The organism is Devosia sp. P2_G7 (assembly GCF_056403495.1).
This window is the reverse complement of record NZ_JBFUFI010000009.1, coordinates 171813-214432: the sequence shown is the minus strand read 5'-3', so window position 1 is coordinate 214432 and position 42620 is coordinate 171813. Positions and strand designations below refer to the sequence as shown.

At 65.5% G+C, this 42620-nt stretch carries 47 protein-coding genes and 1 riboswitch (1 of these 48 only partly in view); of the genes, 28 read left to right on the top strand and 19 right to left on the bottom strand.

Annotation, left to right across the window (positions count from 1 at the left end; genetic code table 11):
* The 5 genes from AC1DWU_RS16080 to AC1DWU_RS16060 all read right to left on the bottom strand — a co-directional run.
* The coding region (locus AC1DWU_RS16080; RefSeq protein WP_477151013.1) for a cobaltochelatase subunit CobN at positions 1-2387 on the bottom strand (2387 nt) is incomplete at its 3' end.
* Positions 2387-3448 carry a cobalamin biosynthesis protein CobW gene (gene cobW, locus AC1DWU_RS16075; protein ID WP_477151012.1) on the bottom strand — a complete coding sequence of 354 codons (1062 nt, stop codon included), beginning with the start codon at positions 3446-3448 and terminating at the stop codon, positions 2387-2389. The genes cobW and AC1DWU_RS16080, both read right to left, overlap by 1 nt.
* Positions 3445-4209: a CbtA family protein gene (locus AC1DWU_RS16070; RefSeq protein ID WP_477151011.1), complete on the bottom strand. Its 765-nt coding sequence runs from the start codon at positions 4207-4209 to the stop codon at positions 3445-3447. The genes cobW and AC1DWU_RS16070 overlap by 4 nt, the downstream gene beginning before the upstream one ends.
* 24 nt (positions 4210-4233) lie before the next feature.
* Positions 4234-4416, bottom strand: a complete 183-nt coding sequence (locus tag AC1DWU_RS16065; RefSeq protein ID WP_477151010.1) for a CbtB domain-containing protein — start codon at positions 4414-4416, stop codon at positions 4234-4236.
* 35 nt (positions 4417-4451) lie between these two features.
* Positions 4452-4672: riboswitch (cobalamin riboswitch) on the bottom strand.
* 19 nt (positions 4673-4691) lie between these two features.
* Positions 4692-5291, bottom strand: a complete 600-nt coding sequence (locus AC1DWU_RS16060) for a hypothetical protein (RefSeq protein WP_477151009.1) — start codon at positions 5289-5291, stop codon at positions 4692-4694.
* A 120-nt stretch (positions 5292-5411) separates the two neighbouring features.
* Here AC1DWU_RS16060 and AC1DWU_RS16055 point away from each other — a divergent pair, with 120 nt between their 5' ends.
* Positions 5412-5768 (top strand): DMT family protein, encoded by a 357-nt coding sequence (locus AC1DWU_RS16055; protein WP_477151008.1) that lies wholly within the window; start codon positions 5412-5414, stop codon positions 5766-5768.
* Here AC1DWU_RS16055 and AC1DWU_RS16050 read toward each other — a convergent pair.
* Positions 5743-6651: an NAD(P)/FAD-dependent oxidoreductase gene (locus tag AC1DWU_RS16050; protein WP_477151007.1), complete on the bottom strand. Its 909-nt coding sequence runs from the start codon at positions 6649-6651 to the stop codon at positions 5743-5745. The two genes, AC1DWU_RS16055 and AC1DWU_RS16050, sit on opposite strands and share 26 nt — an antisense overlap.
* Before the next feature lie 68 nt (positions 6652-6719).
* Complete coding sequence (locus tag AC1DWU_RS16045; protein ID WP_477151006.1) at positions 6720-7652, bottom strand: zinc ABC transporter substrate-binding protein; 933 nt, start codon at positions 7650-7652, stop codon at positions 6720-6722.
* Positions 7653-7771: 119 nt separating this feature from the next.
* Between AC1DWU_RS16045 and AC1DWU_RS16040 the strand changes: the two genes are divergently transcribed.
* The 3 genes from AC1DWU_RS16040 to AC1DWU_RS16030 are packed head-to-tail and all read left to right on the top strand — an operon-like array spanning position 7772 to position 9830.
* A complete protein-coding gene (locus AC1DWU_RS16040) occupies positions 7772-8587 on the top strand; it encodes an ATP-binding cassette domain-containing protein (protein ID WP_477151016.1) in 816 nt (271 codons plus the stop codon).
* The gene (locus AC1DWU_RS16035; protein ID WP_477151005.1) at positions 8547-9389 is read left to right on the top strand and encodes a metal ABC transporter permease; all 843 of its coding nucleotides are present in this window, start codon (positions 8547-8549) and stop codon (positions 9387-9389) included. Before AC1DWU_RS16040 ends, AC1DWU_RS16035 begins: the two co-directional genes overlap by 41 nt.
* A gap of 3 nt (positions 9390-9392) precedes the next feature.
* On the top strand, positions 9393-9830 hold the full coding sequence (locus AC1DWU_RS16030; protein ID WP_477151004.1) for a Fur family transcriptional regulator: 438 nt from the start codon (positions 9393-9395) through the stop codon (positions 9828-9830).
* A 3-nt stretch (positions 9831-9833) separates the two neighbouring features.
* On the opposite strand, the gene AC1DWU_RS16025 is transcribed toward AC1DWU_RS16030, so the two are convergent.
* Positions 9834-12062 carry a putative bifunctional diguanylate cyclase/phosphodiesterase gene (locus AC1DWU_RS16025; RefSeq protein WP_477151003.1) on the bottom strand — a complete coding sequence of 743 codons (2229 nt, stop codon included), beginning with the start codon at positions 12060-12062 and terminating at the stop codon, positions 9834-9836.
* A 187-nt stretch (positions 12063-12249) separates the two neighbouring features.
* Between AC1DWU_RS16025 and AC1DWU_RS16020 the strand changes: the two genes are divergently transcribed.
* Positions 12250-12690, top strand: coding sequence for an ester cyclase (locus AC1DWU_RS16020; RefSeq protein WP_477151002.1), 441 nt, complete (start codon positions 12250-12252; stop codon positions 12688-12690).
* Between the two features lie 117 nt (positions 12691-12807).
* Here AC1DWU_RS16020 and AC1DWU_RS16015 read toward each other — a convergent pair whose 3' ends face one another.
* From AC1DWU_RS16015 to AC1DWU_RS15995, 5 genes are read right to left on the bottom strand one after another with little or no spacing between them, the layout of a single operon-like run.
* Entirely contained in the window at positions 12808-13644 is an 837-nt protein-coding gene (locus AC1DWU_RS16015; protein ID WP_477151001.1) for a dipeptide ABC transporter ATP-binding protein, read from the bottom strand.
* A complete protein-coding gene (locus AC1DWU_RS16010; protein WP_477151000.1) occupies positions 13644-14480 on the bottom strand; it encodes an ABC transporter ATP-binding protein in 837 nt (278 codons plus the stop codon). Before AC1DWU_RS16010 ends, AC1DWU_RS16015 begins: the two co-directional genes overlap by 1 nt.
* A gap of 4 nt (positions 14481-14484) precedes the next feature.
* On the bottom strand, positions 14485-15387 hold the full coding sequence (locus AC1DWU_RS16005; RefSeq protein ID WP_477150999.1) for an ABC transporter permease subunit: 903 nt from the start codon (positions 15385-15387) through the stop codon (positions 14485-14487).
* A complete protein-coding gene (locus AC1DWU_RS16000; protein WP_477150998.1) occupies positions 15387-16394 on the bottom strand; it encodes an ABC transporter permease subunit in 1008 nt (335 codons plus the stop codon). The genes AC1DWU_RS16005 and AC1DWU_RS16000 overlap by 1 nt, the downstream gene beginning before the upstream one ends.
* A gap of 57 nt (positions 16395-16451) precedes the next feature.
* Positions 16452-18059 carry an ABC transporter substrate-binding protein gene (locus AC1DWU_RS15995; protein WP_477150997.1) on the bottom strand — a complete coding sequence of 536 codons (1608 nt, stop codon included), beginning with the start codon at positions 18057-18059 and terminating at the stop codon, positions 16452-16454.
* A 279-nt stretch (positions 18060-18338) separates the two neighbouring features.
* On the opposite strand from AC1DWU_RS15995, the gene AC1DWU_RS15990 reads away from it, so the two are divergent.
* From AC1DWU_RS15990 to AC1DWU_RS15980, 3 genes are all read left to right on the top strand, one after another.
* Positions 18339-18728, top strand: coding sequence for a VOC family protein (locus tag AC1DWU_RS15990; protein ID WP_477150996.1), 390 nt, complete (start codon positions 18339-18341; stop codon positions 18726-18728).
* 93 nt (positions 18729-18821) lie between these two features.
* Positions 18822-19748 carry an aldo/keto reductase gene (locus AC1DWU_RS15985; RefSeq protein WP_477150995.1) on the top strand — a complete coding sequence of 309 codons (927 nt, stop codon included), beginning with the start codon at positions 18822-18824 and terminating at the stop codon, positions 19746-19748.
* Positions 19745-20251, top strand: a complete 507-nt coding sequence (locus tag AC1DWU_RS15980) for a hypothetical protein (protein WP_477150994.1) — start codon at positions 19745-19747, stop codon at positions 20249-20251. The genes AC1DWU_RS15985 and AC1DWU_RS15980 overlap by 4 nt, the downstream gene beginning before the upstream one ends.
* On the opposite strand, the gene AC1DWU_RS15975 is transcribed toward AC1DWU_RS15980, so the two are convergent.
* The 3 genes from AC1DWU_RS15975 to AC1DWU_RS15965 form a co-directional block, all read right to left on the bottom strand.
* Positions 20236-20964, bottom strand: a complete 729-nt coding sequence (locus AC1DWU_RS15975; RefSeq protein ID WP_477150993.1) for an SDR family NAD(P)-dependent oxidoreductase — start codon at positions 20962-20964, stop codon at positions 20236-20238. The two genes, AC1DWU_RS15980 and AC1DWU_RS15975, sit on opposite strands and share 16 nt — an antisense overlap.
* Positions 20961-21458: a 2,4'-dihydroxyacetophenone dioxygenase family protein gene (locus AC1DWU_RS15970; protein WP_477150992.1), complete on the bottom strand. Its 498-nt coding sequence runs from the start codon at positions 21456-21458 to the stop codon at positions 20961-20963. Before AC1DWU_RS15970 ends, AC1DWU_RS15975 begins: the two co-directional genes overlap by 4 nt.
* Positions 21459-21542: 84 nt before the next feature.
* Positions 21543-22481, bottom strand: coding sequence for a Gfo/Idh/MocA family protein (locus AC1DWU_RS15965; RefSeq protein ID WP_477150991.1), 939 nt, complete (start codon positions 22479-22481; stop codon positions 21543-21545).
* 130 nt (positions 22482-22611) lie between these two features.
* Here AC1DWU_RS15965 and AC1DWU_RS15960 point away from each other — a divergent pair, with 130 nt between their 5' ends.
* A complete protein-coding gene (locus AC1DWU_RS15960) occupies positions 22612-22812 on the top strand; it encodes a hypothetical protein (RefSeq protein WP_477150990.1) in 201 nt (66 codons plus the stop codon).
* Between the two features lie 24 nt (positions 22813-22836).
* Here AC1DWU_RS15960 and AC1DWU_RS15955 read toward each other — a convergent pair whose 3' ends face one another.
* On the bottom strand, positions 22837-24093 hold the full coding sequence (locus tag AC1DWU_RS15955; RefSeq protein ID WP_477150989.1) for a glycerate kinase type-2 family protein: 1257 nt from the start codon (positions 24091-24093) through the stop codon (positions 22837-22839).
* A 206-nt stretch (positions 24094-24299) separates the two neighbouring features.
* On the opposite strand from AC1DWU_RS15955, the gene AC1DWU_RS15950 reads away from it, so the two are divergent.
* The 7 genes from AC1DWU_RS15950 (at position 24300) to AC1DWU_RS15920 (ending at position 28511) form a co-directional block, all read left to right on the top strand.
* Positions 24300-24881 (top strand): hypothetical protein, encoded by a 582-nt coding sequence (locus AC1DWU_RS15950; RefSeq protein WP_477150988.1) that lies wholly within the window; start codon positions 24300-24302, stop codon positions 24879-24881.
* Between the two features lie 216 nt (positions 24882-25097).
* Positions 25098-25604 (top strand): hypothetical protein, encoded by a 507-nt coding sequence (locus AC1DWU_RS15945; RefSeq protein WP_477150987.1) that lies wholly within the window; start codon positions 25098-25100, stop codon positions 25602-25604.
* 108 nt (positions 25605-25712) lie between these two features.
* Positions 25713-26435: a DUF1045 domain-containing protein gene (locus AC1DWU_RS15940; protein ID WP_477150986.1), complete on the top strand. Its 723-nt coding sequence runs from the start codon at positions 25713-25715 to the stop codon at positions 26433-26435.
* Entirely contained in the window at positions 26413-27549 is a 1137-nt protein-coding gene (locus AC1DWU_RS15935) for an alpha-D-ribose 1-methylphosphonate 5-triphosphate diphosphatase (protein WP_477150985.1), read from the top strand. Before AC1DWU_RS15940 ends, AC1DWU_RS15935 begins: the two co-directional genes overlap by 23 nt.
* Positions 27549-28103 (top strand): phosphonate metabolism protein/1,5-bisphosphokinase (PRPP-forming) PhnN, encoded by a 555-nt coding sequence (gene phnN, locus AC1DWU_RS15930; RefSeq protein ID WP_477150984.1) that lies wholly within the window; start codon positions 27549-27551, stop codon positions 28101-28103. Before AC1DWU_RS15935 ends, phnN begins: the two co-directional genes overlap by 1 nt.
* Positions 28104-28156: 53 nt before the next feature.
* Positions 28157-28309, top strand: coding sequence for a hypothetical protein (locus AC1DWU_RS15925; protein ID WP_477150983.1), 153 nt, complete (start codon positions 28157-28159; stop codon positions 28307-28309).
* Positions 28293-28511 (top strand): hypothetical protein, encoded by a 219-nt coding sequence (locus AC1DWU_RS15920; RefSeq protein WP_477150982.1) that lies wholly within the window; start codon positions 28293-28295, stop codon positions 28509-28511. The genes AC1DWU_RS15925 and AC1DWU_RS15920 overlap by 17 nt, the downstream gene beginning before the upstream one ends.
* 122 nt (positions 28512-28633) lie before the next feature.
* Here AC1DWU_RS15920 and AC1DWU_RS15915 read toward each other — a convergent pair whose 3' ends face one another.
* Positions 28634-28996, bottom strand: coding sequence for a septal ring lytic transglycosylase RlpA family protein (locus AC1DWU_RS15915; RefSeq protein WP_477150981.1), 363 nt, complete (start codon positions 28994-28996; stop codon positions 28634-28636).
* 460 nt (positions 28997-29456) lie between these two features.
* On the opposite strand from AC1DWU_RS15915, the gene AC1DWU_RS15910 reads away from it, so the two are divergent.
* The 7 genes from AC1DWU_RS15910 (at position 29457) to AC1DWU_RS15880 (ending at position 36257) form a co-directional block, all read left to right on the top strand.
* Complete coding sequence (locus AC1DWU_RS15910) at positions 29457-30806, top strand: NAD(P)-dependent oxidoreductase (RefSeq protein ID WP_477150980.1); 1350 nt, start codon at positions 29457-29459, stop codon at positions 30804-30806.
* A gap of 12 nt (positions 30807-30818) precedes the next feature.
* Positions 30819-32138, top strand: coding sequence for an NAD-dependent dihydropyrimidine dehydrogenase subunit PreA (preA, locus tag AC1DWU_RS15905; RefSeq protein WP_477150979.1), 1320 nt, complete (start codon positions 30819-30821; stop codon positions 32136-32138).
* A 512-nt stretch (positions 32139-32650) separates the two neighbouring features.
* Entirely contained in the window at positions 32651-33676 is a 1026-nt protein-coding gene (locus tag AC1DWU_RS15900; RefSeq protein ID WP_477150978.1) for a diguanylate cyclase domain-containing protein, read from the top strand.
* An 81-nt stretch (positions 33677-33757) separates the two neighbouring features.
* On the top strand, positions 33758-34261 hold the full coding sequence (locus AC1DWU_RS15895; RefSeq protein WP_477150977.1) for an RrF2 family transcriptional regulator: 504 nt from the start codon (positions 33758-33760) through the stop codon (positions 34259-34261).
* Positions 34262-34291: 30 nt separating this feature from the next.
* Entirely contained in the window at positions 34292-34756 is a 465-nt protein-coding gene (locus AC1DWU_RS15890) for a carboxymuconolactone decarboxylase family protein (protein WP_477150976.1), read from the top strand.
* Positions 34757-34949: 193 nt separating this feature from the next.
* Positions 34950-35327, top strand: coding sequence for a hypothetical protein (locus tag AC1DWU_RS15885; protein WP_477150975.1), 378 nt, complete (start codon positions 34950-34952; stop codon positions 35325-35327).
* 6 nt (positions 35328-35333) lie between these two features.
* A complete protein-coding gene (locus tag AC1DWU_RS15880; RefSeq protein ID WP_477150974.1) occupies positions 35334-36257 on the top strand; it encodes a DMT family transporter in 924 nt (307 codons plus the stop codon).
* Between the two features lie 4 nt (positions 36258-36261).
* On the opposite strand, the gene AC1DWU_RS15875 is transcribed toward AC1DWU_RS15880, so the two are convergent.
* Positions 36262-36930 carry a TetR family transcriptional regulator C-terminal domain-containing protein gene (locus AC1DWU_RS15875; protein ID WP_477150973.1) on the bottom strand — a complete coding sequence of 223 codons (669 nt, stop codon included), beginning with the start codon at positions 36928-36930 and terminating at the stop codon, positions 36262-36264.
* A gap of 135 nt (positions 36931-37065) precedes the next feature.
* On the opposite strand from AC1DWU_RS15875, the gene aptA reads away from it, so the two are divergent.
* The 5 genes from aptA to hydA form a co-directional block, all read left to right on the top strand.
* Complete coding sequence (aptA, locus tag AC1DWU_RS15870; protein ID WP_477150972.1) at positions 37066-38397, top strand: omega-aminotransferase AptA; 1332 nt, start codon at positions 37066-37068, stop codon at positions 38395-38397.
* A 69-nt stretch (positions 38398-38466) separates the two neighbouring features.
* Positions 38467-39963 carry a CoA-acylating methylmalonate-semialdehyde dehydrogenase gene (locus AC1DWU_RS15865; RefSeq protein ID WP_477150971.1) on the top strand — a complete coding sequence of 499 codons (1497 nt, stop codon included), beginning with the start codon at positions 38467-38469 and terminating at the stop codon, positions 39961-39963.
* Between the two features lie 8 nt (positions 39964-39971).
* Positions 39972-41222: a Zn-dependent hydrolase gene (locus AC1DWU_RS15860; RefSeq protein ID WP_477150970.1), complete on the top strand. Its 1251-nt coding sequence runs from the start codon at positions 39972-39974 to the stop codon at positions 41220-41222.
* 80 nt (positions 41223-41302) lie between these two features.
* Positions 41303-41725 carry an endonuclease domain-containing protein gene (locus AC1DWU_RS15855; RefSeq protein WP_477150969.1) on the top strand — a complete coding sequence of 141 codons (423 nt, stop codon included), beginning with the start codon at positions 41303-41305 and terminating at the stop codon, positions 41723-41725.
* A gap of 13 nt (positions 41726-41738) precedes the next feature.
* A protein-coding gene (gene hydA, locus AC1DWU_RS15850) for a dihydropyrimidinase (RefSeq protein ID WP_477150968.1) crosses the window boundary here: on the top strand, positions 41739-42620 show its 5' portion. The gene runs 573 nt beyond the window's last position; 882 of the gene's 1455 nt are visible here — the first part of the coding sequence; its start codon is at positions 41739-41741; its stop codon lies off the right edge, out of view.

The following is a 42620-nucleotide window of genomic DNA, read 5'->3' as shown; positions in this document are numbered from 1 at the left end:
CCCTCCACCAGCTTCGCTGGTCCCCCTCCCCCGCCCCGCGGGGGAGGATCAAGGAGAGATCGGGGGCCGGTCCAGGGGGTGCCAAGATCGGCGGTTAGCGGATCGAAGGCGAGTTTCAGGTCGTCGGCCAGGGCGCGGATGAGGGAGGCTTCGCCGGGGGTGTCGCCGCGGGGGACGCGGGCGAGGGCGACGATGAGGTCGCGCTCGAGGCGGCCGGTGGGGGACTGGCCGAAAATGTGGAGGCCGTCGCGGATCTGGGCTTCCTTCAGGTCGCAGAGGAAGGTGTCGATGCGTTTGAGCGTTTCGAACTCGTCGGGGACGAGGCCGATGTCGCGATCGAGGCGCGCGTCGCGGGTGAAATCGAGGATGCGTTTGCGCAGGCCGGCGAGGCGGCGGCGGTCCATGCCGGAGGCGGCGTAGTACTCGTCCAGCAGGGCTTCGAGGTCCTTGAGGGGACCGTAGGTTTCGGCGCGGGTGAGCGGCGGGACCAGGTGATCGATGATCACGGCGCCGGTGCGGCGCTTAGCCTGCGTGCCCTCGCCGGGGTCGTTGACGATGAACGGATAGAGCTGTGGGAGTTCGGCCCAGAGGGTGGTGGGATAGCTCGCCGCATCGAGGGCGGTGGCCTTGCCGGGGAGCCACTCGAGGTTGCCGTGCTTGCCATTGTGGAGAAGCGCGTGGGCGGCGAACTCGTGGCGCAGCCAGAGATAGGCGGCAAGGTAGCCGTGCGGCGGTACGAGATCGGGATCGTGGTAGCTGGCGGTTTCGTCGAGGTGGTAGCCGCGGGCGGGCTGGACGAGGATGGCGACGCTGCCGAAGCGGAGGGCGGGGAGGTGGAAATTGTCACCGCGGACGAAGGGATCGGCTTCGGGAGCGCCCCAGCGGGTGGTGACTTCGGACTGGATTTTGGCCGGGAGCGTGGCGAAGAGCTCGCGATAGCGATTCACGGGAAACGGGATGCCGGTGCCGCGGTCGGGGTGGGCGTTGGTGGGCCCGGATTGGAGGAGGTCGATGAGGGTGTTACCGCCGGCCGGGAGATCGAGCGTGGGGCCCCCCCCCACCCTCTCCCTCCCCCGCGAGGGGGCAGGTGACCCGACTGAGAAGCCGGCGGTTTCCAGCGCCTTCAAAATCTCCACTGTCGATTGGGGGGCGTCGTAGCCGACGCCGTTGGCGAGGCGGCCGTCGCGGATGGGGTAGTTGGCGAGGATGAGGGCGACGCGGCGATGTTCGCGCGGGGTGGTGCGGAGAGTGGTCCAGTTCTTCGCCAGCGTGACGGCGCGGCGAATGCCGTCGGGGTCTGGAGCGTAGGCAGAAAGCGGGCATTGGGTGCGGGCGTGCCAGACGGCGTCGTGCTTGTGGCCGACCAGCAGCATGCCGATGCGGCCGTCGAGTTCGGGCAGGACGACCTGCATGGCGAGGTCTTTCGCCGTGAGGCCCTGAATATCGGCGGCCCATTGGGGTTCCGGACGGCCGCCCTGCAGCAGCTGGATCACGGGGGCGTCGATGCCGGCGAAGGGGTTCTGCTTGTCGTCGAGGCCATCGAGCCCGAGGGCGAAGCCGGTGAGGTTGAGGATGGCGCTGGGTGGGTAGGCCGCGAACGCGGACTGAACGAAGCGGATGCAGGCGGCTTCCTTCAGCGTCGAGACGACGATGGGGACCGGGTTGAGCGATTGGGCTTCGAGTTCTGCGATCAGGGCTTCGAGGGTGGCGGTGCCGGCGCCTTCGAGGGCGGCGCGGTAGAAGAGGAGGGGGATGTTCGGGTTGGCCGAGGCGGGGAGCGCGTCGACCATGCCGTGGGCGGGGTGCCAGAGGCCGAAGCGGTGGAAGGGTTTGGGGGCTGAACTGTTGGGTTCGAGCGTGGGGCTCCCCCCACCCTTGATCCCTCCCCGCGAGGGGGAGGGAGACGACTGCGCTAGCTGTGCGAAAGCCGCGAGGAGTGCGTCGGCGTTTTCGGGGCCGCCGGCGGTGAAGAGGGTGTGGAGTCTGGTCCAGTCATCGGGGTGGATGGTGGAGCGCTGCTGCAGGATCGGGTCGGGGTTGGCGTCGCCGGGGAGGAGGGCCAGCTGGATCTTGCCGCTGAGGGCGAGGGCGGTGAGTTCGTCGACGCCGTATTGCCAGTAGGCCGGGCCGCCGAGGAGGCGGACGACGACCAGTTTGGCGTGCTGCACCGTCTGGTCGAGCCACAGGTCGACGGAGAGGTTGTGGCTGAGGCGCAGGAGGTTGGCGAGGCGCAGGTCTGCGGTGCCGGAGCGATCGGCCGCGGCGGCAAGCATCATCAGCTCGCTGTCGGCGGCCGAGGCGAAGATGAGCGCAGCGGGCGTTTGGGCGAGGTCGATGGCCTCGCCCTCCTGCTGCAGGGCACCTGCCTGGGCCGCTAAGAGGTGCATCAGGCGGCGGCCGCCACCGCCTGCTGGAGGCTTGCGGTGATGGCGGCGTGATCGAGCGGCGACTCGCCGATCACCACCAGGGCGGTCTGGCGGGCTTCGCCCGGCTTCCACGGTCGGTCGAAATAGGCGGAGACGCGCGGGCCGACGGCCTGGATGGCGAGGCGAGCCGGGGCGCCGGGCAGAGCCGCGAAGCCCTTTAGGCGGAGCACGTCGTGGGCGCGGATGGTCTGCTCGATGGTTTCGAGCAAGTGGTCCTTGCTGGTGACGCCGTCGAGGGTGACCGAGAACGAGTCGAAGTCGTCGTGCTCGTGGCCCTCGCCGCCGTGCTCGAGCTCGTGGTGGCTCTCGCGGCCGGCGAGATTGTCCTCGGTCGAAAGACCCATGCCGAGCAGGGCCGCGACATCGACATGGCCGTTGCGGGCGCGGACGATGCCGGTGCCCGGGCGCATTTCGGCGCGGAGGTGGGTCTCGATGGTGTCGAGATTGGCGTCGGTGACCAGATCGGCCTTGTTGAGGATGATCAGGTCGGCGGCGACAAGCTGATCCTCGAACAATTCGCCGAGCGGGGTTTCGTGGTCGAGCATGGCGTCGGCGGAGCGGAGCGCATCGACGGCCGCCTCGTCATTGGCGAAACGGCCTTCGGCGAGCGCCGCGGCGTCGGCGACGGTGACGATGCCGTCGATGGTGACCTCGGACTTGATCTCGGGCCAGTTGAAGGCGCGGATCAGCGGCTGCGGCAAAGCGAGGCCGGAGGTCTCGATGACGATGTGGTCAGGGCGATCCGGCCGTTCGAGCAGCGCCTGCATGGTGGGGATGAACTCGTCGGCGACGGTGCAGCAGATGCAGCCGTTGCTGAGCTCGATCATGTCCTCCTCGCGGCAGGTCTCGTCACCGCAGCCGGCGAGGATTTCCTTGTCGACGCCGAGCTCACCGAACTCGTTGATGATCAGCGCGATGCGCTTGCCCTTGGCGTGGGCGAGCAGGTGCCGGACGAGCGTGGTCTTGCCGGCGCCGAGGAAGCCAGTGATGATGGTGACGGGAATCTTTTCGGTCGAGCTCATGCGTGGGCACCCTTCAGGGCAAAGGCGGGGGACTTAGCGAAGCGCTCGTTGAGCCAGCCAAGCAGCGGGCCGACGGTCAGCCAGAACAGCGCGCCGGTGGCGAGGGTGGCGGCGGCGAAGCTGGTGGCGAGGTTGGCGGGCACGGTGGTGGCGTGTTCGCCTGCGAGCTGGGGGGCGCCGATGACGTGCGGGGCGAGGATCAGCGCGGCGGCGATAACGATGCCGGTCCAGTTGCGGAGCTTGGCGATGGCCAGCATGCCGGCGCCGGTGGCGATGGCGGTGCCGACCCACCAGACCTGGCGGGCAACGAGATCGGCGGCGGGCATGCCAGGGAGTTCGGGCGGCAGGCCGAAGGCCGGGGCGAGCTGCAGCGCGACGAAGCCGCCGAGGCCCCAGATCACTCCGTTGCGGGCGGTGATCTCGATGCCGGAGAGGACAGAGACGGCAGCGAGGAGGAAGGCGAAGCCGATGCAGCCGAGGAGGTTGGCGAGCACTGTGTAAAAGATGCGCTCAGCCCCATCCTGAGGAGCCCAGGCGTCTTCGTCGTGCTCGTGGGCGGGGGCGGCTTCCTCGTGCGAGTGCGCCGGGGTGGCGGCGTCGTGGGTGTGTTCGGCGGCAGCCTCGGCAGGAGCGGCGTTTTCATAGACCTCGGCGGCGAGGATCAGCGGCGCGACGCGCCACTGCTGGACGGCGCTCATGGCCAAGCCAGCTGCGAGTCCAGCAAGGACCGCAGCGAAGAAGATTCGCTGGAAGAGTTTCATCGATGTCTCGTTTGCTTGACGGCGTCAGTGGCAGGGAAAGCCGAGCGAATGACGCGTGTCGTGCGCGCCATTATGGATGGCCATGTCGCTGGCAAAGCCGACGCCGCCGACGAGGACGAAGCCGATAAACAATGCCAGCACACCTGCGATGACGCGCTGCGAGACAGAGAGACTGGCGACGGACGCCGTCTGGACCTGAGTATTCATATGCCTGCACCCTCCGTGCGGATGAAATGGGGGGAGTCCCCGGTTGCACGCTGGCAGGTCTCCTGGCTCACGGGTCGTCGTGTTCTCCGGCCTTCCCGACACCTCGCGTGGCATCAGTGGCATAGTCGGAGGGCACTCGCCGCTTACAGTTGCGGGGGCAGCCACGGATTTGGTCCCTGATGGGTACGCCGCACCGTGTTCCCTTTTGATCCCCTCGCCCGAACGGGTCCGAGGAACCAACGTGGGCTATCGTTACGCCGCGGGAGGGGTCGCGGTCAATCTTCGGCCGCGGCGGAATCGGGATAGCCGACGGTGACCGTGTCGACGCGCGCATCGACCTTTTCGAGCAGCGGCTCGGTGGACGAGATCTGCATATCGCCGGAGATGGCATCGACGTTGAGGTCGGCCGGGTAGTCGCCGACGGCGAAGCGGGCCGAGACAATGCAGCCATCTGCAGGAGGTGCGAGCTTGCCGCCCTCGAAGATGGCAGCGCCGCCGTAATCCCAGAAGAAGCCGAACATCTGGAACGGCCCGCCATTCAGCGCTTCGACTTCCTTGACCGTGAGGCCCTGCTTCAGGCCGCCCGGCGCAGTGTCACCGGGCGGGACGGTGAAATAGGCGACGCGCTCGTGCTTTTCCTCGTCCCACCAGCCGAACTCGATGGTCTTGGCGGGATCGTTCGGAAAGACCGTGGTGGCGAGTACGGTGGAGCCTTCGGGACCGGGGACGTCGCCGGTCACTACGTTATCCTTGCCGAAGGTCTCGATCAGACGTGCTTCGGAGCTGTCGCCGGCGAATGGGCCGTCGCAGGCGATGTCGGCGGCCATGGCTGGAGCGGCGAGCAGCAGCAGCGGGAACAGCATGAGGGAGCGCATGGTCGACCTCCGTTTGATCCGTCGATTCTAGCGGACCGCGTTGAGTCTGGGCAGGCCTTGCGGCGGAAGCTGGGCGCGGCGATCAATGGGCTGACCCCAATTGATTCGCGCAGGTGCCCGATGCCCTTCACCTTCCAGACGGTGATGCCGATCCTGTTACTGATCGGCTCCAACGTTTTCATGACCGTCGCCTGGTACGGGCACCTGAAATTCCCCAGCATGGCGATGTGGGTCGCCGTGATGGTGAGCTGGGGTATCGCACTGGTCGAATACTGGCTGGCCGTCCCCGCCAACCGTATCGGCTATGGCGCCTATACGGCGGCGGAGCTGAAGACCATCCAGGAGGTGATCAGCCTCACGGTGTTCGCCGGCTTTGCGGTGTTCGTGCTTGGTGAGAAGCTGACCTGGAATCACGCCGTCGGATTTCTGCTGATCTTTGCCGGAGCGTTCTTCATTTTCCGGGGACCGTTGAAGTAGCTAGCAGCGACTGGTGGGCGAAAGCGCCTGCCCCTGCCCCATCAGCGACGGCGAAGCTGATGTTGTGCATCGGGCGCGCGGCGTCGCCTGCGGCATAGACGCCGGGGATCGAGGTCTGCTGCGTGTGATCGACGACGAAGAAATCGCCGACTGCGCCGGCCTTGGTCTCGCAGCCGAGCTCGACGCCGAGGTTAGTGGAGAAGCTGATCGGGGCGTGGACGAAGATCGCCGCGAGCGGCACTGGGCCCGCAGTGGTGACCACCGCGTTCAGCATGCCGTCGTCGTGGTCGAAACGGACCACCGCTTCCTCGACCAGTTTCACTCGCATATCGGCCAATGCGGCCTGTACCGTCGGATCGACGGGGGTGCCGTTGGCGAACAGCGTCAGATCGTTGGTCCACTCGGAAAAGAAGCGGGCGAGGTGCAGGATGTCGCCTTCGCGGAGCAATAGTCCGAGCGGCCGGTCGGCGACTTCGTAGCCGTGGCAATAGGGGCAATGCAGCGCGCTCTTGCCCCAGCATGCGGCCATGCCGGGGATCGTATCGACGCTGTCGGTAACACCGTGGGCGAGGATCAGGCGGCGGGCCGTGAGCTGTTCGCCGGAGGCGAGCTCAAGCGAAAAGCCGTCGTCGACGGCGCTTGCCGAGATCGCCTCGGCGGTGCGGCGTTCGATGGTCTTGTAGGTGTCGAGCTGGCGGCGGGCCTCGGCGAGCAGTTCACCAGGAGCGGCGCCATCGCGCGACAGGAAGCCGTGCGAGTGGGCGGCGAAACGGTTGCGCGGCTTGCCGGTATCGAGCACCAACACCCTGCGGCGGGCGCGACCGAGCTGCGTGGCGGCGGCAAGGCCGGCAAAGCCGCCGCCGATGATGATGACGTCGTACATGGGACGATCCTGTTGGTACGGAGAATGGCAGCGGCGGCGAGACGTTCCCCGCCGGTGCTTCTTCGGCGCTACTGCGCGAGGCAGGACTTGAGGTTGGTGGCGAGGTTCTCGATCAACTGGCGGTAGAGGCCGGGGCCCTCGTCGAGATTGGCGCCCTCGGGGTCGAGCACGCCCTGCTTGGCGGTGGTGCCTTCGGTGAGGACGTTGACGATCCGCGGGTCGAACTGCGGCTCGGCGAAGACGCAGGCGGCGTCGAGGGTCTTGAGCTTGTTGCGGATCTCGTTGATGCGATCGGCGCCGGGAGAGACCTCGGGGCTGACTGTGATCGAGCCCGCGACGTTGAGGCCAAAGCGGTTCTCGAAATACTGGTAAGCGTCGTGGAAGACGACGAAGGGGCGGTCCTTGATGGGCGCAAGGCTGGCCTCGGTTTCGGCGATCAGCGCGTCGAGATCCGCGGCCTCTTTCGCGGCATTGGCGCGGTACGTGTCGGCATGCTCGGGATCGGCGGCGACGAGGCTGTCGGCGATGGCGGTGACCATCACCTTGGCGTTGGCCGGATCGAGGAAGAAGTGCATGTCGGCTTCTTCGCCGTGACCATGATCCTCGGCCGCGTGCGCATGATCGCCGTCGGCATGCTCCTCGAATGTGCCGCTCTCGCGGGGCGGCAGCAGCTCGATGCCGGGGGCTTGGCTGAGCTCGACGATGGTGGCGTGGGGGGCGAGCGTGGCGATCGAGTCCTCGAGGAAAAGCTCGAGGCCATGGCCGGTCCAGAACACCAGGCTGGCCGATTGCAGGGCCTGCGCGTCGGAAGGCTTGAGGCTGTAGGTGTGGGGCGAGGCGGCCCCCTTGACGATCAGCGCGGGGGTGCCGAGATCACCCATTACCGCCGCGACGAGCGCGTGAAGCGGCTTCACCGTGGCCACCACGTTCGGCACTTCGGCGAGTGCCATGGGTGACCAGCTGAGCGCCGCGACGAGCGCCAGGAGGAACGGTTTCTGCATCGGAAGACCCCTGTTGGATACGCAGTTCAAAGGCGCGATATGTTATGACATTACGCTTTCGATGTGTTACGCTATAACGTAATGGTAGAACGTCAGCAAGAGACGGAAACGTGAATTTCATGGATGCGCGGAGCGGGCACGAGGTGCTGGTGGATGTGGCCGGTGCCGGGGTCAGGCGCGACGGGCGCTGGCTGGTCGAGGGCGTGGACCTGACGATCCGGCGGCGCGAGATCGTGACGCTGATCGGGCCCAACGGCTCGGGCAAATCGACGACGGCGAAGCTGGTCACCGGGGTGTTGAAGGCGGATGCCGGGACGGTGTCGCGGCAGTCGGGACTGCGGATCGGCTACGTGCCGCAGAAGCTCTCGATCGACTGGACCATGCCGCTGACGGTGCGGCGGCTGATGACGCTGACCGGGAGCTATCCCCGCGAGGAGATCGACGCGGCGCTCAAGGCGACGGGGGTGGCGCACCTCGCCAATGCCGAGGTGCAGCATCTGTCCGGCGGCGAATTCCAGCGCACGTTGCTGGCGCGGGCAATGATCCGCAAGCCCGATCTGCTGGTGCTCGACGAGCCGGTGCAGGGGGTGGATTTCTCGGGCGAGGCGGCGATCTACGACCTGATCGGGCAGATCCGCGACCAGACCGGCTGCGGCATCCTGCTGATCAGCCACGACCTGCATGTGGTGATGGCGGCGACCGATACGGTGATCTGCCTCAACGGCCATGTGTGCTGCCGCGGCACGCCGGAATCGGTGGCCAACAGCCCGGAATATCTCAGCCTGTTCGGGGCTCGCGCTGCGACGGCGCTGGCGGTGTATCAGCACCATCACGACCATACGCACCTGCCGGACGGGCGGGTGCAGGAGGCGGATGGGCGGATCGTCGAGGCGCATGAGCATGTGCACGAGCATGAGGGGCACGACCATGCTTGACGACTTCTTCGCCCGCGCGCTGATCGCCGGGATCGCGCTGTCGCTGGTGACGGGGCCGCTCGGCTGCTTCATCGTTTGGCGGCGGATGTCGTATTTCGGCGATACCATGGCGCACTCGGCGCTGCTGGGCGTGGCGCTGAGCTTCCTGTTCGACATCAACCTGACGTTGGGGGTGTTCGTGGTGGCGGTGGCAGTGGCGGCGGCTCTGCTGCTGCTGCAGCGGCGCAACGCGCTTTCCACCGATGCGCTGCTCGGCATTCTCAGTCATTCGACGCTGGCCATCGGATTGGTGATGGTGGCGTTCATGAGCTGGATCCGGGTCGACCTGATGGGCTTCCTGTTCGGCGATATCCTCGCGGTATCGGTGACCGACATCGCGGTGATCATCATTGGTGGCGTGGTCATCCTGGCGCTGCTGGTGGGCATGTGGCGGCCGCTGCTGGCGGCGACGGTGAATGCCGAAGTGGCGGAGGCCGAAGGCATGCGGCCCGAAGTGACGCGGGTGATCCTGATGCTGCTGCTGGCCTGCGTGATTGCCATCGCGATGAAGATCGTCGGTGTGCTGCTGATCACGGCGCTGCTGATCATTCCAGCGGCGACGGCGCGCCGGTTGAGCTCGACGCCGGAGCAGATGGCGGTGATCTCGGCGGTGATCGGGGCGCTGGCGGTGGCCGGTGGGCTGTTCGGCTCGCTGCGTTTCGATACGCCGAGCGGACCGTCGATCGTCGTCGCGGCGCTTTGCCTGTTCCTCATTTCCATCGCGCTGCCGGTGCAGCTCTGGCGCGCCAGACGGGAGGCCTGAGCCATGGCCCATAGCCACGAAGCCCACCACCACGAACGGCCGCGCGACCTGACGCGCAACCAGGAATTGGTGCTGACGACACTCAACCATGCCGACGCGCCGCTCTCGGCCTATGACATTCTCGACCGGCTGCGCGACGATGGGCTGCGGGCCCCGCTGCAGGTGTATCGGGCGCTGGAGAAGCTGATCGAGCACGGGCTGGCGCACCGCCTGGAGTCGCTCAATGCGTTCGTGTGCTGTGCGGATGCCAATTGCCACGGGCGCAGCAGCGGCACGGCGGCGTTTGCCATCTGCTCGAATTGCGGACGGGTGGACGAGTTCGCGGATCCGGAGGTGACGGCGCGGCTCGCGGCTTGGGCCGGAGAAACCGGGTTTGCGCTGGAGCGGACGACGATCGAGCTGCGCGGTCGCTGCGCCGATTGCCGGAAAGCAGCTGCCTGAAGACTAGCTCGCCTCGCGTAGGGCCTGCTCACCCTGCAGCAGCCGCTCGAGCTGTGCCAGACGCAGCGGGCGGGCGAACAGGTAGCCCTGGAACTCGCGGCAACCGAGGCGCGACAGCAGCGCGGCCTCTTCGCGCCGCTCGACGCCTTCCGCAGTGACGGCGAGGTTCATGGCGAAGGCGTAGATCATGGTGGACTCGACCAGGGCGGCTTGCACCGGATCGCTGTCGATGTCGGCAACCAGAGAGCGGTCGAGCTTCACGCGATCGAAGCGGAACTGCTTCAGGTAGCCGATCGAGGAGTAGCCGGTACCGAAATCGTCGAGGGCAATGATGATGCCTGAGCCGCGCAGCTGCTCGATGAGCTGGATGGCGCGGTCGGGGTGGGAGACGAGGAAGGACTCGGTCACTTCGAGCTGCAGGCGAGTTGCGGCGACGCCCCACTCCTCCAGCGTCGAAAAGACGATCTGTGGCAGCGTTGGGTTGCGGAGCTGCGCCGGCGAGACGTTGACCGAGATCTTGAGATCACCGAGCGGGCCGATCTCCTCGATGGCGCGGCGCAGCGCGAACATGCCGAGATCATCGATCAGGCCCGATGCTTCGGCGGCCGGAATGAACTCGCCCGGCCCCATCGGGCCAGCGGCGCGGCGGTTCCAACGCATCAGCGCTTCGACGCCGAGGATGGTCTGGGTCCGGAAATCGATGATCGGCTGGTACTCGAGGTCGAACTCGCCGGCCTCGAGGCCACGCCGGATATCGGCCTGCAGCTCGATGCGGCGGCGGCGTTGGTCCTCGATGGCCGGATCGTATTCGACGGTGTGGTTGCCGCCGGTTTCGCGGGCCCGCACCATGGCCGTCTCGGCCATCCGGATCACCGAGCCAACGTTGTCACGTGTGGTGGGCGCCGCGACGATGCCGATGCTGAGGCCGATCTTCAGCTTCAGATCGCCGACCGGCACGGGGTCGCCGGCCTTGGCCAGGATGCTCTCGGCAAAGCTGCGGATGAGGGGGAGCGCGTCGTCGCCGAAACGGGCGAGCGTTATCTCGGCCGGGCCGGTCCGGGCCATGATCGCCTGACCGCCGCTGACGGCCTCGAAGCGCTTGGCGAGCGCGAGCAGCAGTTGGTTGGAGGCTTCGCGACCATAGAGACCGACCACGTCGATGAGCCCCTCGACATAGATCTGGGCGATGGCCAAAGGCAGCTCGCCGCGCTTTTTGGGGATGAGGCTCGCGAGATACTCTTCGGCTCCGAACCAGTTACGCAGCCTTGTGGTGCTGTCGTAGCGCGCGTTGTACCAGTCGCGCTCATCGGACACGGCGCGCTGTTTGATCGAATGGCGGAAGGCGGCAAGCACCACGAAGATCAGGACGCCGATGATCAGCATCACCAGCACGGCCACCGTCGCGGTGTGGGCGAAGGCCGGATCGCCCGGGCGGCGGGGCGGCCAGTCGATGGTGGCGATGGCGGCACCGGCGGCATCGGTGAGGGCCATCGAGTCGTGGCCGGGCTGCGGCACTTCGACGAGGCGCGGCAGCGGTAGCTGGAAGCGGGTGGCAACGTCGCGCAGCATGATGTCGTCGAGCTGGCGGGCGAGCCACAATACCCGCCGCTGATCGCGCGGGATGCTCGCCTGGCCCGAATTGCCGTGCACCACGGCGCCGGCCAGCGCCACTGCTCCCCGCTCGTTGCGCGACAGGTGGGCGACGGTAGCGTCGTCGCCGGATTTGGCGATGCCCGATTCGAGCTGTTCGATCAGTTGTGGAGCGCCGCTGAATAGGTCGCTCAGCTTGCCTTTGACCGGGCCGCGACTAGTCTCCCCGAAGACGATGTTGCCGCTGACATCGGTGAGGATGGCGGTGTCGTAGGTGTCGGAAATCCGGGCTGTGGCGCCCCACACAGAGTCGAGCCAGGCCGGATTGGGCTCGATGTAGGTGTTGATGTACGCCTCGGTCCACGTCGCCTCGTCGGCAGTGCTTTCGGCAAGGCCCACCACCAGGGACTCGACGGCCGCGGCGATGGCGCTGTTGCCGCGATCGGAGTCGATGGCGTTCATCTCCTCGCTCATCAGGTGCATGGCGACGAAGACGAGGGCGCAGACGCCGAAATAGACGGCGACCGCGGGGAGCGCGATCCAGAGCGTGAAATTGAGCAGCGGCGATTTCGATCGCGCAGGTTTCTTGGCGCCGCGGGCGCTAGCGGCCAGTGCCAGGGTCCTTGTGGCAGCTTTCGGCAAGTAGAAACACCGGCGTAGGAAGCATCGTCGAAAACTAAGGGTCGCCACTTAACAGCGGCTTAAGCCGGCGCTGCGGGTACGCCTGTGTCCCTCCTGCTGCTGGTGGGGCCTGAGGCGCGGTGCTAGGCTCCGCCTGCGGCGCCACGTGAGGGGGCGCGTGGCGTTCACCCAGAACAGGGAGGATGCCATGACCAAGGACGAACTGAAACGGATCGACGACCAGGGCCTCGCGGCTTGGGACAAGCACGACGGCGCTGCCTTCGTGAACATGCTGGCGGACGACTTCGTCTGGTACGACTGGGCGACGCCCCAGCCAATCCGCGACAAACAGGCGGCCAAGGCCTTCTTCGACGCCTGGATGACCGCGTTTCCCGACCTGCACACGAGGCGCATCAACCAGGTCGTTGGCGACGACGCCGTGGCGAGCGAACTCGAGTTTGTCGGTACCAATACCGGCCCGATGAACATGGGTGGCCAATCGATCCCGCCGACGCAGAAGAAGGTCACCGGGCGCGGCGACTATTTCGCTCGCATCCGTGATGGCAAGATCGTCGAGTTCCGCACCCACTCGGACGTCGCTGGCTTGATGATGCAGATGGGCATGATGCCCAGCACGGCGACGCACTGAGGCGGTACCTCAGCCGTCGCCTCCCTCCCCCTTGAGGTTGGGAGGGAGGGAGGGAGCCGTTTCGTGATCCCCGATGGCCCCCACCCCGCCCCTCCCCTCTACGGGGAGGGGTGCAAGCTATGCCGTAGCGAGGGCGGCCTTTTTGGCGAGCCTTGCCTTGATGCTCTCGACGTCGGCGCGTGGCGTCGCGGCGAACAGGGCCTTGGTGTAGGGGTGCTCGGGATTGGCGAACAGTTTTTCGCGCGTGCCGGTTTCCACTGCCTCGCCGAGATACATCACCATCACCTCGTCGGCGATGTAGCGCACCACCGACAGGTCGTGGCTGATGAACACGTAGGTGAGGCCGAACTCATCCTGCAGGTCGGCGAGCAGGTTGAGGATTTGCGCCTGCACCGAGAGATCGAGCGCCGAAACCGGCTCGTCGAGCACCAGCAGCGAAGGCCGCATGATGATGGCGCGGGCGATGGCGATGCGCTGCCGCTGGCCGCCGGAGAACATGTGCGGATAGCGGTTGAAGTGCTCGGGGAGGAGGCCGACCTTGGTCAGCATCTCGAGCGCGAGGTCGCGGCGCTCGGCTGCCGGCATCTTGGTGTTGAGGAGCAAGGGCTCCATCAGCACGTTGCCGATCTTCTGGCGCGGGTTCAGCGACCCATAGGGGTTCTGGAAGACGATCTGCACCTTGCGGCGCATGGCGGCGGTGACGCCGGTCTTGCCGATATCGATGGTTTCACCGTCGATCAGCAGCTCGCCGGCGGTCTGGCGGTCGATCAGGGTGAGGATGCGCGCCAGCGTCGACTTGCCCGAGCCGGATTCGCCGACAATGGCGAGGGTCTTGCCCTGCTCGAGCTTGAAGCTGACGCCCTTCACCGCATGAACGGTGCGGCCACCCCCAAACAGCGTGCCGCCGATGTGGTAGTCGCGAACGAGGTTCCTGGCTTCGAGGACGGTGGCCATCAGACCGTCTCCTCGAAATTGACGCCGGAAATGGTGGGCAGGCGGTCGCCGGTGGCGTTCTCGGGCAGCGCCGCCAGTAGCGCGCGGGTGTAGGGGCTCTTGGGCGCGGTGAAGAGCTCGAGCACGCTCGCCTCCTCCATCTTCTTGCCCTTGTACTGCACGACGACGCGGTCGGCGGTTTCGGCGACGACGCCGATATTGTGGGTGATCATGATCAGGCCCATGCCGTGCTCGGCCTGGAGGCGCACCAACAGGTCGAGGATCTGCTTCTGGATGGTGACGTCGAGCGCTGTGGTCGGCTCGTCGGCGATCAGCAGCTTGGGGTTGCAGGCAATGGCCATGGCGATCATGACGCGCTGGTTCTGGCCGCCCGACATCTGATGCGGGTAGGACTTCAGCCGCTCCGCCGGGTTGGGGATGCCGACCTGGGCAAGCAGTTCGACGGCACGGGCGCGGCGTTGTGCCTTGTCCATGCCGAGGTGGAAGCGCAGTACTTCCTCGATCTGGAAGCCGACCGTGAAGCAGGGGTTCAGGCTGGTCATCGGCTCCTGGAAGATCATGGCAACGTCCTTGCCGATGATCTTGCGCTTGTCGGCCGGCGACATGGCGAGGAGGTCCTTGCCGTCGAAGCTCATCTTGTCGGCGGCGACGGTCGCGGTGGGCGGTAGGAGGCCCATGACAGCGAGCATGGCGACCGACTTGCCGGAACCGGACTCGCCGACAATTGCCAGCACTTCGCGGGCGTCGACATGCAGGTCGATGCCTTTGACGGCGTTGAACACGCCGACCGAGGTGTCGAAACTGACGGTGAGGTTTTTGACTTCGAGTAGGTGCATCGCCTCAGCTCCGCTTGAGCTTGGGATCGAGCGCATCGCGCAGGCCGTCGCCGACGAGGTTGATGGCGAGAACCGTGATCAGGATGGCGAGGCCGGGCATGGTGACGATCCACCAGGCGCTGGTGATGAACTCGCGAGCACGCGCGAGCATGGTGCCCCATTCCGGCGTCGGCGGCTGGGCGCCCATGCCGAGGAAGCCGAGCGCCGCCGCCTCAAGGATGGCGTTGGAGAAGCTCAGCGTCGCCTGGACGATCAGCGGCCCGAGGCAGTTGGGGAGGATGGTGATGAACATCAGGCGCAGGTGCCCTGCCCCGGCCACTTTGGCCGAGGTGACGTACTCGCGGCTTTTCTCCGACAGCACGGCAGCGCGGGTCAGGCGGGCGAAATGCGGTTGCAGCACCAGCGCGATGGCCAGCATTGCGTTGAACAGGCCGGGCCCGAGGATGGCGACCAGCACGAGGGCGAGCAGCAACGAGGGGAACGCGAGGATGATATCCATCACCCGCATGATCCCGGCATCGACCCAGCCGCGGAAATAGCCGGCGAGGAGGCCGAATGTCACGCCGGTGAACATGGCTAGGCTGACCACGAAGAAGCCGATGAACAGCGAGTAGCGGGAGCCGTGGATCAGGCGGGAGAGGATGTCGCGACCAACTTCGTCGGTGCCGAGGAAGAACTGCGGCTGCGTGCCGCCGGCCCAAGGCGGAGCCATGCGGATGAACTCACGGAACTGCTGGTCGGGCGTGAACGGCGCCAGGAGGGGCGCGAAGACGGCGACGAGGATCAGCAGCACGAAGACCAGGAGGCCGAGAACGGCGCCGTGGTTCATCGAGAAATAGTACCAGAACTCGCGCAGGCCGCTCATGCGGCGGACGGTGGCTGGAGCGACGGTGGTTTCAGCGGCCATCACTGCACCCTGATGCGTGGGTTGATGACAGCATAGAGGATGTCGACGATGAGGTTCACCGCCATGACGATCAACGCGATGAGCAACAGGCCCGACTGCACCGAGACGTAGTCGCGCTTAGAAATCGAGTCGATCATCCACTTGCCGATGCCCGGCCAGGAAAAGATCGTCTCGGTGAGGATGGCGCCGCCCATCAGCAGCCCGACCTGAAGGCCAATGGTGGTGACCACCGGGATCAGCGCGTTGCGGAAGGCATGGACCCCGACGACACGGCCGGGCTCGAGCCCCTTGGCGCGCGCGGTGCGCACATAGTCCTCGCCCAGCACTTCGAGCATGGCCGAGCGCGTCTGTCGCGCGATGACGGCGAGCGGGATGGTGCCGAGGACGATGGCGGGAAGGATGAGGTGGCGGAGCGCCGAAACGAACCCGGCGGGTTTACCGGCGATGAGGCTGTCGATCAGCATGAAGCCGGTGACGCGCGGGAAGAAGAAGCTGACGGCGATGCGGCCCGAAACCGGGGTCCAGCCGAGATAGCCGGAAAAGAAGATGATGAGCAGCAGGCCCCACCAGAAGATCGGCATCGAATAGCCGGTGAGCGCCACGCCCATGGTGATCTGGTCGAACCATGAGCCGCGCTTGATGGCGGCAAAGATGCCGGCGGGGATGCCGAGGGCGACGGCGATCAGCATGGCGAACAGCGCCAGCTCGACCGTTGCCGGGAATAGCGTCATGAACTCCTCGATCACCGGGCGCTTGGTGGCGAGCGAGATGCCGAAATTGCCCTGCAGGATGCCGCCCACGTAGTTGAAATACTGCTGCCAGATCGGCAGGTCGTAGCCGTACTGGTGCTTGAGTATCTCGTAGCGTTCGGGGGTGACGCCGTACTGGCTGGCCATCGCGAGGATGGGATCGCCGGGGAGCAGGCGGATGAAGGCAAACGACGCAATGGTGATGCCGATGATGGTCGGCACGATCAGGGCGAGTTTCTGGAGGATGAATCGCAGCATTGGGTACGCCAAGGGGCGGCGCCGGTGATGGCGCCGCCCCTTGAACTCTATCTCTAATTATTCGGTCACGTCGACATTGTCGAAGCGGTGAATGCCAAGCGGATCCATGGTGTAACCCAGGACGCGCTTGTTCATCGGCATGAAGACCTTGGAGTGGGCGATGGTCATCGCCGGCTCTTCGGCTTTGAAGATTTCCTGGGCCTTGGTGTAGAGGGCCGTACGCTCGGCCTGGTCGGAAACCTTCTTGGCGTCCTGGATGGCCTTCTCGAAGTCGTCGTTGCACCAGCTCGAGTAGTTGGACACGCCAATGGCCGAGCAGGAGAACAGGGTCGCGAAGAAGTTGTCCGGATCGCCGTTGTCGCCGGTCCAGCCGATCTGGAACGCACCCGGGCGGTCCGGCTTCTTGCCGCGCTCGCGATACTCGGTCCACTCATAGGTGACGATGTTGGCAGTGACGCCGACAGCGGCCCAGTCAGCCTGGATCAGTTCAGCAACGCGCTGCGCGTTCGGGTTGTACGGACGCGACACCGGCATGGCCCAGAGGTCCAGGGTCAGACCCGACACCCCGGCATCAGCCAGCATCTTCTTGGCCGCTTCCGGATCGTAGGCTGTGTCGACGATCTTGTCGTCATAGGACCACATGGTCGGCGGGATCAGGTTCTTGGCCACCTGGCCAGCGCCTTCATAGACCGCGTCGACGATCGCCGTCTTGTTGATGGCCATCGACAGCGCCTTGCGGACGTTGGCGTTGTCCATCGGGGCAATCGTCGTGTTGTACGACATGTAGCCGATGTTGAGGCCTTCCTGCTCCAGCACCTGGAGGTTGGCATCATCCTGCAGGCCAGCCACGTCGGCCGGGGCGGGATAGCTCATGATGTCGCATTCACCGGCCTTGAGCTTCTGCGCACGCACCGCGGGATCAGTAGTGATGGCGAAGATCAGGTCGTCGATCGCCACCTTGCCGCGCCAGTAGTCGGCGAAGGCCTGGTAACGGATGACAGCGTCGGTCTGGTAGTCGACGAACACGAAGGCGCCTGTGCCGACCGGCTTGTTGGAGAAGTCGGCGAGAGCGGCCGGGTCGTTCTTGGCCAGCAGCTGGTCGGCGTACTCCTTCGACACGATCGAGGCGAAGTCCATGCCGAGGTTCGCGATCATGGGAGCGTTGGGCTCGTTGAGCGTGATCACGACGGTAAGGTCGTCAGCGCCCTTTTCGACCGACTTCAGGAACTTGGGCATGTCCATGCCCTGGAAATAGTCCCACGAGATGCCCTCCAGGTACTTGTTCCACGGATTGTCTTCCTTCCACTGGCGCTCGAGCGAGAAAATCACGTCGTCGGCAGTGAGGTCGCGAGTGGGGGTGAAGTACGGGGTGGTGTGGAACTTCACGCCGGGACGGAGGTGGAAGGTGTACACGAGCCCGTCGGCAGAAACCTCCCAGCTCTCGGCGAGGCCCGGAATGACGGCGGTGCCGCCATGCTCGAACTCGACGAGGCGATCATAAATGGCGCGCGACGAGGCGTCGAAGTCGTTACCACCGGTCGTCGGACCGGGGTCGAAGTGCGCCGGCGAAGCTTCCGAGCAGAATACGAGCTGCTTGGCATAGACGCTGCCGCCCATCACCGCGACAAGCGCAGTAGCGGCGAGCAGGGTTTTCATCAAATGCATGATGGTTGTCTCCCGAAAAGCATTGCGCCCCGGCGTTCAACGGCAAGGAGTCCCTCGTGCCGGCCGGAGCTTGGCGCGCAACAAAGCGCTTTTTCTTCCGCCACGCAATGGCCCAGTTTGACCGGTTGGTCAAAGCACCGTCATGGAGAAAGCGATTCCGCAAACTGCGGGATCGCCGCAAACCTGAGTTTTTCGGCAGGTAAATCGGTTGCGCGGCGGAGATCGATCCCACAACCGGGCGATTGACGATTGTGGCCAGGCACCGCAAATGATCGTCGCATGACTCAATCGATCGCCACAATCGCCCTCGTCGTCGCCGACTACGACGATGCCATCGCCTTCTACTGCGGGAAGCTGGGATTCGCGCTGCTCGCCGACACCGACATGGGCGGTGGCAAGCGATGGGTGGCCGTGGCGCCGGCCGGTGGTGGGGCCAAGCTGTTGTTGGCCAAGGCCGATGGCGTGGAGCAGGCCGCCCATGTCGGCAACCAGACCGGCGGGCGGGTGGGCTTCTTTCTCGAGACGGACGACTTTGCGCGCGACCATGCGGCGTATGTCGAGCGTGGAGTGAAGTTCCACGAGGCGCCTCGGCATGAGGTCTATGGCTCGGTAGCGGTGTTCGAGGATCTCTACGGAAACAAGTGGGACCTGATCCAGCCGAAGGGCTGAGGCGGATCGGCGTTCCATCGCTTGTCGCCGATGGATGGCAGGGCTAGGCTCGCGCTCCTTCCTGCCTGTCCTTCGCACATATTGGAGATCATCATGAGCAAGCGCCGCCTTGGCCGCACAGAGCTTTTCATCGACCCGCTGGTTTTCGGCTGCAATGTGCTGGGCTGGACGCTGGAGGAGCAGGCCGCTTATCCGGTGCTGGATGCGTTCCTCGATGGCGGCTTTTCTGCGCTCGATACCGCCGACAGCTACGGCAAGGGCAAGTCCGAGACCATCATTGGCAACTGGATGAAGGCGCGCGGCAATCGCGACAAGGTGCTGGTGTTCACCAAGGTGGGTTCCGATATGGGCCAGGGGCACCGCGACCTCAGCGCCAAGTGGATCGAAGAAGAGGTGGATGCTTCGCTGAGGCGGCTGCAGACCGACTATATCGATCTCTACCAGACGCACTGGCCGGACCCGGAGACGCCGCAGGAGCAGACGCTGGCGGCGCTCGACAAGATCGTGAAGGCGGGAAAGGTCCGCTATATCGGCTCGTCCAACCAGGACACGGCGCTGCTGACGGAGGCCCTCGGCATCTCGAAGGCCAAGGGCTACGCGCGCTACGAAACCATCCAGAACGAGTTCAACCTCTACGATCGGGCGAAGTTCGAAGAGGTGCAGGCGACCTGCGTAGCCGAGGAGGTGTCGGGGATTGGCTATTTCAGCCTGGCTCGCGGGTTCCTCGCCGGCAAGTACCGCAGCGCCGCCGACGCGCAGAAGAGCCCGCGCGGCCAGACGGTGGTGGAGAAGTACCTCAACCCCAAGGGATTCCGGATCCTCGAGGCGCTCGACACGGTCAGCAAGCGGACCGGTGCACTGCCGGCCGAAGTCACGCTCGCGTGGATAGCGGCGCAGCCGGGCGTCGGAGCACCGATCGCTTCGGCAACTTCGGTGGAGCAGGTGCAAAGCCTGATGCGCGGCGCCAACCTGTCGCTGAGCGCGGCGGACATCAAGGAATTGACGGACGCCGGGAAGTGAAGATCAGCCTCATCTCGCTCTGGATCGCGGCCGCGCTGCTGGCCTCCCCTGCCCTGGCGCAGGAGGCCGGCTGGCACTACTCGCCGCTCGAGGGCGAGGGCGACCGGGCGGCGCTCGGTTGCGGGTTTGGGTCGACGCCGGCTGAATTCGCCTGCCTCGCGGTGCGCTGCGAGGACGATTTCGGGGTGGGGCTGCACATCTATACCAGTCGGCCGGGCGGCGACGCGGGGCGCTGGCGGATCGAGTTCGACAAGGAGAACAGCTACGAACTCGATGCCAAGCCGGATGCCTCGCCATACCATGCGCGCGTCGAAGGCGACGTGGCACCGGTGCTCGACGCGCTGAAGAATGGCGCGATCGCCTATCTCGATCCGAAAGCCGGACCTGAGGTGCCCAAGAATGGCATCTCGCTGGATGGTTCGCTCTACGTGATCAACCAGGCGCTGTATTTCTGCGCGCCGAAGGTGCCGGTGGAGGCATCAGCCGATCAGGCGACCAAGTAGCCGCCGTCGATCGGCAGGATCGCGCCGGTGATATAGCTGGCGAGCGGTGAGCAGAGGAACAGGGCGGCGGGCGCCAGGTCCGCCGGAGTGCCCCAGCGGCCGAGCGGGGTGCGGCCCATCAGTTCGGCGTTGCGGGCCTCGTTGGCCCGGGGGACGACGGTCATCGCCGTTTCGATCCAGCCGGGGGCGAGGGCGTTGACGCGGATCGCCTCCTTGGCGAAAGCGGTGGCCAGCGACTTGGTGAGACCGGCGACGGCGTGCTTCGAAGCGGCGTAGGCCGGGGCGTGCGGCGCGCCGAAGAACGAGAACATCGAGCCGATATTGAGGATGGCGCCGCCCGCGAGCTTTTCGCGGAGGGCATAGGCGGTGCGCATCGAGCCGTTGAGGTTGATGTCGATGACGGTTTCGAAGCCTTCGACGGTGTGCTCGGCGGCGCGGAGGTTGACGCCGGCGCAGTTGATGAGGGCGGCCACGCTGCCGAAGGTGGCGGCGTATTCGGCGACCTGTTCGGTATTGCGGACGTCAAGCTGGGTATAGCGGAAGCGCGGTTCGGCGGCGGCACCGGACTCGACCTCAGCCTGGGTGGCGCCGGTGACGTGGACGATGGCGCCGGCATCGGCGAAGGCGCGGGCGATGCCCTGGCCGATGCCGGAGGTGCCGCCGGTGATGACCACGGTCTTGTTGGCGTAGAACTCGCTGGCCCAGTGGCTCATCGCACGAACTGGTCCACGTAATCGGCGCCCAGTCCCACCTTGTCGTAGTGCTTCTTGCACATGTCGATCTTGGTGAAGACGTCCTCGAAGCCGACCTGCTTGTTGTCCTTATCGAGGTAGACCATGCAGCCGGAGATGTTGAAGAAGGTGATCATCTCCGGGGTGTCCTCGGGGACGGTCAGGGTGTGGATCTCGCCGGGCGGCTCGAACACGTAGGAGCCGGTTTCGGCGACCCAGTCGTGCTCGAGATAGTGCCAGCGGCCCTTGATGACGTAGCCATGCACGGGCTGCGGGTGGAGGTGGCGGCTGAGGATGCCGGCGCGGCGGACGCGCAGCAGGTTGCACCACTGGCCCTGTAAGGTGTTGAGGAACAGCGGCCGAAACCACACGCCTTTGGCCTGCGGCACCCAGACCCGCTCGTCCTCCGGGACGGCGGTGATGGCGATTTCCTTGGGCGCCATCGGGTGCGCCGAGCCGTTGAAGGTCTCGTACATGGGCGGGTCTCCTCCCCAACTGGTATGGTAGCTTAGGCGGCGCCAGCTAACGCTGCCAGTCGACCTACGTCTAGGGGCCCGCTCTTACCAGTGGAACTCTTCGACGTTCTCGCGGGCGCCGAGCAGGAAGGCGTCGCCCAGCAGGCGCAGGGGAGAGCCGTCCATCTCGGACTTGCCCTTCTTCAGCAGCTTGGCGAAGCGCTCGTAGATCGCCTCGTACTCCTCGGAGGGGTTGGCGACGGTTTCCTTGCCGTTGACCTTGAGCACGGTGCCGCCTCGTTCGAGCTTCAGCTGCGTGCCCTTGCGGGTCTCGATGGCGACGGTCCAGATCTCGCCCGACTCCTCGAGCCAGTTGAAGCCGGCGCTGAGCTTGGGCTGGTGCTTTTCGGCCGACTTGAAGACGATCTCGGCATCGACCGGAGTCTGGCGGTTGGCGGGGAATTTCAGCTTCGCACTTTCGACGAAAACCGGGAACGGCATGATCTTGGTGAAGATCGACATAGCGTTGATGCCGGGATCGCAGACGCCGAAGCCGCCGGGCTCCCACACCCATTCCTGGCCCGGGTGCCACTTGCGGACGCTCTCGCGCCAATCGATGCGGACCGAGGCGACGCCTTCATCCTTGAGGATGAGCTTCGCGGCATCGACGGCGGCGTTGTAGCGGGAGTGCCAGGTCTGGAAGAGCACCTTGCCCTTCTTCTCGCCATAGGTGACGAGGTCCTCGAACTCGGTGATGGTCGGGGTCGGCGGCTTTTCGAGCAGCACATCCATGCCGGCATCGATCGCCTCGCGGACCATGCCGTGGCGGACGCCCGGCGGCGTGCAGATGGCGACGAGCTTCACCTCGGGCATTGCCTTGTAGAATTCGGCCGGGGTCTTGAACACCGGCACGTCGCGATGGCCGAGGCCACGGGTCGAGACGCAGGCCGCGAGCTCGAAATCCGGGCTCTTGTCGATCACCGGCAGGTGCTGATCCTGCGCGATCTTGCCGACACCTATGACGGCGATCTTCTTTTTGGCCATTGCCGAAATGCTCCCTGAAACCGGCGCGCACTTAAGAGGAAGCGGTGGCCGATGTGAAGTTGCTAACTCACAAAAATCGTCCGGCTGCCTAAGACGGCGTAATGATGGCCTGCGGAACGGGAGAAATGCGATGTCACGGGCATTCGTCAGCGAAGGCAACAGCGTGCCGCAAGTGTTCGCCTCGGCGGAAAGTGCTGAGAGCGCCGCCAACCTGCAGCGGGCGATGGACGGCAAGGACTTCGACTATGAGGTGCGGCCCCGCGGTCGTGGCGGCTACATGGTGGCGCGGCTCACCAAGGACGGTGAGTTCGACAGTTGGGTCGAGGAATAACCTCTCCTCGGGGTCGAAGAGTAGCTAGCGCACGATGATGGCGCGGAAGTCGTTGACGTTGGTGCCGGTGGGGCCGGTGACGAGCAGGCCGCCGATGGCGCGGAAGGCGTTGTAGGCGTCGTTGTCGGCAAGCGCCCGACGCGGATCGATGCCGGCGGCGCGCATGCGGGAGGCGGTGTGGCCGTCGCAGATAGCGCCGGCATTGTCCCCTGCCCCATCGATGCCGTCGGTATCGGCAGCGAGGGCGGTGATGCCGTCCACGCCGTCGATGGCGAGGGCGAAGGCGAGGAGGAACTCGGCGTTACGGCCGCCGCGGCCATCGCCGCGGATGGTGACGGTGGTCTCGCCGCCGGACAGCAGCAGCGTCGGCCGGATGAACGGGCGGTTGCGCGCCCGGATCTCGCGGGCCAAGGCGGCATGGACGCCGGCGACATCACGCGCCTCGCCCTCGATGGCATCGGAGAGGATGTGCGGCTCGAGCCCGGCCTGGCGCGCTTCGCTCGCCGCTGCTTCGAGCGAGAGGGCGGCGGAGGCGATGATGCGGACGGTGTTGTGCTGGAAGCGGGCATCGCCGACGGCGGGTGCCGGGTTGAGGTCGGAGGCCAGCAGTTCCTCGGCGGCCGGCGGCAGTTTCAGCCGATAGAGCGAGGCGAGGTGACGGGCTTCTGCGCGGCCGGCGGCCAGCGGGACGGTGGGGCCGGAGGCGACGAGCGAGGGATCGTCACCGGGAATATCGGAGACGATGAGTGTTGCGACACGCGCCGGCGATGCGAGTGCCGCGAGGCGGCCGCCCTTGATGGCGCTGAGCTCGTTGCGGATGACGTTCATCACCGAGATCGGGGCGCCGGAGGCGAGCAGCATTTCGTTGACCGCTTGCTCGTCCTCGAAGCTGAGGCCGGGCGCCGGCTGCGGCAGCAGCGCCGAGCCGCCGCCGGAGATCAGCGCCACCACCAGATCGTCATGACTGAGGCCGGAGACCTTCTCCATCAGCCGGCGGGCGGCGAGATAGCCGGCGACATCGGGTACCGGGTGAGCGGCCTCGACGATTTCGATGCGCTCGCAGGGCGTGCCGTAGCCGTAGCGGGTCACCACCAGGCCGGCATGGATCGGGCCGGGCCAGGCCAGTTCGAACGCCCGCGCCATCTGCGCCGAGGCTTTGCCGGCGCCGATGACGATGGTCCGCCCCCGGGGCGGCGGCGGCAGGTTGGCGGCGATGGCGTGCTGCGGCTGGGCGGCATCGACGGCGCAGTGGAACAGCCGTTCGAGAAGGTCGCGATCCATGGCGTTCCAAGGTGCTGATTTGGCGGCATATTGTCGGCGACGAGAGGTGAGCGCAAGCCGCACCACCGAAGGCACCTCGCAGTACACGGTTCGTTTATTTGGCGACAAAATGGCCGTTCAGCCGCCATTCAGGCGGAAATTACGATCATTGGCACCACCAAATCGCGACAACGTTCGCGGGCACCAACATCTTCGAGGCAGAAAGAATGAACGCTAAAACCATTATCCTCGCGGGCCTGCTGATTACGGCTACCTCGGCGGCCCTGGCGGGCAATATCTATATCCCCATCGACATCGACCCGCCGCACAAGGACGAAGTGCACCTAGGCGATGACACCCCGTCGAAGGGCGGCGGGAAGCCTGAACCGGCAACGAACCACTTTTCCGACATCGAACTGACGAGCCATATCGTCGAGGCTATTGGGCCGATCGGCCCCGGCCCTGCCACGCCGAAGGCGCCCGGCGGCATCCTCGTGGTCGACGACAACCCGCCGATCGTCATCCTCGATGACGGCGTCGGCAGCGGTGGTCCCGGAGCGTTCGGCGTGAACGGCAAGGCGGGCGGCGCCCTCGTGATCCGGCTGGCCTGCATCGTCAAGGCCCAGGGATTGGTGCTGAGCAATGTCGGCGAGACGGATGCGCCTCAGGGCCTCAAGCTGCGTTGGCGCGTGGGCGCGGACAAGGGTTCGCTGCAACTCGACAAGCGGCTCGACGCCGGGCACACGGCCCTCCTGCCGGGTATCGAGGCGACGGCAGGCGAGGCCTGCGGCATCAAGTTGCTCTCCTAGGCAGGCCTGCCTGCTGCAAGGCCAGCGAGACACCGGATGCAGGCCTCGGCCTGTGTCCGGCAGGCAACTCTCGCGCATCGTTGTGATGAACCGCGGCTAAATGGTCCCCTCACGGTGAGTTCAACCGGCGGACCATAGTTGCCGTGGTAACAAACCAACGACATAGTCGGGGCATCGATCGTGGACGCGATCGATGGGCCTGCGCAGGAAACAACAATGAACCGAATTCGTCCTATCGCGGGCGTCTTGCTCGCGACACTGATGCTGCCGCTCTTTGGTATGGCAGCTTATGCCGGGGAAGTCCTCCCACTCGACCCGGGTGGTGGCCTGCCTCCCATCGATGGAACCGGTCCGGCCGACGAGCATGGACTCCCGCCGCCCGATCCCTCGGGTACGGGCCCAGCAGGGCCGAAGGACAGTGGTGGGGATGATGGCAGCTCGTCCGACTATGTCGAGGAGCCGACACTGCAGACGCGGCACTTCGGCTTCAATGTGGAATTGAGCTGTGCCGTTGCGGGAACGCCGCGCGCGATCGTCGTGGTCAACCACAGCGCGGAAGACCTGCCACCAGGTACCCGGATCAAGTGGCAGCTGAAGAGCGAGGGCAAGCGCGGCTTCTTTGCGCTGCTGAGCCCGCTGCCAGGCGGCGATACGCTGGTTGCCGACAACGTGCTCGACGGCGGGGCCGACCAGGCCGCAGCTTGCGTGGCGCGGGTCATCTGATCCACGCTGCCGCGCGCTGTGGACGCCTTGCGGGACTGACAAAAAACTGACATCGAACGGGGCTAGTCACCCCGGTTCCTTGCCTGTCCCTCGCCGAGCCGCGACCCGATGCCCGAACGCTTTGCCATCTATTATGCGCCCGGAGCGGATGAGCCGCTGTGGCTGAAAGCTGCCGAGTGGCTGGGGCGCGATCCGCTCACCGGTGCGACGCTTGATGGGCCGCTGGCCGGCACGACGCGCGATGCGCTGTTCGACCGGAGCGTTTCGGCGCGGCGCTACGGCTTCCATGCGACGATCAAGGCGCCGATGCTGCTGCACGAAGGAAAGTCCCGAGCGGAACTCGAGGATGCGCTTGCGGCGTTTGCCGAGGAAAGCGAGCCGGTGGCGATCGGGCGGCTGAAGCTGGCGCTGATCGACGGCTTCCTGGCGCTGATCCCGGCGAACCAGACTGCCGAGTTGACCGACTTCGCCGGCGAGGTAGTGGAGGCGTTCGAGCCGTTCCGCGCCCTGCCGTCGGCGGCTGAGCGCGAGCGGCGGCTGAAGGGCGGAAACCTGAGCGAGCGGCAGATCGAACTGATGGATCGGTTCGGCTACCCCTACGTGTTCGAGCAGTTCCGCCTGCACATGACGCTCACCGACCGGCTGCCGGAGAGCGAGCGCGAGGCCTATACGCGCGCCGCCGCTGCGCATTTCGGGGCGTTGGCGGAGGCGGAGACGGTGCTGGACAGGCTCGTGCTTTTCCACGAGCCAGAGGCGGGGGCGCCGTTCATGCGCCTCGATGATTTTATGCTCAGTGGGGAGGCCGTCGATGAGCGAGTTCGCGCTCGGTAATGCCAGGATCGTACTCGGCGACGAGGTGATCGAGGGTTCGGTGCTGGTCCGCGACGGAATGATCGCGGCGATCGAGCCGGGCCCGGCGCGGAACGCCGAGGACATTGGCGGCGACTATGTCATCCCCGGGCTGGTTGAGCTCCATACCGATCATTTCGAGAACCACTATCGGCCACGGCCCGGGGTGACCTGGAACGCCATCGCGGCGCTGCAGAGCCATGATGCACAGGTGGCGGGCGCCGGCATCACCACGGTGTTCGACGCCGTGCGCATCGGCTCGGACCCCGAAGTGGGCGACATCACCGCGGACGTGCGGGCCATGGTCGAGGCGGTGGCCGAGGCAGATGCGAGCGACCGGCTCAGGGCAGACCACCACATTCACCTCCGCTGCGAGCTCGCAACGCCCGACGTGGCGCAGCACTTCGAGGACAATTGCAGCAACCCGATCGTGGGGCTGGCCTCGCTGATGGACCACACTCCGGGCGCTCGGCAGTACACTACGCTCGAACACTACATCGCTTATTACCAGAAGAAGATGCGCTTCTCGGACGACGAGATGGCGCAGTACATCGCCGACCGGCAGGCCGAGCGCGACAAGTATGCCGACAAGAATCGCGCAGCGATCCTGAAGCGCGGTCGCGAGATCGGGCTGGCTTTCGCCAGCCATGACGATGCGACAGTCGAACACGTCGACGAGGCGGTGCGCGACGGGATGGCGATTGCCGAGTTTCCCACCACCATGGAGGCGGCGCGCGCCTGCCACGAGGCCGGCATGGCCGTGCTGATGGGTGCGCCCAACGTGGTGCGCGGCAAATCGCACAACGGCAATATCTCGGCGGCTGAACTGGCGCGGGCCGGCGTGCTCGACGTGCTCAGCTCGGACTATGTGCCGTTCTCGCTGATGTACGCGGCGTTCCTGCTGCCGGAAGTGGCCGACAATATCACTCTGCCGGAATCGGTGGGCATGGTGACGGCACGGCCCGCGGCGGCAGCGCATCTCAGCGACCGCGGCGAGATCGCCATCGGCAAGCGCGCAGACCTGGTGCGGGTGCGGCGGACCGATCCGGTGCCGGTGGTGCGCTCGGTGTGGCGCCAGGGCAAGCGGGTGAGCTGATGAGCCACGGCGCCCTCGTCCTTGTGGTCGGACCGTCGGGCGCGGGCAAGGACACGCTGATCGGCGCGGCCAAGTCCGCGCTGGCCGACGATGTCCGCTTCAGCTTTCCGCGCCGGGTGGTGACCCGGACAGCCATGGTGGAACTCGAGGATCACGACAGCATCGACGTCAACGAATTCGGCCGGCAGAAGCTGCGCGGCGCCTATGCGCTCGACTGGGAGGCGCACGGGCTTTGCTACGGGGTACCGGCGGCGATCGACGCGGCGATGGTAGCGGGGCGGATCGTCGTGGTGAACACCTCGCGCAAGGTGATCGAGCGGGCGATCGAGAAGTACCCGGCCTGCCACGTGCTGCTGGTGACGGCGCGGCCCGAGGTGCGAGCAGCCCGGCTCGCCGGACGCGGGCGAGAGACTGCCGAGGAGGTGGCGGCACGGCTGCAGCGCGAGGGCGCACCGGTGCCCGAGGGCATCGTGCCGACGATCATCGACAATTCGGAGGGGTTGGACGAGGGGATCGCGGGGTTCGTCGCGGCGCTCAAATCCATCGCCGATTGAACCACAGCCGGGACTGGCGCGTTGCCCTTAGCAACAGCGTCACGGGGACCGGCATGACCAGAAGTTCGCTCTACACCGTTATCGCAGTGCTGGCGGCGATCGCCGTCGGCTTCGGCATCTACATCGCCTACCAGGAATCGCAGAAGCCGGCGCTCGAGATCCGCGTCGACGAAGGAGGGATCAAGATCGATGGCAACGGTGGTTGACGAGGCCCAGCGCACACAGCTGATCGAGGAAGCGCTGAAGCATGCGCTGGCGCGCCAGCCGGTGCAGACGGTGGCGGAACTCGACCTCACCAAGCTCGCTGTCGATATCGAGGCGGTGATCGGAGCCGGGGGGCCGCATCCGCTCGACCCGGAAGGTGACGGACTGACGACCGACGAACTCAATGCGGCGAACGATCTGTAAGCCGCAAAAGACAAGGGGCCGCCCGTCTCACCCGGGCGACCCCTGATTTTGTATCTAGCCGGCCCATCCGGACCGCACACTCGAAGCGGAGAAGTCTTCACCTTCTCCTGAGCGCGAATTGGCTAGAGCTTGGCGACGCACACCTTGCCGACACCGGCGTTCTTGGTGCCGAGCTGGGCGGCCGCGGCCTTGCTGAGGTCGATGATGCGGCCCTTTGCATAGGGACCGCGGTCGTTGATCGTGACCTTGATCGACTTGCCCGTGCGCTGGTTCGTGACCTTCACGACCGTGCCGAGGGGGAGAGTCTTGTGGGCCGCGGTCATGGCATTCTCGTTGAACCGCTCGCCCGAGGCCGTCTTCTTGCCGTGGAAACCTGGTCCATACCAGGACGCCCCACCGCACTGATCTGCCATGGCACCTGTGACTGAGGTCATGAGGCCCGTCACGAGGGCTGCTGCGGCGACCAGAACGATTTTCCTATTCAACCTTGGACTACTCACGCTTGTTTACGATGGTCGGACAAGGCTTTGCCGGTGTGGCGACAATATGAACCGAATCTGAACGGAGCGCTTCCAAGTGCAACCGTTGCTGAAATGCATCAGTAGCACTACCGCTGGCCGTTCTATTTTAGCGCGAGATTCCAGAAACTTGTCGGCTCGTCGCCAAGACTCCGGAAGGCATAGTGGGTGCGACGATTTTTCGACTCTGGGCACGTACATCAGGGACGGGAAGGGTTGGCGGAGCGGCAATTGTGGCGCGATCGGGTCCGGAATGGCCGGTTCAGGGGCTCCCCGCTGCGCTGGAATGATCCTGAAACGAGCCGAAAGCGCCGACCGCAGCGTCCCTCCCAGTGCATGCGATTTCTCAATTTTGACCAATTGATAAAATTTCGGAGCTGCGTTAGCGTCCTAGTCTGGAATGGCTCTAAAGGAGAGGGAGCTGCCGATGAGCGGGGGAATGCTCAAGCAAGGCATCGCACCGGGACGTCTTGAACCCGGCCAGTACACACGCAACTTTTCCGACCTGCATCCGGCGCTCGACCGGCACGAGGCTTTCGTCGAAGCCGACAGGTGCTACTTCTGTTTCGATGCGCCGTGCATGAACGCCTGCCCCACCGAGATCGATATCCCGATGTTCATCCGGGAGATCTCGACGGACAATCCGCTGGGCGCGGCCGAGACTATCTTCGAGCAGAACATCCTGGGCGGCATGTGCGCCCGGGTTTGCCCGACCGAGCAACTCTGCGAGGACGCCTGCGTCCGCATGGAGGCCGAGGGCAAGCCGGTGAAGATCGGCCAGCTGCAGCGTTACGCCACCGATATCGCGATGGCGGAGAACGCGCAGTTCTTCGAGCGCGCCGAGGCGACCGGCAAGAAGGTCGCCGTAGTTGGCGCTGGTCCGTCGGGTTTGGCGGCGGCACACCGGCTCGCGGTGCATGGGCACGACGTAACGGTCTACGACGCGCGCCCCAAGGCGGGCGGGCTCAATGAATACGGTATCGCTTCCTACAAGACGCCGGATGGGTTCGCGCAGGCGGAGGTGGAGTATGTCACCGCCATCGGGGGCATCGATATCGAACTAGGCCAGGCGCTGGGGCGCGAACTGTCGCTGGATGGGCTGCTGAAAACCCATGACGCGGTGTTCCTCGGCGTCGGCCTGGGCGGCGTCAACGCGCTGCGGGCCGAGGGCGAGACTGATGGACCCGATGGGCTGGCCGATGCGGTCGATTTCATCGCTGAGCTGCGCCAAAGCACTGACCTGTCGTCGCTCCCGGTGGGACGGCGCGTGGTGGTGATCGGCGGCGGCATGACGGCGATCGACGCCGCCGTGCAATCGAAGCTGCTGGGCGCCGAAGAGGTGACCATCTGCTACCGGCGCGGACAGGAACATATGAACGCTTCGAGCTTCGAGCAGGATCTCGCGGCCTCGAAGGGCGTCACTATCCGGCACTGGCTGCAGCCCAAGCGGGTGCTGAGCGAGAATGGCAACGTGACCGGGATCGAGCTTGAGTACACCGAGTTGAAGGACGGCCGCCTCGTTGGCATGGGTCACACGCTGACCCTACCGGCCGACCAGGTGTTCAAGGCGATCGGCCAGACGCTCGAAGATGAAACAGCGGCAGGGCTGACGCTCAGTGCTGGGCGGATCGAGACCGACGCCGAAGGCCGCACGTCCCGGCCGGGCGTGTGGGCCGGCGGCGACTGCATCGCGGCCGGCGACGATCTGACCGTCACCGCAGTGGCGCAGGGGCGCGACGCGGCCGAAAGCATCAACCGCTATCTCGCTGGAAACTGAGGGAGTTAGGCCATGGCTGACATCCGCAACAATTTCGTCGGGATCAAATCGCCCAACCCGTTCTGGCTGGCTTCGGCGCCGCCGACCGACAAGGCGTACAATGTCGAGCGCGCGTTCAAAGCGGGCTGGGGCGGCGTGGTGTGGAAGACGCTGGGCGAGGAAGGCCCGCCGGTGGTCAACGTCAACGGACCGCGCTACGGCGCGATCTGGGGCGCCGACCGGCGGCTGCTCGGCTTCAACAATATCGAGCTGATCACCGATCGCGACCTGCAGAAGAACCTGCAGGAGATCAAGCAGGTCAAGAAGAACTGGCCGGACCGGGCCGTTGTCGTCTCGCTGATGGTGCCGCTGGCCGAGGAAAGCTGGAAGTCCATCCTCGCCGTGGTCGAGGAGACCGAGGCCGACGGCGTCGAGCTTAATTTCGGCTGCCCGCACGGCATGAGCGAGCGCGGCATGGGCGCTGCGGTCGGCCAGGTCCCCGAATACATCGAAATGATCGTGCGCTGGTGCAAGGCACACACTCGCATGCCTGTGATCACCAAGCTGACGCCGAACGTCACCGATGTGCGCCGTCCGGCGCGTGCAGCGAAGAGCGGCGGCACCGATGCGGTGTCGCTGATCAACACCATCAACTCGATCACCGGCGTCGATCTCGACAATTTCGCGCCGATGCCGACGATCGACGGCAAGGGCACGCATGGCGGCTATTGCGGCCCGGCGGCCAAGCCCATCGCGCTGCACATGGTGGCCGATATCGCCCGCGATCCCGAGACGTATGGGCTGCCGATCTCGGGCATTGGCGGAGTGACCACCTGGCGCGACGCAGCGGAGTTCATGGCGCTGGGTGCCGGCAACGTGCAGGTTTGTACGGCGGCGATGGTCTATGGCTTCAAGATCGTCGAGGAGATGATCTCGGGGCTATCGAACTGGATGGACGAGAAGGGCCACCGGACGCTCGAGGACTTCACCGGGCGCGCAACACGCAACGTCACCGACTGGCAGTACCTGAACCTCAACTACGTCACCAAGGCGCGGATCGACCAGGAGAAGTGCATCAGCTGCGGCCGCTGCCACATCGCCTGCGAAGACACCTCGCACCAGGCGATCACCAAGGAGAAGGACGGCAAGCGCCACTTCGAGGTGATGGACGACGAGTGCGTGGGCTGTAACCTGTGCGTCAATGTCTGCCCGGTGGAAGACTGCATCACCATGATCCAGCTCGAGCCGGGGATGCTCGACGCGCGGACCAAGAAGGTGGTGGAGCCGACCTACGCCAACTGGACGACCCACCCGAACAATCCCATGCGCAAGTCGGTGGAGCCGGCCGAGTAAAGCAGTTCCCGCGGACGTGCCGAAGCGCCCGACGGCCGTGGGCCTCGGGGTTTCCTGTCAGTCTTGCCGTTTCTTGCGAAGCGGCATGGGCGGGACTTCGTCCCTGTGCCGGTCGTCCGGCAAACTGTACAAGGGTTGGGACTCTCGCCCCGCCCATTGCGAACGGTCTTTTGGCCCGATGGTGCGCAAAGCGGACGCTTCCACCAAACCCTGGCCAGGACGCCTCCCAACCAGCCCGAACCCTCCCCGCGACGCCGCGTAGCGCCTCGCATCGGTGAGGTGGGGCAAAGATGGGAGACGGGCGGAGTGCGGGGATAAGTTTCGCGGAGTACCAACCGTCCGAGCAGTGAGTTCCGGCTTTCGCCGGGATGACGGCCGGTGGGTGTGGCATCCTCGTTGCTGAGGCGGCGAGGGGGTTAACTGTTCGCTAACCATGTGCCGATGACCGCCTTCATCGCTAAGGATTGGTGAACGGGCAGCCCTCTAGCGTGCGCCAAACGTAGGAGAGGCGCATGGGGCAAAGGGTTCGAGACCTGGTTCGGTCGGTCCGGTCATCGGATGGCGGAGCGCCCCAGGCGGACCTGGCTTTGCCGAACCCGCGACGGCTGCTGATCGTCGGCATTATTTCAACCGTGGTCCTCGCGCTGACGGTGATCGGCGCGGTGTGGTTCGCGGTGGCGTCGATCGATCAAGCCTCGGTATCCGCCGAAACCGAGCGGGCGCAGGTGGCGCTGCGGGTGGTGCTGGCGGACGGGGCGCTGCCGGATGTGGCGACGGCCGAGCGGCTCGCCGAGGATTTCGGTTTCACCGGCGCGCATTTCGTCAGCGGCGGCGCTCGCCCGGGCGAGATCTCGACGACGGTTCCGGGCTCCGATGCCCGGCTTTCGTGGCAGCCGCGACGGTTCGGGACAGAGATGTTCTACAAGCTGGCGCCGATCCGGCTGTTTGCCTGCGGACTGTTCCTGGCGGGCGTGGTGTTTGTGCTGAACCGGCTTTACCGGATCTCGCGAGACCTGGAGAAACGCCGGCAGGCTGCCCAGGAGCTGGCGTCGCGCGACGCGCTGACCGGCCTCTACAACCGGCTCGGCTTCGACCAGCAGCTGGCGCGCTCGGCCAGCAACCCGGCCCTGCTCTATCTCGACCTCGATGGCTTCAAGCAGGTCAATGACAGCTTCGGCCACAATGCCGGCGACGACCTGCTGCGCATCGTGGCGCAGCGGCTGACAGGCATCGCGCGCGACGGCGATATGGTGGCGCGCATTGGTGGCGACGAGTTTGCCATCCTGCGCGGGCCGCCGACATCGCGCGCGGAACTCGCGGAACTTGCCTCCGATATCGGCCTCGCCCTGAGCGAGCCGGTGAAGCTCGGGCTGTCGCAGATCCAGGTCGGTGCAAGCATCGGCATCGCCATGGGCAGCGCCTATGGCAATGACAACGGCCGGCTGGTCGGCGCGGCCGATGCGGCGCTCTATCGCGCCAAGGCCTTGCCCGGCCACGCTTTCGTCTTCGCAGACACCCCCATGGCCGACGCCGCCTGACTGTCCGGACTCGTGCCGGAACAGCGGACTCGACACCGACACTAATCGTGGATATGTCTTGTCCACGATTGGAGTCTGACGATGAAGCTTGGCGATGGTGTGGAACAGGCGATCCACTGCATGCTGGTGCTGGCGGGGTTGCAGCCTGACGGCGCACTGCCGGCCGCGGCGCTGGCCGAGTATCACGGCGTGTCGACCAGCTATTTGCTGAAGCACCTGCAGGCGCTGGCGGGCGCCGGCCTGCTTACGTCCGTGCCCGGGCCGCGTGGCGGCTACCGGCTGGGGCGACCGGCCGACAAGATCAACCTGCTCGATGTGGTGCTCGCCGTTGAAGGTGCGGGGCCGGCGTTCCGTTGTGCCGAAATCCGGCAGCGCGGGCCGGATCCCCTGCCCTCGAAATTCTACGCCAAGCCGTGCGCGGTCAGCGCGGCGATGCTGAAGGCGGAGCGCGCCTATCGCGACGAGTTGCGCAAGGTCAGCATCGCCGAACTGAACAGCAACCCGGGCACCCCGCTCGGCGACGCCATCGACAAGCGCAGCTGCGCCTTTCTCGAACTGCACGAGCGGCGCCCAGCCGCCGGCTGACCATTTCCCACCAAGCAAAGGACTGATCCCATGCGAGCTCGACTCGACATCTCCAAGGCTGCGCCGGACGCCTACCGCGCAGTGGCAGCACTCGATCGCTTCGTGGTCCGCGAAAGCGGGCTCGAGGCCCGCTACATCCACCTGATCAAGCTGCTGGCCTCGCACATCAATGGCTGCGCCTATTGCGTCGACATGCACACCAGGGAGGCCCGGCACGATGGCCTATCCGAACAGTGGATCGCGCTGGTGAACGTGTGGCGCGAGTCGCCGGTCTACAGCGATGCCGAACGGGCGGTGCTGGGCTGGACCGATGCGCTGACCCGGCTTGCCGAAACGCGTGCACCGGACGAAGCGTTCGAACCGCTACGCCTCCACTTCACTGACGAGCAGATCGGCAATATCACCATCGCCATCGGCACGATCAACGTCTGGAACCGGGTAGCGGTCGGATCTCGGATGGTGCACGCCATCGCGCCGGTGAGCCAGGCGGCCTGACGGCACAATTATTCGGTGGGCCGGTGTCGATTCCGGCCTGCCCCGCGCGTCGTTGTCCTGTAACTGGAGCATTCACCGTTTCGGTGAAGCGAGGAAGTGCACCAGGTTCTTGATTGGTCGCGCTTTCGAGGCGGAAAAGCCTGCACCTTTTCCTGAAAGCGCTCTAGCGGCGCATCCGAGGGAGTTTTTTTGCATGTTCTCGACGTTACTCATTCTCGCCCATCTCTTGCTGGGCGGCGCCTTCATCGTCTTCGGCGTCCGCAACATCCAGGCCATTCCGGGCCTTGCGACGTTCCTCGCCGGACGCAAGATCACGCAGCCGGACACGGCCGCGAAGTTCGGTGTCGCCTTGCAGATCGTAGGTGGAGCGCTGACGGTGCTGTCGCCGTTCGTGCCGTTTGCCGGTGTGCTCGGCGGGCTGGCACTGATCGTATTCCTGGTCCTCGCCACGGTGCTGTTCCATCCGTTCTGGGAATTCACGGGCGAGGAGCAGAAGCCGCATGTCCAGTCGTTCATCATGAACACCGGCCTGACCGGGGCCTTCCTGCTCGTCGTCGCCTATTCGCTCTAGCCGTCCGTGAGCGTTGCCGGCACGACCATCGACGCCAGCAGCGAGAAGCGCCAGCGCCTGCTGCCGCATCTCGCCATGCTGCTGTTTGCGGGGCTGATCGCAGGCTCGTTCACGTTCGGCGCGCTGACCGTGCCCTACATCCACGCAGTGCCGCTGAACGCGCTGCGGTTCGTATTGGCTGCGGCGCTGATGGGGGCGTTTGCGTTTGGGGTGGCGCGGCAGAAGTTCGTGTTCCCGGCGGCGCCCTGGCGCTTCGGGATCAACGGCTTCCTGACTGCCGTCTACTTCGTCACCATGTTCATCGCGCTGACGATGACCAAGCCGGTGGCGACAAGTGCGGTCTATACGCTGGTGCCGCTGATGACCGCGGTGACGGCGTATTTCATCGTCGGGCAGCGGTCGGGCTTCGCGGTGCTGATCAGCCTGGTGCTCGCCGGGCTGGGCGCCATCTGGGTGATCTTTCGCGGCGACATCGACGCGTTGCTGCGCTTCGATGTCGGCCAGGGTGAGCTGATCTACTTCGTCGGCTGCGTCGCCTACGCGATCTACACGCCGCTGCTGCGCCGCTTCAACCGAGGCGAGTCCGCGCTAGTGCTAAGCTTCTGGACCATGGTGGCGACGGCGGTGTGGATCACCGGCTACGGGCTGCCTGAGATCCTCGCGACCGACTGGGTCCACCTGCCGCCACTGGTGTGGTGGGTGGTGCTCTATCTCGCCATCGGCCCGACGGCAGTGTGCTTTTTCCTGATCCAGTACGCCTCGGCGCGCCTGCCGGCCGCCAAGGTGATTGCCTATGGCTACCTGGTGCCGGCCTTCGTCATCGTGTTCGAGGGACTGGCCGGACATGGCTGGGCGAGCCTCAGCGTCGCTGCCGGGGCGATGGTCACGGTACTGGGGCTGGTGGCGCTGGCGCTGCTGCGGGAGCGCTGAGCGGCTACTTCGGCAAGAGGCCGTGCAGGTAGAGGTTTTCGAGGAAGCGCGCGGCGTCTTCGAAGCGGCCTTCGCCGCCGCGGTCCTTGCCGAGGACGGCACGGACCTGCACGTCGAAATCGGCGTAATGCTGGGTGGTGGCCCAGATCGAGAAGATCAGGTGGTAGGCATCGGTGCGGACGATCTTGCCCGCGGCCATCCACCCTTCCATTACCTTGGCCTTCTCGTCGACCAGCGCCTTGAGGTCGGTCTCCAGCATTTCGAGCACGCGGGGGGCGCCCTGCAGCATCTCATTGGCGAAGAGCCGGCTTTGGCGCGGGTAGTCGCGGCTCATCTCGAGCTTGCGGCGGAGGTAGGAGCGGAGCTCGGGGACCGGGTCGCCGACCGAATCGATCTCGCGCAAGGGGGCCAGCCAGATGTCCAGCATCTCGGCGAGCAGGCGCTGGTAGATCTCTTCCTTGCGCGGGAAATAGTAGAGCAGGTTGGGCTTACTCATCCCCGCCGCCTCGGCGATCTGGTCGATGGTGGCGCCGCGGAAACCCTCGCGGCTGAACACGTCGAGCGCCGCTTCGAGGATGACTTCCTGCTTCTCGCGCTGGATGCGCGTCTGCGCCCTGGGACGCTTCGACGAGGGTGCCTTTGCGCCCCCTTTGCCGCCTTCCGTCTCCAGCATTTTCACCTTGATCGGCGGCATGGGAGTGATAACGTTTTTTCCAACTGGTCAAATTTCTGGATAACACATCCAAAGGTCAAGCTCCAAATATACTTGACCCACAAACTCAACAAATAGCCTCCGGGGGAGTCCAAGGTGTCCGACCGTCGCAATGTCACGCCAAACGATCTGAGCGCGTTCTGGATGCCGTTCACGGCCAACCGGCAGTTCAAGAAGGCGCCCCGCATGTTCGTCGGCGCCAAGGACATGCACTATACGACTTCCGACGGACGCCAGGTGCTCGACGGCACGGCAGGCCTGTGGTGCGTGAACGCCGGCCATTGCCGCCCGAAGATCGTCGAGGCGATCCAGGAGCAGGCGGCTGAGCTCGATTATGCGCCGGCCTTCCAGATGGGGCACCCCAAGGCGTTCGAGCTGGCCAACGCGCTGGTGTCGATTGCGCCTGAGGGGCTCAACCATGTGCTCTACACCAATTCGGGTTCGGAATCGGTCGAGACGGCGCTGAAGGTGGCGCTGGCCTATCACCGGGCGAAGGGCGACGGTTCGCGGTTCCGGCTGATCGGGCGCGAGCGCGGCTATCACGGCGTCAATTTCGGCGGCATTTCGGTGGGCGGCATCGTCACCAATAGGAAGATGTTCGGCACGCTTCTCACCGGCGTCGACCATATGCCGCACACCCATACGCCGGGGAAGAACCAGTTCACCCGCGGCGAGCGCGAAGGCGGCGGCGAGGACTTAGCGTCGGAACTCGAGCGTATCGTGACGCTGCATGACGCTTCGACCATCGCGGCTGTCATCGTCGAGCCGGTGGCCGGATCCACCGGCGTGCTGATCCCGCCCAAGGGCTATCTGCAGAAGCTGCGCGAGATCACCAAGAAGCACGGCATCCTGTTGATCTTCGATGAAGTGATCACCGGTTTCGGCCGCCTCGGTACGCCGTTCGCGGCGGACTATTTCGGCGTGACGCCGGATATTCTGGTTACGGCGAAGGGCCTGACCAACGGGGTGATCCCGATGGGCGCGGTGCTGGTCAGCTCGGAAATCCACGACGCGTTCATGCAGGGGCCCGAGCACGTCATCGAGTTCATGCACGGCTACACCTATTCGGGGAACCCGATTGCCTCGGCGGCGGGTCTTGCGACGCTCGAGACCTACAAGGACGAGGGGCTGCTGACCCGTGGGGCGGAAATCGCGCCGTACTGGGAAGATGCGCTGCACTCGCTGAAGGGGCTGCCGCATGTCATCGACATCCGCAACCTGGGGCTGATCGGCGCGATCGAACTCGAGCCGATCGCCGGTTCGCCGACCAAGCGCGCCTTCTCGGCTTTCGTCAAAGCGTTCGAGACGGGCATCCTGATCCGCACCACCGGCGACATCATCGCCATGTCGCCGCCACTGATCATCTCGAAGGCGCAGATCGACGAGCTGATCGGAACGCTCGCCGGTATCCTCAAGACGCTTGAGTAGAATGGAACGAATGTTCTATATCGGCACCGATAGAACGAACGTTCTACACTCAACGAGCGGAGGTCTGTGATGCAGACGATACAGAATGCCATTGGCGGGAAGCTGGTCACCAGCACCAGCACGCGCACCCAGCCGGTGTTCAACCCGGCCACCGGCGAGGCGATCGCCACGCTGCCGTTGTCGACGCTCGACGAGATCAACGCCGCCGTTGCAGCGGCCAAGAAGGCCCTGCCCGCCTGGGCCAACACCACGCCGATGAAGCGGGCGCGGGTGATGTTCAAGTTCAAGGAGCTGCTCGAAAAGCACGCCGACGAGCTGGCCGAGCACATCTCTCGCGAGCACGGTAAGGTGCATGACGACGCTCTGGGTGAACTGGCCCGCGGCATCGACTGCGTTGACTTCGCCTGCGGTATCCCGCAGCTGCTGAAGGGCGAGTTCAGCCGCAATGTCGGGCCGAACATCGACACCTATTCGGACAGGCAGCCGCTGGGCGTGGTCGCCGGCATCACGCCGTTCAACTTCCCGGCCATGGTGCCGATGTGGATGTATCCGCTGGCGATTGCCTGCGGCAATACCTTCATCCTTAAGCCGTCGGAGCGCGACCCGTCGGCGCCGATGTTCGCCTGGCAGCTGCTGATGGATGCCGGGCTGCCGGAGGGCGTGATGAACGTCATCCATGGCGACAAGGAAGCGGTCGACGCCATTCTCGACCATCCCGACATCAAGGCGGTGAGCTTCGTCGGCTCGACCCCGATTGCCGAGTACGTCTACCGACGCGGCACGCAGGCGGGCAAGCGCATCCAGGCGCTGGGCGGCGCCAAGAACCACATGATCATCCTGCCCGACGCCGACATGGACCAGGCCGCCGACGCGCTGATGGGCGCCGGCTACGGTTCGGCTGGCGAGCGCTGCATGGCGATCTCGGTGGCGGTGCCGGTGGGCGACAAGACCGCTGACGCACTGGTGGCAAAGCTGAAGCCGCGCGTCGAGGCGCTGAAGATCGGCCCGGCGACGGACCGCGACTCGCAGATGGGCCCGATCGTCTCGAAGGTGCAGCGCGATAAGATCGTCGGCTATATCGATGCGGGCGTCGAAGCCGGCGCCGAGCTGGTGGTCGATGGCCGCGGCTTCAAGCTGCAGGGCTATGAGGACGGTTTCTTCGTCGGCGGCACGCTGTTCGACCATGTAAAGCCGGACATGAAGATCTACCGCGAGGAGATCTTCGGGCCAGTACTGTCAGTGGTTCGCGCCGGCACCTACCAGGATGCGGTGGACCTGATCCACGGGCACGAATATGCCAACGGCACGGCGATCTTCACCCGCGACGGCGATGCGGCGCGCGACTTCGCCGACAAGATCGAAGTGGGCATGGTGGGCATCAACGTGCCGATCCCGGTGCCGGTCGCCTACCACTCGTTCGGCGGCTGGAAGCGGAGCATTTTCGGCGACCACTCGATCTACGGGCCCGAAGGCGTGCACTTCTACACGCGGCTCAAAACCGTCACGACGCGCTGGCCGGCGGGCATCAAGTCCGGCGCGGAATTCAGCTTCCCCAGCCAGAAATAGGACCACCAATGGCAGCTCCCGGCGAAAACCTTCGTATCGACCCCGAGCGCCTTTGGAGCTCCATTCACGAGCTGGCCGAGATCGGGCCGGGGGTTGCCGGGGGCAACAACCGGCAGACCGTCACCGACGACGACGCCAAGGGCCGCGCGCTGTTCAAGCGATGGTGCGAGGCCGCAGGCATGGAGATGGGGCTCGACCAGATGGGCACCATGTTCGCGCGGCGCGAGGGTGCCGAGCCGGGGCTCGATCCGGTCTATGTGGGCAGCCATCTCGATACGCAGCCGACCGGCGGGCGCTATGACGGGGTGCTCGGGGTGCTTGGCGGGCTCGAGGTGATCCGGACGCTCAACGATCTCGATATCCGCACCAAGCGGCCGATCGTGGTGGTCAACTGGACCAACGAGGAAGGGGCGCGGTTTGCGCCGGCGATGATGGCTTCAGGTGTGTTCGCCGGGGTGCTCGAGCAGGCTGACGTCTACACTCACCAGGACAAGGACGGGAAGACGTTCGGCGAGGAGCTGGAGCGGATCGGCTGGAAGGGCGACGAAGTGGTGGGGGCGCGGAAGATCCACGCCTATTACGAGTTGCACATCGAGCAGGGGCCGATCCTCGAGGACGAGAACATCGATATCGGCGTCGTGACGCACGGCCAGGGGCTGAAGTGGCTGCAGGTGACGCTCACCGGCAAGGAGGCCCATACCGGCTCCACGCCGATGCCGAAGCGGCGCAACGCCAGCCTGGGCATGGCTCGGGTTATCGAGCTCGTGCACGAGGTGGCGATGGACTACCAGCCGGGCGCCGTGGGCGCGGTCGGGCACATCCAGGTCTATCCGAACTCGCGCAACATCATCGCCGGCAAGGCGGTGTTCACCATCGACATTCGCTCGCCGGACAAGGCGGTGCTCGACGAGATGGACGAGCGCATCCGTGGTGGCATCGAGAACATCGCCGAGGGGCTGGATATCGGCTTCGAGGTCGAGCAGGTCGGGCACTTTGATCCGGTGACGTTCGACAAGACGCTGGTGGGGAATGTTCGGGCGGCGGCCAAGGAGCTTGGCTACTCGCACCGCGATATCGTCTCGGGGGCGGGGCATGATGCGTGCTGGATCAACCGCGTGGCGCCATCGGCGATGATCATGTGCCCGTGCGTGGATGGGCTTTCGCACAATGAGGCCGAGAACATCAGCAAGGAATGGGCGGCGGCTGGGACCGACGTGCTGCTGCGCGCGGTGCTGGAGACGGCGGAGATTGTGGGGTGAGCGCGCTGGGGGAGCTTCGGGCACGGATTACCTCTCCCTCGGGGGAGAGGTCGGCGCGCAGCGCCGGGTGAGGGGGCCTTATGGGGACGCTCAAGAGCAAGTTCGTCGCACGTGCCCGCTCCCTCAGGGAGAATTCAACCGACGCGGAACGCAGGCTCTGGTCGCGGTTGAGGGACCGCCAACTTCATGGTCACAAGTTCGTCCGTCAGTTGCCCATCGGCTCGTTCATCGCAGACTTTGCTTGTAGAGAGCGCGACCTGATTGTTGAACTCGACGGTGGCCAGCACGCTGCTGCTCAGCTTGATGATATCCGGCGTACCGCGGTGCTTGCCGAGCACGGCTACCGCGTGATCCGCTTCTGGAACAACGACGTACTGACCAATCTAGATGGCGTGCTGCAGATTATCGCCGACAGGCTGGAGAAGGCCCCCTCACCCGGACTTCGCTTCACGAAGTCCGACCTCTCCCCCCAGGGAGAGGTGACCGAGGCCCCACGCGAATGACAGGGAAACTCGAATGACCTCCAAAATCATCAAGAACGGCACCGTCGTCACCGCCGATCTCACCTATGTCGCCGACATTCGCGTCGAGGGCGGCAAGATTACCGAGATTGGGCAGAACCTGACGGGCGGGGAAGTCCTCGATGCCACCGGCTGCTACGTGATGCCGGGCGGGATTGATCCGCATACGCATCTCGAGATGCCGTTCATGGGGACCTACTCGTCCGATGATTTCGAGTCCGGGACGCGGGCGGCGCTGTCGGGTGGGACGACCATGGTGGTGGATTTCTGCCTGCCCTCGCCCAACCAGTCGCTGCTCGAGGCGCTGCAGATGTGGGACAACAAGACCTCGAAAGCTTCGTGCGACTACTCGTTCCACATGGCGATCACCTGGTGGGGTGAGCAGGTGTTCAACGAGATGGCAGATGTGGTCGATCGCGGCATCACCTCGTTCAAGCACTTCATGGCCTACAAGGGCGCGCTGATGGTGGACGATGACGAGATGTTCTCGTCGTTCCAGCGCTGCGCGGATTTGGGCGCGCTGCCGCTCGTTCACGCCGAGAACGGCGACGTGGTGGCTCAGATGACGGCCAAGCTGCTTGCCGCGGGCAATAACGGGCCGGAGGCGCATGCCTATTCGCGCCCGCCGGAAGTGGAAGGCGAGGCGACCAACCGGGCGATCATGATCGCCGACATCGCGGGGGTGCCGGTCTATATCGTCCACACCTCTTGCGAGCAGGCACATGAGGCGATCCGCCGGGCACGGCAGGCGGGCAAGCGCGTCTATGGCGAGCCGCTGATCCAGCACCTGGTGCTCGACGAAACCGAGTATTTCAACAAGGACTGGGACTATGCGGCGCGCCGGGTGATGAGCCCGCCGTTCCGCAACAAGCAGCAC

Bases quoted from the DNA above. Each gene is read 5' to 3' on its own strand.
- AC1DWU_RS15860 (WP_477150970.1), top strand. From the start codon at position 39,972: ATGGCAGCTCCCGGCGAAAACCTTCGTATCGACCCCGAGCGCCTTTGG.
- AC1DWU_RS15970 (WP_477150992.1), bottom strand. From the start codon at position 21,458: ATGTACGAGACCTTCAACGGCTCGGCGCACCCGATGGCGCCCAAGGAA.
- AC1DWU_RS16045 (WP_477151006.1), bottom strand. From the start codon at position 7,652: ATGCAGAAACCGTTCCTCCTGGCGCTCGTCGCGGCGCTCAGCTGGTCA.
- AC1DWU_RS15900 (WP_477150978.1), top strand. From the start codon at position 32,651: ATGGGGCAAAGGGTTCGAGACCTGGTTCGGTCGGTCCGGTCATCGGAT.
- AC1DWU_RS15940 (WP_477150986.1), top strand. From the start codon at position 25,713: ATGCCCGAACGCTTTGCCATCTATTATGCGCCCGGAGCGGATGAGCCG.
- AC1DWU_RS16020 (WP_477151002.1), top strand. From the start codon at position 12,250: ATGACCAAGGACGAACTGAAACGGATCGACGACCAGGGCCTCGCGGCT.
- phnN (WP_477150984.1), top strand. From the start codon at position 27,549: ATGAGCCACGGCGCCCTCGTCCTTGTGGTCGGACCGTCGGGCGCGGGC.
- AC1DWU_RS15960 (WP_477150990.1), top strand. From the start codon at position 22,612: ATGTCACGGGCATTCGTCAGCGAAGGCAACAGCGTGCCGCAAGTGTTC.
- AC1DWU_RS15865 (WP_477150971.1), top strand. From the start codon at position 38,467: ATGCAGACGATACAGAATGCCATTGGCGGGAAGCTGGTCACCAGCACC.
- AC1DWU_RS15950 (WP_477150988.1), top strand. From the start codon at position 24,300: ATGAACGCTAAAACCATTATCCTCGCGGGCCTGCTGATTACGGCTACC.
- AC1DWU_RS16040 (WP_477151016.1), top strand. From the start codon at position 7,772: ATGGATGCGCGGAGCGGGCACGAGGTGCTGGTGGATGTGGCCGGTGCC.
- AC1DWU_RS15885 (WP_477150975.1), top strand. From the start codon at position 34,950: ATGTTCTCGACGTTACTCATTCTCGCCCATCTCTTGCTGGGCGGCGCC.
- AC1DWU_RS16030 (WP_477151004.1), top strand. From the start codon at position 9,393: ATGGCCCATAGCCACGAAGCCCACCACCACGAACGGCCGCGCGACCTG.
- AC1DWU_RS15935 (WP_477150985.1), top strand. From the start codon at position 26,413: ATGAGCGAGTTCGCGCTCGGTAATGCCAGGATCGTACTCGGCGACGAG.
- AC1DWU_RS16000 (WP_477150998.1), bottom strand. From the start codon at position 16,394: ATGCTGCGATTCATCCTCCAGAAACTCGCCCTGATCGTGCCGACCATC.
- AC1DWU_RS15920 (WP_477150982.1), top strand. From the start codon at position 28,293: ATGGCAACGGTGGTTGACGAGGCCCAGCGCACACAGCTGATCGAGGAA.
- AC1DWU_RS16010 (WP_477151000.1), bottom strand. From the start codon at position 14,480: ATGCACCTACTCGAAGTCAAAAACCTCACCGTCAGTTTCGACACCTCG.
- AC1DWU_RS15895 (WP_477150977.1), top strand. From the start codon at position 33,758: ATGAAGCTTGGCGATGGTGTGGAACAGGCGATCCACTGCATGCTGGTG.
- AC1DWU_RS15995 (WP_477150997.1), bottom strand. From the start codon at position 18,059: ATGCATTTGATGAAAACCCTGCTCGCCGCTACTGCGCTTGTCGCGGTG.
- AC1DWU_RS16035 (WP_477151005.1), top strand. From the start codon at position 8,547: ATGAGCATGTGCACGAGCATGAGGGGCACGACCATGCTTGACGACTTC.
- preA (WP_477150979.1), top strand. From the start codon at position 30,819: ATGGCTGACATCCGCAACAATTTCGTCGGGATCAAATCGCCCAACCCG.
- AC1DWU_RS15890 (WP_477150976.1), top strand. From the start codon at position 34,292: ATGCGAGCTCGACTCGACATCTCCAAGGCTGCGCCGGACGCCTACCGC.
- AC1DWU_RS16055 (WP_477151008.1), top strand. From the start codon at position 5,412: ATGCCCTTCACCTTCCAGACGGTGATGCCGATCCTGTTACTGATCGGC.
- AC1DWU_RS16065 (WP_477151010.1), bottom strand. From the start codon at position 4,416: ATGAATACTCAGGTCCAGACGGCGTCCGTCGCCAGTCTCTCTGTCTCG.
- AC1DWU_RS16070 (WP_477151011.1), bottom strand. From the start codon at position 4,209: ATGAAACTCTTCCAGCGAATCTTCTTCGCTGCGGTCCTTGCTGGACTC.
- AC1DWU_RS15965 (WP_477150991.1), bottom strand. From the start codon at position 22,481: ATGGCCAAAAAGAAGATCGCCGTCATAGGTGTCGGCAAGATCGCGCAG.
- AC1DWU_RS15990 (WP_477150996.1), top strand. From the start codon at position 18,339: ATGACTCAATCGATCGCCACAATCGCCCTCGTCGTCGCCGACTACGAC.
- AC1DWU_RS15925 (WP_477150983.1), top strand. From the start codon at position 28,157: ATGACCAGAAGTTCGCTCTACACCGTTATCGCAGTGCTGGCGGCGATC.
- AC1DWU_RS15855 (WP_477150969.1), top strand. From the start codon at position 41,303: ATGGGGACGCTCAAGAGCAAGTTCGTCGCACGTGCCCGCTCCCTCAGG.
- AC1DWU_RS16005 (WP_477150999.1), bottom strand. From the start codon at position 15,387: ATGGCCGCTGAAACCACCGTCGCTCCAGCCACCGTCCGCCGCATGAGC.
- AC1DWU_RS15945 (WP_477150987.1), top strand. From the start codon at position 25,098: ATGAACCGAATTCGTCCTATCGCGGGCGTCTTGCTCGCGACACTGATG.
- cobW (WP_477151012.1), bottom strand. From the start codon at position 3,448: ATGAGCTCGACCGAAAAGATTCCCGTCACCATCATCACTGGCTTCCTC.
- AC1DWU_RS15955 (WP_477150989.1), bottom strand. From the start codon at position 24,093: ATGGATCGCGACCTTCTCGAACGGCTGTTCCACTGCGCCGTCGATGCC.
- AC1DWU_RS15875 (WP_477150973.1), bottom strand. From the start codon at position 36,930: ATGCTGGAGACGGAAGGCGGCAAAGGGGGCGCAAAGGCACCCTCGTCG.
- AC1DWU_RS15985 (WP_477150995.1), top strand. From the start codon at position 18,822: ATGAGCAAGCGCCGCCTTGGCCGCACAGAGCTTTTCATCGACCCGCTG.
- AC1DWU_RS16060 (WP_477151009.1), bottom strand. From the start codon at position 5,291: ATGCGCTCCCTCATGCTGTTCCCGCTGCTGCTGCTCGCCGCTCCAGCC.
- AC1DWU_RS16050 (WP_477151007.1), bottom strand. From the start codon at position 6,651: ATGTACGACGTCATCATCATCGGCGGCGGCTTTGCCGGCCTTGCCGCC.
- AC1DWU_RS16015 (WP_477151001.1), bottom strand. From the start codon at position 13,644: ATGGCCACCGTCCTCGAAGCCAGGAACCTCGTTCGCGACTACCACATC.
- AC1DWU_RS15910 (WP_477150980.1), top strand. From the start codon at position 29,457: ATGAGCGGGGGAATGCTCAAGCAAGGCATCGCACCGGGACGTCTTGAA.
- AC1DWU_RS15975 (WP_477150993.1), bottom strand. From the start codon at position 20,964: ATGAGCCACTGGGCCAGCGAGTTCTACGCCAACAAGACCGTGGTCATC.